This window comes from Sediminibacillus albus, assembly GCF_900101125.1.
GTDB lineage: Bacteria > Bacillota > Bacilli > Bacillales > Amphibacillaceae > Sediminibacillus > Sediminibacillus albus.
The window spans coordinates 173,015-230,685 of the sequence record NZ_FNFL01000003.1; the positions used below are offsets into that span (position 1 = coordinate 173,015).

Below are 57,671 nucleotides of genomic sequence, written 5' to 3' on the forward strand. Positions count from 1 at the left end.
CTGTTACAAACTTCCTACTTCAGCAGACTGCCATAAAATTACTCTTTTACCCCGCCCTGGGTCAAACCATTGACGATTTGACGCTGGAATAATAAAACGATTAATAGCGTCGGTATCGTTACAAGAGTGGTCGCTGCAGCAACCTGTCCCCACAGGATTTCGAATTGCGTTCTTAAAAAAGAAATCGCCACTGGCACCGTATGGTATTCCGAATTGGAATTGATCGTAATAGCGAGCACAAACTCATTCCACGCGGTGATAAATGTAATAATAGCGACAGTGAAAACGCCGGGGGCCGCCAAAGGAAAGACAATTTTGTACAAGGTTTGAAAAGCTGACGCTCCATCAATCCGTGCGGACTCTTCCAAGGCTAAAGGTATTTGATTGAAATGGGTCACTAATATCCAGACAGCCATCGGTAATGTGATCGAAGAATACGGGAGAGTAATCCAATAGCTGTTCGTCCAGCCAAGATCAATAAACAAGTTATAAATCGGTCCGATTACAATCATTTGCGGAAACATGGAAACCGCAAGCACGATACCGAGTAATATATTTTTGCCGCGAAAGTCAAACCGGGAGATGGCGTAAGCAGCAAAGGTAGCGACCAAAACAATATAAATAGTGGTAACTCCCGAAACGACCAGGCTATTCCAAATAGCAGTGAAAATCCCTTTTTCAAAAATAACGTCGGCATAATGCTGCAGCGTCGGGTTTTCCGGAATAATGTTAAACGGATTGTTTCCATAAATGTCACCTGTTTGTTTAAAGGAGGTGATCAGTATCCAGAAGAATGGAAAGATTACTACCAGCAAATATATAGATAACATTCCCCAAAACGGCCAGCTGAACCCTTTTTTATTGGCTTCTGTATTGTTCGCCATCATGCTTCCCCTCCTTTAATTTCTATCCATGATATTGGTCCCAAGGAACTTGACGTAAATGGTAGAAATGATTGCTACACAAATAAACATGATCATTACGACCACTGATCCATAACCAAAATTCGTTTGCCCGAACATTACTTTATAGGAATAAACCGATAGAGTCTCTGTCGAACCGCCCGGGCCGCCTCCAGTCAATACGTATATCAAGTCAAAAACCCGGAACGCATCAAGCGTGCGGAACAAGAGTGCTACCAGGATAGATGGCTTTAACAAAGGCAGCGTTATTTTAAAGAAATCCTGCACCTTGTTTGCTCCATCGATGGAGGAAGCTTCATATAAAGAGTTTGGGATATTTTGCAAACCTGCCAACAGTAAAATCGCCATATAGGGGGTTGTCTTCCAGACATCGGCAAGAATTGCTGCTGTCATGGCTCCTGCCCCTGTTTGCAGTAAATCAGTCGGTCGATCCAATATACCGATGTTGGCAAATATCTCAGCCACTACGCCGGCACTGCCGTCATAAAGATAACTCCACATTAAGGCAGCAACCGCTGTCGGAATCGCCCATGGGATAAGTGAAGCTGTCCTGATAAAGCCTTTGCCGCGGATCCCCTGGTTCATAATCACCGCCATTCCCAAACCTAAGACCAATTCAAGGGATACACTGGCAAATGTAAATACCAAGGTATGCCATAAGGCGTCAAGTACAAAATGGTCCTGCAATGCACGCTTATACCCTTGCAAACCAATAAAGTTGGATTCGATCATGCTATTCTTAATGTCATCAACCAGCAGCGGCAAATTCTCTTCCTGCTGGAGCTCGTACTCGTCCGCCAAGTTTTGGACAGTCTCATCAGCATTTTTATAAACGGACTCGACTTGTTCCTTTTGCTCGCCGCTAATCGTAATGACGCCCTCTTCATTACTGAATTCTTCGTTCAAATTAGCTAATTGGTCGATGACTTCCTGGGCACTTTCTTTATCCTCCTCGTCCGATATAGTTTCCATATCCTGAGAGATAAACCTATCAATATAAAGAGAGGTTTCATTATAGAGATCAACATTGAATCTCTCGTTTAGATATAAACCGGATTTTGTCCGGTCATTTAGTTGAAAATCGAAGAAACTATAAGTGAAGGACTGGAGAACGGGCCATAAAGAGAAGATACCGATCAATAATAATATAGGAACAATGAATAAAAACTCGCGAATACCCATTTTTCTCATAAGGCTGTGTCCCCTTCCAATACCTAAATTAAATACTTTTAACCATTCCTGTCATTTACATGTACAAATTTGGTACTGAGCTAGGTTTACCTTGCCAGATTGAATGATTTAAAAGTACACACTTTGATTATTACCAGGCACATGTATAGTCCGATTGCCGTATAAAGTGGAAAAAAGGGCCCTTTTAGAAAGAGCCCTTAATCAGGATGGGAATTACTCATTACTCTTCGCTTGTCACATCCTCAATCGTCTGGACAGCATTATCCAATCCTTCCCCTGAGCTTAAATATTTATGGACTGCCACTTGGATTTCATTGGATATTTCGGAATAATCGGCAGAAACCGGACGGGCAATCGTACTTTGGAGAGCGTTTTGGAATCCTTCCATCGTCAATAGATCGTTAGAGTCTAATACCTCCTGATTCTCTAAAAGCGGGTTGTAGCCAGGCAAATAGCTGCCTTCTGTTGAAAGAATTTTTTGTCCCTCTGGTCCAGATAAGAACTCGATAAACGCCCAAGCCCCTTCTTTCGCTTCAGAATTGGCATTGATGCCTAACAACCAGCCGCCGACAGATCCGCCATTTGGCAGAGGAGCAGCCTGGACATTTTCCACATCAACAGTTGCTCCGCTTTCTTCCGGGTTTTTCAAGCGCCCGTAAATATAAGGCCAATTACGTTCGAATACAGCGTTGCCATTTTCAAAGGCTGTGGATGCTTCACCTTCTGTATAGTTCAAAATGTCTTCTGGTGTCCAGTCAGCTGTAGTAAAGTTATACATTGTTTTCAAGCCCGCTTCAGTATCTTCAAACTGATTGGTAAATTCATTGGCATTGACCGTCAATCCTTCGTACTGTTTGGACTGATATACAAACCCGTTGCTTATATCATTCTCAGATGAATAAGTTTCTGCCATCTTTCCAAGCTGTTCGTAAGTATAATCACCGGAAATCAATTTTTCAGCGTCTTCATCAGACACAATATCACTGCGGAAAAACAGCAATCCTACATCAGGAAAGTATGGAAGGGTATATTGTTTCCCCTTGTAGTTGCCTGAAGTCATTGAGCCAGCATTAAATTCTTCTGCATTTAGGCCGGCCTCATCCATCATCATATCAATCGGCTCTAGATAGCCTGCACCTGCAAACTCCCCGGCCCATACAACATCGAGGGAAAGCACGTCATATTCGCCTGCCTCGCTAGATAAAGAGGTGAGCAGCTGATCGTGCATTTGAGCAGAGTCGTTAGTCATCTGCGTCCACTCTACCTTATATTTGTCCTGGCTATTATTAAATGCTTCAATTGCTGCTTTAGTCGCAGGGGTATCATCACTTTGTGCAGCAAAAGTTACGGTGGTGGCTTCTCCGTTGCTATCGTCACCGGATGAACCATCATCTGAACCTGAACCACTTGTCTCTTCAGTATTTTCTCCTGTGTTATCCTGACTAGTTTCGTTATCACCGCCGCAGGCAGCCAGTACACCAAGTAAAGCTATTACAAATATTAATGAAAGCAATTTTTTCATGAGATTGACCTCCTTGTTAATTTTATATATTTAACTATAATTGATTGTATAACGATAACGCTTACAAATTATATTAAATTTTTTACATTCTTAATAAAATTTTAGATAGAATGGAGAATCCCTATGGACAATCAGACCAAGAATCCTGTCGTAGCCAACTACCTTACAATGAAGCTGGAAAACAGCCACAATGAGTATTACCACCCGTCCTTTCTTTTAGAGAGTCAACTGCTTGCAGCTATCGCCAAAGGGGATGCAGATAAAGCAATAAGAATTATAGAAAGCATTAATCGGGATCAACGACCTAAGCTTGCCGCTTCTCCAGTTAGATCAATAAAGAATTCATTAATATGTTCCTGTACTTTATTTACCAGGGCGATGATCAAAGGCGGCGTCCATCCTGAATTAGCTTTTACCCTCAGCGATGCCTACATCATGGAGATCGAACGGCTGGACAACCAGCAGGCGCTTGATAACCTGGAATATGTAATGTTGTCTCATTTCATTCAAACAATCAAAGCGGAAGAAAAAATGCCATATGGAAAGATTGTCAACCGGGCGATCACTTATATCCAATACCACATCCTTCAAGATTTAAACCTGCATACGATCAGTGCCCATTGCTTTGTCCATCCAAGCTACTTATCTCACCTATTTAAGAAAGAAGTCGGCCTTTCCATCGTTAAATATATAAACAGAAAAAGAATCGAAGAAGCCAAGTATTACTTATTACATACCACAAGCTCCATATCAGAAATTGCTTTACTGTTTAAATTTTGCAATCAAAGCTACTTTTCCGCTCAATTCAAATTATACGAAGGGATGACGCCGCGGGAGTTCCGCGATAGACATTTATAACCTAACCAGGTTAATAAAATGCCGATTTGGGATATAAGATAATAGAGGAGCAGCTTTTCATTATGACTGGTAAGTATGAAATATAACAAAGGGAGGATAATGTGGAACAAGTAATTAAAGACAGATTAGAGGCCATCGGGGACACTTCAGCCATTGACAGGCTCAGACAGACAGCTGGAGGAGACATCAACCAAGCCTTTTATGTGGAATCGAAAAACAGGCAGTATTTTATCAAAGGCAACCAGGACATCCCCAGCCATTTTTTCAAAGCGGAAGCACGAGGCTTGGATATTATCAGGGATACTCAAGCAATCGCTGTACCAGAAGTGCTTTACTACGATGAACCATCAGGCGCGGAAAAAGGGCTCATTATTATGGAATGGATAAACGGCAAAGTAACGGAAACTACCATAGAAAGGTTAGGCAGAAACCTCGCTTTTATGCACAGCAATCACAACAACAGACACGGATTTGAAGAAGACACCTTTATTGGAACACTTCCACAGCCTAATGGATTTTTTGACAACTGGATTACCTACTACCGGGATCAACGGCTGCTTCCTCAGTTTGAAACAGCCGCAGCGAAAGGGCGAATGCCTGTGATCAGGAGGAAGCAGATGGAAAGTTTGCTTAACTCCATTGACAGCTGGTTTAACGGTGAAGTCCCGGCTTCTCTGCTCCATGGCGATTTATGGGGCGGTAATTGGCTGGCAGGTCCTGACGGAGAACCATACCTGATTGATCCTTCCGTGTTTTACGGGGACAGAGCCTTCGAATTAGCATTTACAGAACTGTTTGGCGGCTTTCCGAATGATTTTTACCATGCATATCAGGAGATTTCACCGCTGCCGTACTATTATCAAGATATAAAACCGTTATACCAGCTTTATTATTTGCTAGTACACTTGAATATTTTTGGGGAAGCTTATGGCAGTTCAGTAGACCGCATATTGAATAGATATGCCAAGTTAAATTAGGATAACTGCAGAAAAAATGTAACAAAAGGGTTGGCTAATTAAAGATTATGCATTAAAATTATGAATGTTGTATTTTTATACTATTCTTATACTATCTTTATACTTATCAAAGGAAAGGTGCTTTATCCTTTCGTTGGGCAGGAGGACCCTATGGAGAAGAAAAAATTTGCATTGACAGATCATCTTAAATTTATCATTCCATCGTTAATTGGGATATTTCTTTTTATGATCCCCGTATCAATTGGGGATCAGGTAACTATTCCTATCGCCATATTATCCGGCTGGCTTCAGGAACTGCTGGCTGGCCAGCTGTCAGCGATAATGGCAATTATTATTTCCATAACAGCAATTGCCAGCTTGATTGTTAAATTGGCAGGAAGGGAAGCCCTTGAACGTTATCCCTTTTTTCAGCAGCTGTTGTATGTCAGCTGGTTTTGGCTGATTACGCGGCTGGCTGCTATGGCTTTTGCCATCATGGTACTTTTTGAATTAGGCCATGAAGCGATTTATTCTGCTGATACAGGGGGCTTCATCTTAGGTGACTTGCTTCATGTCTTGTTCAGTGTGTTTTTGTTCGCAGGTTTATTTCTGCCATTATTATTGAATTATGGACTTTTAGAATTATTCGGAACCATTCTTTCGAAAGTAATGCGCCCGCTGTTCAAACTGCCGGGCCGGGCCTCTATCGATTCCCTGGCATCCTGGCTCGGGGATGGGACTATCGGGGTCTTGCTGACAAGCAAGCAATATGAGGAAGGTTATTATACAAAGCGGGAAGCAGCTGTAATCGGAACGACTTTTTCTATTGTTTCAATCACATTCACTTTGGTCGTCATCTCAGAAGTCGGTTTAATGGATATGTTTGTGCCGTTCTATGGTACCGTGCTATTAGCCGGATTCATTGCTGCTTTAATCATGCCGCGAATTCCGCCGTTGTCGCGAAAAGCAGATACGTATGTCGATAATAACGATGAAGTCAAGGATGAAAGCATTCCGGAAGAACATAATGTTTTTTCCTGGGGCTACCGCCAGGCAGTCGCCCGCGGCCGGCAAGAAACTAGTGTCATTAAATTTTTCAAACAAGGGGCTCAAAACACGCTCGATATGTGGATGGGTGTAGCTCCGGTAGTGATGGCTTTTGGGTTAATTGCTTTAATTTTGGCGGAAAATACGCCAGTCTTCCAGTGGCTCGGTGTACCATTCATCCCTTTATTGGAGTTAATGCAGCTACCGAACGCCACAGAAGCATCACAGACGATTCTTGTCGGGTTTGCAGATATGTTCCTACCTGCCATTATCGGGAGCTCCATTGAAAGCGAAATGACCCGTTTTGTCATTGCTGCACTATCCGTCACTCAGTTAATATATATGTCGGAAGTCGGGGGCTTGCTATTAGGCTCCAAAGTTCCTGTCAAATTTTATGAGCTGGTGATTATATTCCTTGAACGTACCCTGATCACCTTGCCAATCATTGTTCTTATTGCACATTTGATATTTTAAGACGATTGACAGCAATCTAACTGAAGCGACATAAACAAATTTTCGATTTTTAGCTATTACAAGTCCCAGCCGGACTATACGGCTGGGACTTTGTTTTTGTTCAGGGTGATTCTTGCGGACCATACAGATTTATTTGGCCACGCACTTGATATGGAAGTAATATCTCAAGACCACCTAAAAACAAACGATAATAAAATATGAAGTTGTAAAAAAGCAATCATCAAGATTCGATTGATAAGGCAAGTGATATAAATGGCGGGTAACAGTAGATAATTTCTTCATAGGATCGGATAAGCGCTGATACTGCGTTGCGGAAATACACTACGCTTTCCGCGGGCGGCTGGTGAGCCTCCTCGAGCTAGCGCTCTGTGGGGTCTCACCTCTTAATTTACTGGACTCATCCAATTTAAGACTTCATTTTTTATGATTTCAAGGAGGTGATTTCTCCCTTCAATTGCATAAATGCCTTCTTCTTCTGCGCTTCCCGAAATATCCAACTTGTTATTCCCTAATAATATGGAAGTCTTCTTATAGTCTTCTCTTTTCAAGATTAAGGAGTATTGAATCTCTTCAGGGTAATTATCTGTCTTCTTCACCTTCATTTTAGAGCTTTCTTTCATTATTTTATCAATTAATTTAACATTGGTTATCTTAACGATTTTATCAGTTGATTCGTTATTAATAAGTATTTCCGTAATTTGCCCATTTTCCATTACATCGCCAAATAAAACGGTCTCATTTCTATCGAGGAAAGCATATGTAAGAAGGATAACTAAAAGGATTAGAAGGAATGGCACAATTTTTTTCATACCTGCTCCTCCCTATTGGCTGAATATTAAATATATTATATCAGTGATAAAATCAGGTTAAAATAGAGGACTTTAGTTATAAAACCGAGTATAAAGCACTTGGTTTTATACTCGGTAACATTCATTAATCACTTATTCTCTTTAGCATTCATATTGCCACCCGCCGCCTGTTTACAGCCGCGGTATTATACCAATTGAGCCTCCGTGTTATCCTCCTAATCACAAGCTGCGGAAGGTTGTGTTTATCAAGCCGGAAAGCTGTGTTGAATCTAATGACGTATCCATAGGAATATCTGAGGGTAATGCTTTCTCCGGCTGGGCTTTAACCATACCTGGATCATATCCCAGCTCCATCGCCCTTTTCCGGTAAAATGACTGGTAGCTGACATGCTGCTGCGGCCCTGCGTGGAAGATTCCAGTAAGGTTAGCCTTCGTTAATTCAGCAATCGCAGTCGTAATGTCGTCTATATGGGTGAAAGTTCTTATTAAATCATCTGACTTCTCTATCGGTTCTCCCTTTGCCAGGCTTTCTTCCAGCAGCAAGCTTCGCTTATCAAGCTCGCCTGCCCGGTTTTTGCCATATAGCGGTCCGGTCCTTAGAATGATATAATCATTTAACTGTTTTTGAATGATCCGTTCCGCTTTAATCTTGGCATTTGTATAAGCCGCTTTCGGATTATCTTCTGGAAGCTTTTTGGGATGATCGTCTTCATTATAAGGACCCTCGCCCTCAGAAAAAATGTCATGGCTGGATAGATAAATGAATTTTGTCTGGGTCGTTAAATGCGTGATTACATGCGTCAATCCTTGAGCTACTAGTAATTCCTCATTTTCCATGTCCATCAATGCCCAAATCACTATGTCAGGCTGATGCTTTTTATAAAAAAGTGAAAATGCTTCTGGCTGATTAATATCCACATGTTCCATTCCTTCTGTTTCCCGTGGTTCACGGAAACAAGTACCGCTGACCTTGTTACTCTCTTCCTGTTTCAGTAAGTGATAAATGGAAGTACCTAGATAACCGTCGGCTCCAAATACAGATATTCTCATTGATATCATCTCCAGCTTTTAGTTTTAAACCACCTTTTACCCATGCAGACAAAAAGATACCTCTATGACTTATTTCTATTAGAAAAGAACTTTTCCTTCATTATAGAAGCATTTCCTTCGATAAATGGCTGCCATAACCCTAACATCGTTTTATTTGAAAGCAGAAGTACAATCCCTAAGGCAATTGCTGCGAATCCGATAATATCAATCGGATGGTTGTAAAAAAGCAATTCCTGCTGGCGTAAATATTGAATGAAAAATCCATGCAAAAGATAAACATACAATGTCCGTTTACCGAATTCTGTCCAAATCCCTGAAACCCTTGGAATCCAGGCAAGAACACTGACGGACATTAACAGTGCTGATAGATAAACAAGCAAGCGGAATACCCCGCCAAATACTGGGGCCCCCATTGCGGTATAAGACTTGGACCCTAACAGCCAATCCGTCGAGAAATCAGGATAAAAGCTGATAATGACGGCTGCCGAAACCATTATTAGCAATCCCACACCCTTTACTAAGTGAGTCCGCAGCTGCATTACTTTTTCTTTGGTTATCCAGTAACCAAGTAAAAAGAACGGAAAGAATACGAATGTTCTGGACAAGCTGAACGAATGACCGATCGTATCAAAGTATCCAACAAGTAATCCTGTCATTACAGCTGCTGATATTCCCTTTACCGGTGACAGCTTGCTGAACAGATGGAGCAGTAAGTGCCAACAAAACAAGCTAAATAAAAACCACAATGACCAATGCGGGTAAAAGGGAGCGGTCATCCAGTCTCCTTTCCCGATAAAAAAGTAATAAACCGTATAAAACACCTGAAAGATCATATAAGGGAGCAGCAGTTTTTTGGAAAGCTTGACAATATAGCCTTTACTTCCTGACCCTTTGGCAAAAAATCCTGAAAGAAATATAAAGGCTGGCATATGAAAAATATATATCCAATGATAAATAACATTTACAGCTGCTGAGTCTGTTTTTAATGGTTGAATTAAATGGCCAAATACAACTAAAAAAATCAGCAGGAATTTGGCATTATCAAAAAATGATTCTCTTTGCATCGCTCTCATTCCCCTTAGTTAAACATAATGATTAGTCCTTTACTATTACCCGTTTTTATAAGACTTTCGCAAAAGACACTTTCTTTTAAAGAGGTTGTTATGGAACTGTCATCTTCCTTAAACCAATTGTCATAATCAAAAATCCCCCGCCACTTCACTACGTTTTGGGTAGTAAAGCAGCGAGGGAAGATCCCTTACGCATTCTTTTTCATTTTCTTTTTCGTTGTTGTCTTCTTTTTTGGTGCTGGTTTGTCTTTTTTGGCCCTGTCTAATGATGCTTCCAAAGCTTCCATCAAATTGGTGACATTGTCAGGGACTTGCTTGTCTGTGGCAGTTGCTGTTTCATCATTGTTTTTCTTTTCATCAATTAAGTCAAGCAGTGCTGTTCGGTAGTTATCTTTATATTTTTCTGGATCAAATTCCGCGGTCAGCTGGTCAATCAGCATTTTGGCAGTATCTAATTCTTTTTGGTCGGTTTTAACATCCTCCGGAACATTGGGAACTTCTTTTACATCTCTTACCTCATCCGGATAATGAATGGTCTCAACTACAAGCGTGTTCTCGTACACTCTAATGGCTGCAAGCTGTTCTTTAGACCGAATAATCATTTTGGCGACACCGATTTTTTCACTATCCTTCAGAGCCTGTCTCAACAAGGTATATGCTTTGCTTCCTCCCTCATTGGGTGACAAGTAGTAACTTTTCTCAAAATAAATCGGATCGATTTCCTGCAAACTGACAAAATCGACAATTTCGACAGCTTTGTCGGTCTGTTCTTCCTGAAGCTCGGCCATTTCTTCGTCCGTTAAGACAACAAATTTATTCTTGGCATACTCAAATGCTTTAACAATTTCTTCTGACTCTACCTCCCGTTCGCAAACCGGGCAAACTTTTTGATACTTAATCGGGGACTGGCATTCTTTATGAAGCTGGCGCAGTTTCACATCTTTATTCTCTGTTGCTGCGTGAAGTTTAACTGGAATATTGACAAGCCCAAAACTAATCGTTCCTTTCCACATCGTATGCATAGCACGACCTCCTTTTCCCCACTTAGTGTTCCGTATTCTATTGCTTTTTATGACTAAGAAAAAAGGAAAACGATAACACTAAAAACGGTTTCTGAAAATCATAATCAAAGGAAGCATGAAGGAAGATGACCATGAAATTAATGCAGCCACTTGCCCATGAAGAAATCCCGACTGGAAATGGCTGGGTTTTCGAAACGAAGTATGATGGCTTTCGCGCCGTCTTGCATTGGCGCGAGGATAAAATTGAATTGATTAGCCGCAATGGGAAAACCTTGTCAGAGAACTTTCCGGAAATCATTGCTTATTGCAAACAACAACAAGGAGTAGTTAACTCGTTGCTTCCGTTGGCAATCGATGGGGAAATTGCCATTTTAAACACTATGTATCAGGCAAATTTCCCGCTCGTCCAACAACGCGGAAGATTTAAATCCGCAGGGAATATAAATAAAGCTGCCGAGTCAAGACCCGCTCACTTTCTTTGCTTTGATTTGTTGCTGTCAGGCGGTACCGATCTGCAAAAATACAAGTATGATGACCGTAAGCAGCAGCTTCATCACCTGTTCGACCTATTGCATCTAAACAGCCCGATTGATTGGCAAAAACGATTAGCATACGTTGAACGCTTTACTGACTGGAAGAGACTTTGGAAAAAAATCAGCGAACAAAACGGCGAAGGCATTATCGCCAAGCGTTCGGACAGCCCATACTCGGAGGGAAAGTCTCACAGAGACTGGCTGAAAATAAAAAACTGGCGTACGATTAGTGCTTTTATTACCGCCTATGACCTGCAAAACGGTTACTTTGAGATTGCTGTCTATCAAGATGGACAGCAAATACCAGTGGGAAAATTCAAGCACGGATTGGAAGGGGAACAGCTGGCAATAGTTAAGCGCCTGATTACAGCGAAAGGAAACAAGGAGGGGAACGTTTATTTCCTGCCTCCCGCTATTTGTGTAGACATCCATTGTCTGGACGTTAAAGATGGTGAATTGCGCGAGCCTGTATTTCATCGTTTTCGCGTCGATCTGAAGCCTGAACAATGTACGTGGCAGCAGGCAAAACAAAGCTTGGCCATGCTTCCGCAGAGCATCCATCTAACGAACCAGCAAAAAGTATTCTGGCCGGAAAAGCAGCTTACCAAGGGAGACATGGTCATTTACTTTCGAGAAATCGCCCCGTATATGCTGCCTTTTTTACGCGGAAAAGCATTAACTGTCATTCGCTGTCCCGATGGAGTTGCTGGTGAATCTTTTTTTCAAAAACATTTGCCTGCCTATGCCCCTGACTATTTGGCAGGAACTAAGACGAAGGAAGAAACTCTGCTGCACTGTGGAACAACAGAAGCACTTATTTGGCTGGCCAACCATGGAGCTCTCGAATACCATGTCCCTTTTCAGTACATGGGAAGCGCTGTTCCCAATGAGATTGTTTTTGATTTGGATCCTCCTGGCATTAAGGAGTTTAAGCTAGCTGCTTTTGCCGCTCAATTGCTAAAAGAACTGCTTGACAAGCTGGAACTGGTTTCCTTTGTCAAGACTTCTGGGAATAAAGGGATTCAAGTATATATTCCTATACCTGAACACAGCCTTACCTATGCAGAAACAGCTTCCTTCACACAAGCGATTGCCTTGCTGCTAGAGAACCAGCATGGCGATTTATTTACCACCCAGCGGCTGAAAAAAAATCGAGGAGGTAAGCTTTATATCGACTACGTACAACACGGAAGGGATAAAACGTTGATTGCCCCCTATTCACCTAGAAAAACGGAACAGGCAACTGTATCCACCCCTTTGTTTTGGGGAGAAGTAGCAGCACAATTATCGCCGGAACAATTTACAATTGGCACTGTAGTGGAAAGAGTAAAAGAAAAAGGCTGCCCCTTTGCCGGTTACCACCAGGCAAGGGACAGCCAAAAGCTTGATTTGGTTAAACAATTTATTGCACAAAGCCGGTCATAGAAGCTTATTCAAAAGAAATTGCCCAGCTTCCATCGCGGAAAATCGCTTCCTTGCTGCCATCCTTTGTGATTCCATCAATATTAAGCTCGGCCGAGCCCATCATGAAGTCTTCGTGGTTGAGGCTGTCATTGACACCATGCTTATCCATATCTTGTTTACTCATGTCTGGACCGTTTTCAATATTGGTAGGGTATGCTTTTCCTAACGCTAGATGACAGGAAGCATTTTCATCAAACAACGTATTGAAAAAGATGATTCTTGATTGGGAAATTGGTGACTCATGCGGTACAAGGGCTACTTCTCCCAACCTGCGTGACCCTTCGTCTGTATCAAGCAGATGCTTTAATGTTTCTTCTCCCTGCTCTGCTGAAAAATCAACCACTTTTCCGTCTTTAAATGTAAGCTTGAAATTCTCAATCAAATTGCCGCCATAGCTTAATGGCTTGGTACTTTTAACGGTTCCGTTGACTCCATACTTGTGGGGCATTGTGAAAACTTCTTCTGTCGGCATGTTCGGGTTAAACTCTACTCCATTAGGAGAAACGGCCGAACCCCCGTGCCATATGTGGTTTTCAGGAAGATCAATAGTCAGGTCTGTACCATCAGCATGATAAACCAGTTGTTTGTATTGTTTTCTGTTTAAATATTCCCGCGCTTGGCGTAATGTTTCATTATGGTCCGCCCAGGCCTTGACAGGATCAGGCTGATCGATTCGTGTAATGCTGAAGATTTTTTCCCAGAGGTTTGCTTGTGCTTCTTCTGCTGTTTGTTCCGGAAAAACTTTTTTCGCCCATGATATCGTCGGATAACCAACAATGGACCAACAAACTTTATCGTTCATAATATAATCTCGATATTCACTGAGTGCCTCTCCGCCTGCCTTATTGGCAGCAGCTATTCTTTCTCCATCAATATCTTTCAACAAGTCAGGATTTTCACCGTAAATAGACAATAGGGCATACCCGTCTTTTACCATTTCTTCCAGCCCTTGCGCTTTCCATCTTGGAAAGTTTTTTAGTATGTCCATTGGTGCATGTTTCATCTTTAAATAAGTTAAATCCTCATCGTTCCACTCGATATGGACGTTTTTTGCGCCGGCTAGATAAGCTTCCCTGGCAACCATCCGCGTAAACCCAGCGGCTTCTACAGGAGAGTTGAGAATCAACCCTTGTCCCTCTTGGAGGTTGACGCCAGTTTGAATAGCCAGCTTTGCATATTTCTTTAATTGTTCTTCCTGTTTATCCATCAGCAATCTTCCCTTCCCTTTTTCTTTCTATTATTTCATAAAAGACCATATAAAGGTAGTGGCCAATTTTCAGATAAAAAAAGTGCCGCTGTCACCAGCTGCACTTTCTGTCTATCTCCCTTCTTACTGCAAAGCTATTTTCAAAGTTTCCAAGTTTTGCTCCATTAAACTGAAATAATCTTCCTCATTCTGAATATCTTCTTCGGTGAGAACAGCTAAATTGTGAATCCGTAAAGTTTCTGCTCCAACTTCTTTTTGGACGACTTCTGCGACGCGAGGGGTTACATTTTGTTCAAATAAAATATAATGCAAGTCATGCTCCCTTGCTTCATCTATTATATATTCCAACTGTTTTTGCGACGGTTCAGACGCAGTAGATACTCCAGAAACCGCTATCTGCTCAATGCCATACGCATTTTCCCAATAACCAAAGGCAGCATGTGAAACAAGTATTTGTTTATCTTGATACTCCTGTTCAATCTGGTGAAATTCCTCATCAAGCGACTCTAATTGAGCCTTCAGCTTCTCAAAATTCTCGTTGAATACCTTCTCCTGCTCCGGCATCAGACTGACCAGCTCATCTTTAATATTTTCTGCTAAACCAATAGAGCGATTCGGGTCCAGCCATATGTGCGGATCAAAATCACCGTGGTCATGTTCTTCTTCTCCTGCTTCATCCTCCTCATGGGCATGAGCATCATCCCCGTGATCGTGGTCACTATGGTCGGCTTCCTCTTCATGGTGATGGTCGTGAGCTGAAGTAATAAAGGCGCTTCCGTTTCCTGCCTCCAGCATGCTTACATCCTCTGTTTTGACAGCACCAGCAATTTTATCTGCATACGATTCCAATCCTGCTTCTAAGTATATAAATGCGTCTGCCTGTGCAATGTCTACCATGGTATTAGACGTCGGCTCAAAAGTATGAGCATCCGTTCCCGGCGCTAATAACGATTCAACCTGTACCAGGTCACCGCCAATTTTTTCTGTAAAATCTTGTAGCGGGTATAATGTTGTATAGATAGCCAGCTTTTCTTCACTATCCGCATTTCCTTCATTCTCTACAGTTTCTGCTCCGCATCCTGCCAGAAATGCTACTATAGCTGCTGCTAACCAAAGCAATCCCTTCTTCATATAGTTCCTCCTCATTAAATATAAATAAACAATTACGCAACCTAAAGGGATTATATCGTAATGGTTACGTTTTGTAAATAGTAACTATTACGTTTTAAAATTTGAAGAAAAAAACTGTCCTAGCTATATTTGCTGAACAGTTTTATCTACACTCCGGGCATTTTCCATATACTTCAAACTTATGATTGGCTATTTCGTATTCTGGTAAATCGCTTGCCACTTCATCAATCGGGCAGATCCTCAATGGTCTTGTTGTTCCGCAATCCATACAAATAAAGTGGTGGTGATGGCCATCAATATTACAATGGAAACGGAAATATTTTTCGCCTTCAAGAGTGGTTGTTTCCAGTATTTCCAGCTCGACCATTGTGTATAAGTTGCGGTAAACCGTATCATAACTGGCGCCGGGAAAATCCTTGCCGAATTCCTTCCATATCGAATTCACGGATAAATATTGGTCGTGGGTTGAAAAAATATCCAGTAACTTTTCTCTTTGCCTTGTATGTTTAAAGCCATTCCTTTTTAGTAAGTTCAATGCTTGTGATTCATTCATTCCATTTCACCCTTCAGTTGAATAAATGCGCTTCGTTTCATTATAATCAATCGGAATCGTTTTTATCAAACGGGCGAAGCACATCTCTCTGCTGCCAAAGATCAGAAACAACCCCAGCGTCTTGGGATACAGACCTACAGTCTGGGAATTCCCAAACTTAACCAAGTTTGCTAAGAGACAATGGAAACTTCTGCTTCCAATTGCAATTCCACATTTCCCATTACTGCTCTGGATATCATACAGGATTGCTCAGCCTTCTCGACAAGCTGCTTTGTTTTTATGATGTCTGCATCTGTGCTCCCACTCTTCAGGAGAACGGTTGGGCGGTGGATAATTTTTTTATAAGTGAATACACCATTCGTTACATCAACGATACCTTCAGATTTTAAATCCATATTGGCCAGTGGAAGTTCTGCCCGCTCTATCATTGCTCCCAAAGTAATGATGTAGCAGGTAGAAGCAGCACCTAGCAGCATTTCATCAGGGTTGGTACCTACTCCAGGACCATCCATTTCCGGCGGAATCGATATTTCCGTCTGCAGGTTGCCTGCATGAATACTACCTACGGCATTCCTCCCGCCAGGCCAATCTGCTTGTAAATGAAAATGATGAGTAGCCATTCATAGCTTCCTTTCTATTGTCTATTCTTCTTCTATTTTAATGGTAGGAGCAGCACTAGATAAAATATAATGCTTGCAAACGAGCAAAAGCGGCTGCCCCATGATGAGAGCAGCCGTTAGTTCCAGGCTCTATGCCGCTTTATTTTGCTTGTTTCCTGATAGAAACCAGCCTGCCACTGCAATAGCAACCAGTACACCATAGAAAATTAATTTCCAAATAGTGGAGTGAGCAAAGTCATGAGGCAGTAAATGAATGGCATCATGGCCAAGTACTGTCACTAATAATTTCACCCCTACCCAGCCAACAATTGCAAATGCTGCAATTTCAAGACCAGGACGGTCGTGCAACAGTTTTACGAACATGTTAGCAGCAAAACGCATGATAATCAATCCGATCATTCCGCCGGCAAAGACAACCGCAAACTGGGCGCCATCCAGACTCCCTACGTTCGGCAGCCCTGTAGCTGGCAACGCAACCGCTAAAGCTACTGCTGCCAAAATTGAATCGACCGCAAAAGCCAGATCCGCAATTTCTACTTTCAGTACAGTCGTCCAGAAGCCGCTTCCTTTTGTTTCTTTCTCGATTTCTTCTTCGTCATCTTTTCCTCTTTTCGAGAGCTTGTCATACAAGTGTTTTCCGGAAATAAACAAAAGATAGGCAGCGCCGATAGCTTGTACCTGCCACACATCCACAAGAAAAGAGATAATGAAAAGTGAACCAAACCGGAGGACAAACGCACCAGCGAGTCCATAGAAAAGAGCCCTTTTCCTTTGCTCGTCCGGCAGATGCTTAACCATGATAGCTAATACTAGTGCATTATCTGCTGCTAAAATGCCTTCCAGTCCTACTAAAACAATGAGTACCCAGCCGTATTCAATCAGCAGTTGTACATCCAAAAATAAACACTCCTTCTATAGTTCCTCTATTAGACCAAATAAAAATGGTCTCCACCAATACTGGTAAAGACCATGAAAAGAGACCTTTACCCTGGTGGTAAAGGTCTCGCTAACAACGTTGGTTGCCAATTAAGCCGGAGAATACTCTCGAAATGACGACTTTAATTGTACAGCTACTCCCCTTTAGATGGTTATATCATAATCATAACCGCAGGCAAAGTCAACTGTTTTAAATGCGAAATAGTGACTTTGCCTTTCGCCGCCTCCAGGACACACACTTATCGTTACCCGATAAAGCGGCGCCTATACATGGGGACAGCTTTTACACAGGATTTCCAATTATCCATGAATGACCGACTGCATACGATCATTCATTTGTTGTTTTAACTCTTTTAGTGTTTCCTCGCTTTCTTGTCGGCTCGTACTGGAAACACCGAAATAGCATTTGATTTTCGGCTCTGTGCCAGATGGCCGCAGACACACCCAACTATCCTTCTCCAACAAATACTTGACCACATTTTCCGCAGGTAAATCTATTTTTTCTGTACTACCTGCTTCTATCAACTGGCGCTCAGAGGTTTGATAATCCTCTGCGGCCTTGACTTGCAATCCGCCAATTTCCGTTAATGGGTTTTTCCTTATATCGTCCATGATCGCTGCTATTTGCTCAGCGCCATCTTTCCCTTTCAAGGTCAACGACGACATCTCTTCAAAATAAAACCCATGTTTTCCATAAAGCTCTTCTAATGCTTCAAGTAGTGTTTTTCCCTTCGCTTTCCAGTAGCTGGCCATCTCGCAGGCAACCATCGTCGATTGAACTGCATCTTTATCTCTGACGAAATCCCCGATTAGATAGCCATAACTTTCTTCATAGCCAAACAAGAACTTATCTGCTGTCGTTTCAAACTCTTTTATTTTTTCACCAATATACTTAAAACCGGTCAACGTATCAATGGTTTCCACTCCATAATGCTTAGCGACGGCCTTACCTAGCTCCGTAGTCACAATCGTTTTAATCAACTTACCATTTTGTTTATCAGCGTCGCTCGTATGAGCGAGGATATAATCCAGCATCAGCGTGCCGAGCTGGTTCCCTGTCAACACCTGATATGATCCCTCTCCGTCCTTGACCGCAACTCCTAACCTGTCTGCATCGGGATCTGTTCCGACCAGGACGTCAGCATTACGCTGTTTTCCTTGTTCAATAGCTAGAGTAAACGCTTGATGCTCCTCTGGATTCGGCGACTCTACTGTGGAAAATTCCGGGTCTAGTTTCGCTTGTTCCGCTACCACATGAACATCTTTGAAACCAAGCTGTTCCAATCCGTTCAGCACCATATCGTGAGCTGTTCCATGCAATGGCGTAAACACAACATTCAACGAATCAAAGGTGCTTTCAGAAGCTTGATTCATTTTGGAAATTCGTTTCAGTTCCTCGAGATAAGCAGTATCCACTTCTGAACTAATCCAATTCAATAGACCGTTTTGTTCAATTTCCTGCCGCTCAGCAACAGCAATTTTCAATTCGTTGTCGATCCCCTGTACTTTAGCAATCACCTGAGCTGCTTCCGCCGGAGGCATTTGACCGCCATGCTCATTATATACTTTAAAGCCATTGTATTCTGGCGGATTGTGGCTGGCAGTTATCATAATCCCGCCTGCTGCCTGCAGGTGGCGGACGGCAAAGGACAGGACTGGTGTCGGGCGGAGCGACTCATAAACATGCGCTTTAATCCCATGGGCACCAAGGACTTTGGCTGATTCGACCGCAAATTCCTTTGACATATAGCGGGAATCATACGCGATTGCAACGCCGCGTTCCGCAAAATTGTCTACATTCTCCTTCAAGTACTGCGCAAAGCCCTCTACCGCTTTACGGATTGTATAGATGTTCATTCTGTTGGTTCCAGGCCCAAGCACACCGCGCATACCCCCGGTCCCGAAGGTGAGTTCCTTATAAAAAGCATCTTCCAGTTCTTTTTCCGAACCCTCCATCTCCTGTAACTGCTGTTGTAACGCCGGATCAAGCTCAGGAAATGAAGACCATTTATTGTATGTAGTTTGCCAAGACATGATAATCCTCCTCAACGTATTTTCATCATTAAAAAAATATTACCATAAAAAAAACAACTTCTCTATTACGGTAACGATAAGTAGATACCCGTTTTTATATAAATTTATTCATACATCTATAAGGCCATCCTTTGGAAGCAGTCCTATTTTCTAAGATTTTATTCTATTAATTTATAAGTATGATATATTAAATTATATGGTTATACTAATTTCATAGATAGCTGATGTGTTAAAAATAGTAAAATATTAGAAAAATTAATAGTAAGGTTGTGAGCGTATGCGATTATTAGAGAAAAAGTCTGTTCAAGGCTTAGTTATCGCCATTTTAATTTTCATGTTGATTTACCTTATATCGATAACAAAGTTCATTTTCGTACCCATCGGTGCCTACTTAATATCGATTGCCGTACCGATTATCGGAGCAGGCCTGTTATATTACATAACGATGCCGCTTGTCCGCAGGCTCGAAAAATGGAAAGTACATAGAATCTTGGCCATTATTATTGTATTTTTTATCATTATTGGCGTTATTTACTTTATGGCCAATTTCATTGCACCGATTGTTCAGCAGCAATTCACCAAATTGACCGACAATATTCCCAAAATGGTAGATAACAGCGAGAAATTCATTTACAACTGGCGTGACAATCAAGATATGATTCCAAGCCAGCTGGATTCAACTATTGAAAATATTACAAATAACCTTAATGATTATGCGCAAAATATTGTCGGCTTCTTGATTGATTTTCTTGCCCAGGTATTTGGTTTTCTATTTGCCTTTGTGCTAATACCATTCTTTTTATTTTTTATGCTGAAGGACGGGCATAAGTTTGTACCATTCATCTCCAAGTTTCTCAGCAAAAGCAAGGCAGACAGCTTCAGAAGGCTGGCAGATAACATCAATCATACCCTTGCTTCCTTTATCCAGGGCCAATTTATTGTCAGTGTCTGTGTCGGTTTTATGCTGTATATTGGTTATCTAATCATCGGCCTTCAATACTCCTTAACACTGGCATTGTTCGGGCTTATCATGAATTTCATTCCGTTTGTAGGGCCGTTTTTATCAGCGATTCCCGCGATAATCGTCGGATTTTTCGAGGACCCGATGCTTGCCGTCTGGGCAATACTCGTAATGGTGATCGCCCAACAAATTGAAAGTAATTTGATTTCGCCTAATATCATGGGAAAAGTGCTCGAGCTCCATCCTTTAACGATCATTACTTTGATTCTGGCCGCGGGCAGCATCGCCGGCTTTCTAGGATTGCTATTTATCATCCCGGCCTATGCCGTTGTTAAAACAATTATTTCCCACTTTTACCACGAATGGCGAAAAAAGCAGCCGCCAGAGGACCAAAATATCTTTTAGAGTGCTGGATGGATACAACGATTTAACGGTGTTGCAACCAAGTATCTAAACAGTTACCTCGCTTGGTTTCATGTGTTAGAGAGCATTCATCATCAGCGAAATAAAGTCACAATGACCCAATATGATAGTAAAAGGGAATCTAATTCCAATTGTCGAAACATTTGATCCACTTAGACTTTCTAAGGAGTTTACGGTATAAACATTATTTCTTTTTTCAACGAACGGTACAAGGTATAGTCTAAGAACAGTTATTGAAGAGTGAAACGTTGGTCTATTTATTCGTAATACTCGTATGATATTAATGAATATAACAAATTAGAGGTGGACAAATGAAAGCAATTGTGTACACAAAGTACGGTTCCCCCGAAGTTCTTCAGCTAAAAGAGGTAGAAAAACCTATTCCTAAGGAAAATGAAATACTGGTAAAAGTAATAGCAACAACTGTAACAGTAGCAGATATTCGTGCACGGAGTTTTACAGTTCCCCTCCCTGTTTGGCTGCCTGCCCGAATAGCATTGGGTTTTAGACAGCCAAAAAAAGATATATTAGGGATGGAGTTAGCTGGAGAAATAGAGTCAGTAGGAAAAGATGTCAAGCGATTTAAGGAAGGTGACCAAATCTTTGCAGCTTCCCTAGTGGGTTTTGGTGCTTATGCCGAATATAAGTGCCTGCCTGAAGACGGACCAGTATCTATTAAACCCAACAATTTATCTTTTGAGGAAGCCGCAGCCATTCCAATAGGGGCACGTACAGCATTGTTTCATCTTAGAAAGGCTAACATTAAGAATGGTCAAAAGGTGCTTGTCTATGGCGCTTCAGGAAGTGTAGGGAGCTATGCAGTGCAAATTGCCAAGTATCTCGGAGCAATAGTTACAGGGGTATGCAGTACCTCGAATTTAGAATTGGTAAAATCTCTGGGAGCCGATAAGGTAATTGATTACACTACCGAAGATTTTTCTAGTAAAGGTGAGACTTATGATGTTATCTTTGAAGCGGTAGACAAAAGTTCGTTTTCAGCTTGTATGAAATCGCTAAAGAAGGATGGAACCTATATTAATGTCCCGGTACCGTTACCAGGAGTTAGAATGCTATGGACTAAATTGACAACCAGCAGGAAATTAATATTGGGTCGAGATTCACCTGAAAATCCCGAAGCCCTAGACTTCCTCAAAGAACTTGTTGAGGCGGGGAAGTTAAAAGTGGTCATTGATAGGACCTATGAGTTTGAAGAGATAGTTGAAGCACATAGACATGTCGAGAAAGGGCACAAGAAGGGAAACGTCGTCATAAATGTGGAACATAACAACAAATCCTAATACGCCATCTAAAAAACACGATTAAATCTAAGTAGTTCCGTGTCCGTGGGAAATATCCAAGACAGCACAATAATTAACAGACCAAATCGGATATGGTTTGGTCTGTTGTTTTTTCCTTATATAACAATGTTTATTGGATAATAAAATTGAAAATAACATAGTAATTAGCACCTTGGCAGTAGCTGTTGTCAAGATTACTATGTTATTTGGTATGCCAATTGCTATGTTGGTTTTCATTAACTAAGTAGGCAATTGTAATTTTATGTTAATATAAATGTATTGTTTGTGAAGGAAAATTCTTCAACAAACGGGTGCCATCGCTTAACAAATTATTCGCCTTTCCTTCTTTAAGTAAAGGGCAGGTTAGCATTAGTATTATTACATGACATAAATAAAAATATATGGAGGTATAGTTATGTGGATAATATTTGGGGTTATTGCAATAGTAACAACTTTTATTAATCTTTACATGTATAAAGCAGGAAAGGATTATAAGCTTGCTATGGCGATAGGATTATCATTTACAGCCTTAACACTTTGTTCAGAATACAGTCTTGTATCTGGGTGGGTAAAAGCAGAAGATTGGTCAGCTTTAGGAGATGTAGTACCTGGTATGGAAAGGGCATTATGGTTTTTGACAATTGTTTCTATCTTACTAAATATAGCACCCATACTTTTAGAACTAAAAGGTAAGGAATAGGAATTATGCAATGCAATCAGGAAAAATTAAATAAAGAGAATGCTTGGATAATGATATCCAAGCATTTTCTCTTTAGAAAACAAGGTAGACACGAGTAAAAATGCACGACTTTGTGAAACAATGCACCTAAACAAACGGGGGCGTTAGTTTAAGAAACCTAATATACAAGATTAGAACTTCCACAACAATGGAAGCCCTCTTCTTCTGCGTAATGTCAACACTAAACTTTAACATATCTTTTAGAATAATGCCCGAAGCTTTAAACTCACTAGCATAAGAGGAAATAAGTATAAAAATACTAAATACTAAAAGGACTGGCCCCAGGAAGGACCAGTCCTTTTTCATATGCGTTCCACATTAGCTTTTATTCTGTGGCAGCATCAATTTCTTCTTGAAGCTTGTTGAGGATATCGCCATTTACTGTAGAAACTTCCTCGATATAGAAGTCGCGTACAGGTTTTGCTTTTTCTCTGAATGCTTCTCTTTGTTCATCCGTCAATTCAATTATTTCTGTCGGGTTGCTATCATTGTTTTTGATTGTTTCCAAAAACTCTTCATTTTGTGCTTTTTGTTCATCAAAAACCCAGTCCTGCATTTCGTTTACGGTTTCATTGACCATATCCTGGACTTCCGGTGACAGGTCATTAAACCAGTCAGTGTTAACAGTTGTCATTGCTACATAGTTATTATGACTGGAAAGTGTCATATAATCCTGGACTTCATGGAAAGAAGCATCTCCTATAAAGAAGATTGGGTTTTCCTGTCCTTGTACAGTGCCGCGGTCAAGAGCTGTATATAATTCACTCCAACTCATTGGTGTCGGTTCTGCGCCATATGCTTCATAAGATTCCGAAATCAATGGAGATGTCTGTGTTCGCATCAGAAATCCTTCAAAATCAGAAGGTTCATCAATAGCTACATCACTGCTGGTCCACTGCATGGCACCTTCTGTCCAATAGCTAAGCGGTGTAATTCCATATTCCTCATATCTTGCTGACAAGTCTGTATTAAGTGCTTCACTGTTAGTCAAAATATCCTGTGTTGTTTGAAGATCATCAGGGAAAAGGAAATGCAAAGCAAATACTTGACCTTCAGCTACCATGTTACCAGTAAAACCTGGAGACATGACAGCCATTTCCACACCGCCGTTTTGCAATAGCTCTACCTGGTCACTTTCACTGCCAAGGCCGCCGTATTCGTAAGGCTCGATAGTGATTTTTCCGCCTGATTTTTCATCCATTCGTTTGGCGAATTCTGCCGCATATTCATATTGCACCTGGCCTTTTACTTCTTCCGTGACAAATCTCCATGTTTGCGCTTCAATGTCTGCGGTATCTTCTGAAGATCCGTCTCCACCATCTGCTTCTTCACCAGAGTCGCCGTTACCTCCACAAGCAACTAATAGAAAACTAATAGACAATATGGCGATTAAACCAAATAAGTATTTTTTAAAAATAATAATTACCCCCTTAAAAAATTTTATATGTGAATCCACTCACTTTACTGGAAATAGCGGTAAGCGAGTGAGATCTCCTCAAACCCAATCAACAAGGCGCCTACTGCCAGCAAAATAATGATAAAAGGCGGCGTACCTTTAATGACATCCAAATAAGACTTATGAAAGACCGCGCTTGCCGTAAATATGTCCACCCCGAATGGAGGTGTGGCAGACCCCAATGCAGCCTGGAAAGTTACAATGATCCCCAGGTGTACTGGATCGATGCCTGCACTTTCTGCTACAGGCATAAAAATTGGTGTTAAAACTAAAATAACGACGATCGGATCGACAAACATACATCCGACAAAGAAGAAGATGGATACCATAATTAATACGTAAATTGCGCTTGGGTCTGTACCTAATACTGCTTCCGAGATAATTTGCGGAATTCTTGCAAAGGATATCATCCAGGTAAACGCCTGTCCTCCGGCGACCAGGACGAAAACAGCAGATGTAACCAGACCGGTTGACAGTGCCACTTTGGGCAAATCAGTCAATTTGATAGACCGATAAATGATGACTTCTAAAATAAATGCATAAAGGACGGAAACACCAGCGGCTTCCGTAGCACTGAAAATCCCTGAGTAAAGCCCTCCAATAATGATAATCGGAAATCCAAGAGGAAGGAGTGCTTTTCTAGTATACTTCCACCTTTCTTTCCATGTTGCTTTTTCAGCTAAAGGGATGTTTTTAACTTTGGCATAAAAATAACTATATAATGCAAAGCAAACGAACACGAGGATCCCCGGAATGATTCCAGCGAGGAATAAATCACCTACAGAAGTACCTGAAACAAGCGCATACATAATCATCCCAATGCTCGGCGGCACCAATAACGCTATATCACTGGAATTAATAATTAAAGCAATCGCACTTGAATCCTTATAGCCTGCTTTTAAAAGTCTTTGACGCATTGGTGTACCAATAGCAACCACAGTTGCCTGGGTCGAACCTGAGATAGCCCCAAACAAAGTACAGGCTGCCGAGGTTGTAATTGCATAACCGCCGCGCATATGTGCGACGAAAGAACCGATAAAATCCAGCAGCCGGTTAGACGTTTTACCCGTTGTCATGATATCAGCTGCTAAAATAAACAATGGTACCGCCAATAATACGTAGGCTTCAATTCCTGTTTCCAGCTGCCGCATCATCAGCATAGGATCCATCATTGGAAAAAATATAAACAGTATTGCCAATGGGGCCGCGATCAGCGGAATCATCATTGGAAAATTTAATAACAACAAGACGATCATGATCGTCATTAACGTGGCTACCATTTTCAGTTCCTTTCTACTTCGTATTTTGGAGATGGCTAAACATGGGTTTGATCCTCGACGCTAGCATCATCGTTGTAATCGACTAAATCTGTACCTAAATAAACTTCTTTCTCTCTTATGTTAATCCACACATTCCTGAGATATTGAATCCCCCCCATGAACAACCCGATAGGGATAAACATGGAAATGTAATAAGAAGGCAGTTGAAGAGCAGTGGTCACTCTTCCACTTTCATAGATAGATAACACATGCAAGGAAGAATAATAGGTAAGAATAAACAGGAAGACGGCGGTTACGGCCGGAATGAATATAGCTAATGCTTTTCTTACTTTGAAAGGTGCTAAATCATAAAATGCCGACATGCTAATATGCCGTCCTTTCCTGGCTGCATAAGAAATCCCCATAAAAGTCGCTAACACAATGGCAAATTTGCTAATTTCATTGGCAAAAGACCAACTTGAACCTGTTAGCGCCCGACTGAGGACATTGCCAATAACCATGACTGCAATAAGCAGGACAGCATAGCTTAAAATAATTTCTTCCAATTTGAGTATAAACTTGTCAATTGCTCTTAATAATTTCAATGCCTGTTTTCCTCCTCGTTGTATTTGGGAGAATTGTATTCATACTTGTAAAAATTTAAGAGAAAAGCCTCAACGCTTCTATTTATGTACAGCAACTTCTCAATTATTAGTGAATCCATCCATATTAATCAGCTTTCCTTGCATAAAACCCATTCTTAATAAAATGGGGGCTACCTGGCTACTGTTTTCCAGATACCTTTAATGTTACAGAAGTGTTTCAACGCTCTCAAACTGTATATATACCGATTTTTCTTAATTATTGGATAAATAATATTGTGAGGTCATATTGACAGGAGCTTCTTTAAATATAAGCTCATATGCTCCCAATGGTTTCCAAATACTCTTTATCCGCTTAAATAGGAAATAGCATGGTTAGTAAATAATACCCAGTTTCTTTTCTTCTCAAACCTCTCTTGCTCAAAATCAGCAAAAAAACAGTTGAAAACAGAAAAAAGTTTTGCTTAGAGATCTTTTCTTCTTCACCCCAATACAGCATTCACATCTATCTAAAAAAGAGATTGGGACAAAAGGATAGTGGCCAAGACAAAAAACGACCGATAGTTCGAAATCCTTAGCATTCGAACCCGTTCGTTTTTTCTTTTATATATATTTAATATCGTGGATTTCCTCCTCTGAAAGTCTGCGTACTATTTTCAGCAGTACACAAATACTTAAAGATGGCCTTTTAAAACTTCCTATGCTGTCATCGTTCAGTTTTTTGCAAGTGGATGTATATTATAGCCCAACCTCTTCCTGTTCCGTTTGCCGTTTATTTAAATCGGTACATGATTGATTCGCCCACCTCTTGATAGCCTATTTTTTTATAGATGCTGTTAGCCGTTATATTGGCTTGGTCTGTGTACAGACTGCAGAAATCATTGCCTTCTTGTAATAGGAGCTTGGAAAATGCGGAAACAAGGGCAGTGGCATATCCCTTCCGCTTATATTCATCCGGTGTATAAACTGCATTCACGGTCACTCCATGTTTTGTTTTTCTCGATTGATTTGCCATCGAAACTGGGGTGCCATCGACCAGCCATACATAAACCGATCGTTTGTTAATAAAATCGGCAGCCATCTTTTCGGCTGCTTCTAGATTAATATCTATGTCAGCCTCTTCCCCAAATTTTCTCAACCAGTCAGTGATTAACGGAAGATAGGAAGAATCAGCTTTTCCAATTTCTCCGTTGACGGTATTAATGCTGTACACCTTATCAAGTCGATAGATAAGCTGGTTCATTTGAACAATAGCTGTTCCCCCCGTCAGGGCTTCCCATTTTTGTGCAAATACCTGTGCAGCTTGTTTCGGCCCTAGCACTCCCGGGAGTTTAATCCCTTGTTTAAAAAGATACTCGGCAACCGCTTCTATTGTTTTATGGCTAGTATTTTCTACATTCGGCAAGATCAAGTTGTTGGGAGGTGTCTGCAAAAACAAATATTCTACAACACCCCGATGTTTAACCAAACCAAGGTATGGCGCTGCCTCAAAGCTGCCTGCAGGATCTTCCTTCAAACGGGTAAGAATGCCTAAAGCCAAATTGTTGCATGCTTCCCTTTTTAACAACAAAGGCTCTGCTTCTTGAAAATAGCTGTTGATACTGCTGCTTAAAATTATCTCCACTTACTCCATCTCCCCTTCGTGCACTTTCTATATCCATATTTTATCTCAAGTAAGGATGTAAGGATATATCGGAATAAATAAAAGCGAAAAGCTATTGACTAGCCACTTATGCTGTCATACAGTTTAGACAAGGAGTGGTTTTATGACCAAACAAGAGGTAGAAAATAGAATAGCGGAACTAAAGTCCGACTATATCCGGATCCAAGCTGATTTGGAGAAACTTGACTCTGTCGGCGGAAACACAGCTAACGCAGAAAAACAGTTAGGTCAAATGGAAAAGGAACTTGCTGATCTAAACAAACAGTTAGCTTCCATGGAAGAATAATAAAGTTACATCTGTCTGTAAAAACCCCCCCGCTTAAACTGTGGTTAAGGAAAATGGTATCGAAGAAGAGGGAAGTCACCAAGAATTAATCCAAAAAGGCGGCGTTCTTGCTAATCTTTAAACTAAGGACACAGTGACATCTATTTTTTCTTCCAACAAGGTTGGGTGCTTAAACTAACACAGGCAGAATACTTCGCTTTCTGTGGGGAAGGCTTCAGCCTCCTTAGAAGCAAAATGGCTTCTTCCGGGGGCCTCAGACTCGTGCTGATCTCACTGGAGTCTCGTATTCTGCCTGCGCTGATAGGGCTGTTCTTACTACCTTAAACGATGACTGATGCGGAAATACACTTCGCCTTCCGCGGGCAGCTGGTGAGCCTCCTCGAGCTTGCGCTCTGCGGGTTCTCACCGAGGCCTTCCCTCCCGCAGGAGTCTCCGTGGATTTCCTTCTCTGAAAGTCTGCGTACCGTTTTCAGCAATACACAACTGCTTATGATTTACTTGAGATCGTCTCGGATGAATTTACGAACAGAAATTTCCGAAACGACATCCATTTCACAATGAATCCCGCCTTCATTGCCATCCCCGCCCTGCTATTACACGGGGTCATGTTCGGAATCCACCATCTTTCGATTGCGGTAACGAGAGACGAATACACGGCCCTGCCGCCGCGTTTCAACTACTATTCCTCGCTTATTAAATGATAATTGGAAATTTTGTGGTACTCTATTATGTAGATAAGAAATATTGGAATAGAGAGAGAGGAGTGGTAAAATGGCAATTGTTATAGGGTATGGAATTGCATTTATAGGTGCGCTTGTAGCTTTTCTGCTAAGCGTAGGTAAACCAAAATACAAGAAATTTAAGGTATGGGGCATCGCTCTTATGGTACCAATTTCACCAGCTTTTGCTTTTGCGATAGGGTTAACCTATGCAGTCATAGTAAAAAGTGGTTGGGCAGGATTGATAATGTGGTATATTTTCCCCATTATCTTCATAATCGGACTCGTTATGTTATTGGTTGGTATTTTCAAGAAAGAAGAAACAGAAATAGCTTGAGTTGTTTAACAAAGGGTCTTTCATTGAAGAAGACTAATATAGCATTTAAGAGCTTGGATTTTCTCCAAGCTCTTTTTTCATTTCATTACTTAAAATAAATAATGTCGTTCCAATTGAATTGTTTGTCCGTAACCCCCCCCTGCCTTCGAGGTCCGAAGATGAGGCGACCTCACATCCGTGACTATGCAAAATCACTCTTTTTAGATTGGCCTCTGTTGATTCCACTAGGAGCAATCGGTGGTGACGCCTGCGGGAACAGCGCGAGCTGGAGATCCACTTCTTGGTCAAGTGACATTCTTGACCAAGTCAGCTGAGGCTAAGACTCACGCCAAGCAACCACCGACAAGAGAGTCGTGGAGTCAACATCAAACTTTGACAGCACCTTTAGATTAAAAAGGACTTTTTCAGTGGCCTCCTTGAACAACTATACTTTATAGCCGTTCAAGCGGGGGAGAAATGCAGATAGACAAATTATTCTTTCTGCTGTTGTTCTTCGCTCGTATTTCTTTCTCGTTCGGCATTCTCATACTGCTGCTCATCCAGTTTCGCCTTAATTTTATTTACCTCTTTGCTCGGCGGCGTCAAGCTGATGACAACATCCCCTGCCTCAGCTTTTAACTTAACTTCCTCTGTATAATACTCCACGTTGCCAGATGCTCTTAAAACGAACAACAATATTGTACCCTGCTCTCTTTCTTCCAAATAACGCGGATAGCTGTATTGATTAGTAATATTCGTTTTTCTTAACACATAGCCAGCATCTACCTTTTCGCACAAACCTTCTAGTGATATCTCGCCAGAAAACAATACCCGGCCGGCAATCGTCGGATCCAAATCTTCCATATGGTCGCCTCGTTGGCTTTGGATACTCAATTTATATACATTGTTCCTTCCAAATGCCGGAACAAAGGCAGTTGAAACTAAAGCATTATAAGAATCAAATTCTGTAGCTGAGATCAAGTAGTCGTATGGAGTCATATCCAGACGGTAATCCGTCTGTTCCGACAATATTTCCCCATGGTGAAAATTCACCCCGGCACTCCGGGCTTTACTAAGTCTTTGCCAGGAGGAATCAGAAACAATTACGGGTACATCTACTTCTTTCAGTATTTTAGCCAAGGCAACGGTAAAGCTGTTGCTGCCGATAATCAACGTACCCGGCCGCCCCTCTGCAGATAAATTCAGCTTCTTAGCCAGCCAGCCGATAGAAAAGCCATGGGCCATTACAGTGAAGAAAACCAGAGCAAAGGTAATTGACATGACCAAAGCAGCGTCTTCATAACCCTCATCATACAAAATCGATGCAAAGTAACCTGATACTGTCAAAGCTACAATCCCGCGCGGGGCAATCCAACCGACCAGAAGCTTTTCTGATTTTGTTAAATCCGTTTTAATCGTAGACAGCAAAATCGCCAAAGGTCGTACAATGAATAGCATTAACAGTACAAAGCCAATAATCTCCGGTTGAAAGATTTGCATTAAGGTCTCTCTTGTTAACGATGCCGTCAGCATGACAAAGATAGTAGATATTAATAATATTGATATATTTTCTTTGAAGTGGCGCATGTCTTGAATGGAAGAAATCCGGATGTTCGCCAAAGTCATCCCCATAGCTGTAACAGCCAGTAAGCCCGTCTCATGAGTCACTTCATCTGCAATGGTAAAGCAGGCGATCACAGCAGCAAACACAAGGGGGGACTTTAAAAATTCCGGGACACGTCCTGTTTCAAACATCCAACCTATCCCTCTTCCAATCGCCCATCCAAGGATGACTGCGAATAAGGAAGCTAATAAAAACAGCAGTAACGAAACGATATTCGGATCTTCGCCTGTAAGAACAATAATTATTTCCAGGGCGAATACGGCGAGCAGTGCACCGATCGGATCAACAATAATCCCTTCCCATTTTAAAATTTTAGCCGGTCTCGGTTTCAGTTTAGACTGCCTTAGCAATGGCAGAATCACTGTGGGGCCAGTGACAATAAATAAAGCTCCGATGACAAACGAAACAGCCCAGGACATCCCGGCTACATAATAGGCCGCAAGCGAACCAAGGATCCAGCTAATGAAGGCTCCTAATGTCACAATTCGAAACACAGACCGGCCTAATCCTCTAATATCCTTTAAGTGAAGATTCAAGCTTCCCTCAAATAGGATGATTGCTACAGCCATCGTTATAATTGGCTGATATACATCGCCAAAATCTTTTTCAGGATTAATCACTCCGAACAAAGGACCGGCAAGCAGGCCGGCAACCGACATAACTACTATTGCCGGAAGCCTGTAACGCCAAGAAAGCCATTGTGATCCAACCCCTAGAACACCAATAATCATAAATTCTAATAAAAGGGAATGAGCCAATGTTCTTCCCCCTTCCAACAATGTTTGTATGTTTTTCTATAAAATATATAAAGATAGTTTATATGGCTGGTTATTTAATGTAAAATTGTTTGATTGCAAATTCCTGCATTATGCTTGCACATATCCTATGGCATTTGTTTACAAACTCCCCAACTGTACTGGCATAGTCACGGTACTGCAGGGAAAACTGTCATTGACAAATCATTTTCCCGTTGGTAGTATTGTTCTGCTTTCGAATATTTCAAAAAAATTCAACGGCTTCATATAGAACCAGCTTGTAAAAGCTTGCACGGAGGTATTCATCTTGGGACGACAGACGTTTCTAATTGGTTTTATGCTTTTCGCCTTATTTTTTGGGGCTGGAAATTTAATTTATCCGCCGACATTAGGGCTAGAGGCTGGTACGTCTTATTGGCCTGCTATCGCTGGCTTTATCCTAACCGGGGTCGGCCTTCCGATACTTGCCATTTCGGCGATTGCTCTGGTAAATGAAGATGCCACAGAACTAGGAAACAAAATCCACCCAATGTTCGGATTGATTTTTACATCAGTAATCTACTTGGCTATCGGACCATTTTTCGGGATTCCCCGTGCAGCTAATGTTGCCTTTGAAATGGGTATCCTTCCAGCGTTTCAACCGGATAGCGGACAACTTTCCATGTTATTGCTATTGTTTACTTCTATATTTTTCATTTTGGTATATTGGTTCAGTTTAAACCCATCGAAGCTAGTCGATAGAATTGGCCAATGGCTGACTCCCTGTTTATTAATTGCTGTTGCAGCACTGTGTATCGGCGGTTTTTTACAGCTCTCTTCGCCTGTAAAACCTCCTGAAAGCAAGTACATTACTACCCCCTTCTTCACTGGATTTGTAGAAGGGTATCTGACAATGGATGCCATTGCTGCCTTAGCTTTCGGAATCATTGTAGTGACAGCTTTTAAAGAAAGAGGCATCCAAACAAAAAAGGAAATGGTCATATCAACCTTGAAGGCCGGCTTGATTTCAGGTGCTGCCTTAACAATTGTTTATGGGTCGTTGGGATGGATAGGCGCAAAAATGGCTTTACAGGGAAGCTTTGAAAATGGCGGCCAAATCCTTTCCAGCGCTACCCAACTAGTATATGGAAATTTCGGGTTACTATTATTGGGGACTATTGTCGCACTTGCCTGCTTCACGACATCAATCGGATTAACTGTTGCCTGCGGGCAGTTTTTTGCAAGGATCACCCGATTTTCATATGCAAAAATTGTAGCAATAATAAGCATTGTTAGTTTTCTTGTTGCCAATCTAGGGTTAAATCAAATTATTGCTGTTTCCGTACCTGTATTGGTTACCATCTATCCGATCGCCATTGTCCTTGTCCTGTTAGCCTTCCTCGATAAATGGTTTAATGGGTCGCCGCTCGTTTACCGGGGGGCTATCCTGCTCACTTCGATTGTCAGTATTTATGAAGGGCTGGATGCCCTGGGACTAGACTTGGGCGGAATTCAGTCACTCGTTGAACATCTTCCGCTTTTTTCTGTTGGTCTCGGCTGGCTGCTGCCGGCTGTTATCGGTGCATCAATCGGCGGCTTTATCGACCAACGAGGATAATGGATTTTACGCTAACCAACCTCAGGCATACACAACCATAAAGGGCTGCCCGCCAAATGCGGCAGCCCTTTAATCTATTTATTTATGATTCGTTAAGCTCCGTGCAGCCAAATAAACATCGAAATTTCCTAAACTCAAAAATAGTCATTGGTTTACACTTGCTGAATACACCTTTTCCACCAACTTTTTTTATTCATTCCCCCAAAAGATCTTACCTTAAACTTTTTATACCCGTAAGAATCAACTTGAATGATTCTCGCTGGTCAATAATCATGATAGGATAGTAATATTGAATCTTAACGATTACCTACCGAGTATAGCAGAAAAGGATGAACATCAAATGATGCTGGAAAAAGCCCAACAAATACTTGAAGAATATTTTGGTTTTCAGAGCTTCCGTCCCGGACAGAAAGCTGTAATAGATTTTGTCATGAATAAACATAATTCTTTAGCCATCATGCCGACAGGAGGCGGGAAATCGCTTTGCTATCAAATTCCCGGCTTGGCTTTAGAAGGGACGGCAGTGGTTGTATCACCCTTAATATCCCTAATGAAGGATCAGGTCGACGCCCTAAGCTCTCTAGGGATACCTGCCACCTATATAAACAGCTCTTTAGATACCGAACAATTTCACGAGCGAATGCATCAGCTGCGGGCAGGGAGCTATAAATTCGTTTATGTCGCACCTGAACGGTTCGAATCACCGACATTTCTCGAGTCCATCAAATCGATTTCACTTTCACTAATAGCATTTGATGAAGCCCATTGCATTTCGCAATGGGGGCATGATTTCCGGCCCAGCTACCGTTCAATCATTCCTGCTCTTGATAAAATACCGAATCTTCCGGTGGTGGTAGCATTGACTGCGACGGCTACTGATGAAGTGAATCATGATATCCGCAGGTTGTTATCAGTCCAAGATGAGCATGTCATTAATACAGGGTTTGCCAGAGATAATCTTTCTTTTCACATAGTAAAAGGAAAGGATAAACGGGATTTCATTCTTGATTATGTAAAGGATCGAGCTGCAGAAGCAGGCATTATTTACACCTCAACGAGAAAACAAACCGATATGGTTCATCAGTTATTAGAGAGTAAAGGATTCCAAGCAGCGAAGTACCACGCCGGGCTGTCAGAACAAGCACGGAAACAGGCCCAAACCGCCTTTACTCAAGACGAAAAAACAATTATTGTTGCAACCAATGCCTTCGGGATGGGCATCGATAAATCTAACGTCCGTTATGTTATCCACTACGCCTTGCCAATGAATATTGAATCCTATTACCAGGAAGCAGGACGGGCAGGGAGAGACGGCGAACCAAGTGACTGTATTCTGCTGTTTTCCGGACAGGACATCCAGTTGCAGAAATTCCTGATCGAACAGTCACTGATGGCAGAGGATAAAAAGACAAATGAGTATAAAAAGCTGCAGGCAATGGTCAACTACTGCCATACTCACAGCTGCTTACAAACTTATGTGCTTCATTATTTTAACGATTATTCCCTGCCAGAAGACTGCGGGAAATGCAGCAACTGCCTGAACAACGAGAATCGCGAGGATATGACAAAAGAAGCACAAATGGTCTTATCCTGCGTAAAACGGATGGGAGAACGATTCGGCGCCGGGATAACTGCTAAAGTATTAAAAGGTTCCAAGGATAAAAAAGTGAAGGAGTTCCATTTTGATCAATTAACAACTTACGGCTTGATGTCGCAATATACCGAGAAAGAGATAACCAATTTCGTCCACTTTTTAGTAGCTGAAAATATTCTTACAACAGGAGACGATCGTTATCCCATTTTAAAACTGACTAAGCAGGCTGGCGAAGTATTAAAAGGGAAGAAACAAGTATGGGTGCAAACCGGTTTTGCCAGGAATCCAGTGTTAGTGGATTATAATGAATCCTTGTTTGAAGAACTAAGGCGGCTGCGCAAGCAAATTGCCAGCGAAGAAAAAGTGCCGCCTTATGTATTGTTTTCCGATGCTACCCTAAAAGAAATGGCCCGCCGTCTTCCTCAATCAAAGGAAGATATGTTAAGGGTTAAAGGAGTCGGAGCCAAAAAGTTTGACCAGTACGGTGAGCCTTTTTTACAAGCCGTCGAACCGTGGGTGGAGAAGACCGGCCAGCAAGACACCTCACCTTTCGGCATCGAGCCAATCCTGCAAAAAAAGCAGACAGAGGATGATACTCCGAGCCATCTGATCAGCTATCAGCTGTTTAAAGACGGTCAGCAAATTGCCGAAATAGCAGACAACCGCAATGTTACCGAACAGACGGTCACCAATCATCTATTCAAAGCTTATAATGAAGGAAATGTATTGAGCTGGGAACGGCTATTTACCGCCGACCAGGAAGAAGTGGTATTATCTGCAAGACAGGGTTTGGATGAACCTAAATTAAAGCCAATCAAAGAAGCTGTTCCAGAGGACATAAGCTATACAGTCATTAAGGCTGTCCTTGTTAAACATGGCTTCTTGCTATCATCATGAATAATCACAACATAACAAAAGGGCCTCTCATGGAGGCCCTTCGCTGTTATATACTATTATTTATATCTTGATTATGCCTTCTTTCCTGGCAGTCCTTACAAAGCTTTACTTTTTCTTCTTTCCTCGTGGATAGCAGTTTTCCACAGTTTGAACATTTGTGAAACTCATTCGCATTGGCCTGAAAGCCAGCCAATTCGCCTTCATCACGCCTGACCATGGGCTAACACTCCTTTCGGTAGTTTTTTAAAATACCGAATATATAATTGGAATGTACCCCCGTTGCGACAATGCCAAACCGAAATTATTTAAGCGTCAAAATCTAGTGCCCAGCTTCCCTTACGGAATACTGGTTCCGAGCTGCCATCTGCTGTGACACCGTCGATATCAAGTTCTGCCGATCCAATCATAAAATCGACATGGGTGAGACTGTCATTGACACCATGTTTGTCCAATGCATCCTCGTCCATTTGTGAGCCACCTTTCAGGCTGGTTGGGTAGGCTTTTCCTAATGCAATATGGCAAGAGGCGTTTTCATCATACAACGTATTATAGAAAATGAGTCCTGACTGGGATATTGGAGATTCATGCGGCACAAGTGCAATTTCTCCCAAACGACGTGCCCCTTCATCTGTATCCAGTAAGTGCTGCAATGTGTCATACCCTTGATCTGCCTGGTAATCGACCACTTTCCCATCCTTGAAGGTAAGACTGAAGTTATCAATTAAGTTACCTCCGTAGTTCAACGGTTTTGTACTGGAAACTGTGCCATTGACACCATACTTGTGCGGCAGGGTAAAAACTTCTTCTGTAGGCATATTCGGATTGAAATCTGTTCCTCTTTCGGTCTTTGCAGATCCGCCCTTCCAAATATGGCCTTCTGGAAGTTCTAATTCAATATCTGTCCCAGGTGCTTTATAGATCAATTTTTTGTACTGCTTCCTATTTAAAAATGCACGGGCTTTTCTCAAGGTTGCATTATGATCATTCCAAGCAGCCACAGGGTCATCCTTATCTACACGGACAATCTTGAATATTTGCTCCCAAAGGCTTTCCATTGCTTCTTCCTTCGACTTACCAGGAAATATTTTCTGCGCCCAATCGCCAGTCGGAATGGAAATGATAGACCAGGGAATACGATCATTCATGGTGTACTGGCGGAACTCTTTCATTGCTTCGGCATTGGCCTTGGAAGCCTTAGCTACACGGCCGGCATCTATGTCTTTCAGAAGGTCTGGGTTAGTTGACCTGATCGATAACACGGCGGCTCCTTCTTCTGCAAAAGAAACAAACTTATCTACCTGCCACTGCGGAACTGTTGTTAACACTTCTTCTGGTGCATTTTCATATTTAAGCAGGTTAATCTCATCATCGGTCCAGTTGATATGTACATTCCTAGCCCCTAGTTGATACGCTTTACGCACTACAATCCGAGTGAAATCAGCTCCTTCAATAGGTGCATTTATCATAAGTGTCTGGTTCTCTTGCAAGTTGACGCCAGTTTTGAGCGCCAATTCTGCATATTTTTCCAAGTTTTTCAACTCTGCCATTGTTTTCCCTCCAAAGTCGACCTGTTAGTCAGTTTTATTTACATTTCTATTATTTCATAAAAACCAATGACTAACAAAATTTTCACACTATTTTATTGTTCATTAATTTCTTCGACAAGCAGCGATAATTCGGTCCATCTTTCCATTGCCTGCTCCAACTCTGTTTCCACTTGCTCTTGTTTATTATATAATTCCTGGACTCGGCTGAGATCACTGCCGGCTTCTCCAATTTCCCGTTTGACAGCTTCAACTTCTTCTTCCAGGCTGGCAATCCTGTCTTCAATGACCTCCCATTCCTTTTGTTCATTGTAGGAAAGCTTTTTCTTCTTTTTACGCGGCTGCTGCGGCTGTTTGGCAGGAGCAGTTTTTGGCTTTTGCATGTCTTTCGCTTCCTGCAAATATTCACTATAGTTGCCATAAAAGAAGCTTATTTCTCCTTTGGCCTCAAAAGCGATGAGGCGGTTGACGACACGGTCCAAAAAGTAGCGGTCGTGGGAAACGGTAATAACGACACCAGGAAACTGATCCAAATAATCCTCAAGTACTCCCAGGGTTTGCGTATCAAGATCATTTGTCGGCTCATCGAGCAACAGTACATTCGGTTCCCCCATTAGGACGCGAAGCAGGTAAAGCCGCCGCCTCTCCCCGCCGGATAGCTTGCTAACATAGGTCCATTGCTGTGATCTGGGGAATAAAAAACGCTCCAGCATTTGTTCAGCTGTGACCACATCGCCATCGGCAGTATGAACGACTTCTGCCACTTCCTTAATGTACTCAACGACTCTTAGCTTTCCATCCATTTCCGAATGTTCCTGTGTATAGTAACCGATTTTAACCGTCGGGCCTGCCTCAATATTTCCAGCATCCGGCGTTATTCTACCTGCCATCATGTTTAGTAAAGTGGTTTTCCCGCTGCCATTTGGACCAATAATACCGATCCGGTCGCCAGGTACCACCAAATAACTGAATCCGTCAATCAGTGATGTACCGCCATATGATTTGCTAATGGACTCAATCTCTATCACTTTTTTTCCCAGCCGGTAGGAACCGATTTGAAAATCGAGGTCTTGCTTTCCCGTATCAAATTGGACTTCCTTTAACTCTTCTGCCCGCTGTTTCCTGGCTTTCTGTTTGGTAGATCGCGCTTTGGCGCCCCGCCTTAACCATTCCAGTTCCCGTTTCAGCGTGTTTTTGTGCTTTTGTTCATTTTGTATTTCCAAGGCTTCCCGTTCTGCTTTCTTTGCAAGAAAAGCTTCATAATTTCCTTCATACGTATATAACTTCCCTTTATCAAGCTCGTAAATACGGTTAGTAATCCGATTTAAAAAATAGCGGTCATGGGTAACCAGGATGAATGCGCCTGCGTACTGCGGCAGAAAGCTTTCCAGCCATTCAATCGTTTCATTATCCAAGTGGTTGGTTGGTTCATCGAGAATCAATAAATCTGCAGGTTGAATCAATGCCCTGGCAATGGCTAACCGCTTCCTTTGCCCACCGGAGAGCTCCGCTGTCTTCTTGGCAAAATCGGAAACCCCCAGCTTAGTCAAGATAGTTTTAGCTGTTGTATTAGCATCCCACGCTTCCTGTTCATCCATTTTTTGCTGGGCCTTGAGCAGCTTTTCCTGCAGTGATGCTTCTTGCGGATTTTTATCCAACTGCTGAAGCACCTCTTCATAATGCCGCATCGTCTGCATGATGGAGGACTCCCCCTGGTATATCTGTCCTAAAACAGTTAAATCTTCATCAAGGTCAGGCTCCTGGCTTAAGTATTCCACGCGAAAATCGTTGGCGTGTTTCACTGCTCCAGCCTCTTTCGATTCCATTCCGGCGATTACCTTTAACAGTGTTGATTTCCCGGTACCATTGACACCTATTAAACCGATTCTGTCTTTTTGCTCAATCGTAAAGGAAATATGGTCAAACAATACCTTTTCACCAAACGACTTATATAATTGCTCTACAGTTAGGAGACTCATCTATTATTCACCCTTTAATTAGTTAAGCTTTATCCTTCCAAGTATAAAGGATAAAGCGGAAACTTGAAAATAACTGTCACTGCCATACTCAATATGGACGGGGACAGTGTCCCCGTCATAAATAAATCAGGCTGCCAGCGTAATCTCAGCTGGCAGCCTCCACTTCATTAGCTCTCTTCTTTTTCAGATGTCTGGTCTTTCCCCCAGTACTCCATCCCGGTAAAACCCTTGAGATTTTCCCGATAGAATACCGGGTCCTTGCCTTGCCGTTTCTGATCCACATAGTCCTTTAATGCACGGTATGCGACTTTGAAAAGCATGGTAATTGCATACAGGTTAATCAGCGCCATAATTGCCATTGACAAATCAGCCATATTCCATACTAAATCAAATTCCTGCAAGGCACCGAACGTAACCATCAATAAAACAGCAAGACGATATATTGTCAACGCCGGTTTACTGTTCTTTATAAATTCTATATTCGTTTCACCATAATAATAGTTCCCTAAAATCGATGAATAAGCGAATAGGAAGATTGCAACCGCGATAAACACAGCCGCCCAAGGCCCCAACTGTGCTTCAAATGCACTTTGGGTAATCTGGATACCTTGCAAAGTACTCCCGGCATAACCTTCTGTTGTCAAAATAATCAAGGCAGTTGCACTACAAATAACTAATGTATCAAGAAATACACCAAGTGTTTGAATCAACCCCTGCTTGACTGGATGGCTGACTTCGGCAGTAGCCGCCGCGTTCGGCGCACTACCCATACCTGCTTCATTAGAAAATAAGCCGCGCTTGATACCCATCATTATTGCCGCACCAAAACCGCCACCGGCAATTTCCCTGATGCCAAACGCATTTAAAAAAATCAGCTCGAACATTTCAGGTATTGCTGTATAATTCGCTGCCAAGACGTACAGTGCCAATATGACATACAGTATCGCCATGATTGGGATAATAAACTGGGTAACACGGGCAATGCTTTTCAGCCCGCCAAAAATGACGGCTGCTGTCATAGCTACTAAAATGACGGCCATAAGTACCGGACTAATTCCAAACGATTCTTCGAACGCCAGCCGAATCGTATTTGATTGCACCGAGTTAAAAACAAGGCCATATGTAAAAGTAATAATAATAGCAAAAATAATTCCCAGCCATCTTTTGTTTAAGCCTTTTTCCATATAATAAGCAGGTCCGCCCCTGTATTGGTTCTTGTCCGGCACTTTGTAGACTTGGGCGAGGGTGCTTTCGACAAAACTGGTTGCTCCACCTAGCAATGCTATGATCCACATCCAAAAAACAGCGCCTGGCCCTCCGGCAGCGATAGCTGAAGCTACACCAGCCAGATTACCTGTACCAACCCGGGAAGCAGTACTGATTGTAAACGCCTGGAAGGCAGACGTTCCTTTCTTCCCTTTAGCATTAATCGTCCTTTTATCAAATAAGACACGGAACATTTCCTTAAGAAGTGTAAATTGCACAAACTTCGTGCGTATCGTAAAAAATAATCCAAGACCTATCAAGACGGCAATTAACACATAACCCCATAGAAGGTCATTCAAGGTGGATAATATATCTGCAAACATAAGCTTCCTCCTACAGTATTTCTACTATTCATACTATCAATATTATACATGACGATATTGCTCTCTTCCATACCCTCGTTAACTTGCATGCAAACCCTATCACACTCTTACTGGTCTTTTCTTCCAAAAGTATCCTGCAAAGTAAGGGGAAAGTGCGTGCTCAGCTGGTTTCACACAAAAAAACGGCGAACAGGTCTGTCCTGATCGCCGTTTTTGCCTCTATATTATCCTATCAAAGATAGGTTATTTTAATAGGTCAGCAAACTGGTTTGCGGTCGCTATACTGGATTGGGGATTTTGGCCGGTTACCAAATTTCCATCAATTACCGTATAATCCGCAAATGGTTCACCTTGGCTAAAGTCTGCGCCTTCGTTCCTTAAACTGCTTTCCAGCTTGAAAGGCAGCTTATCCATTATATTCATTTTTTGTTCTTCTTCATTTGTGAAAGCCGTCATTCGGCGACCATCGGCGAATTTCCGTCCATTAGATAGCGTCACATTGACAAAACCTGCTGGTCCATGGCACACAGCCCCAATCACTTTATCCTTTTCAGCAAAATCACTTATTATTGATTGCAACGCGCTATTGTTCGGAAAATCCACCATCGTACCATGACCGCCCGGCAAAAAGACGCCATCAAAATCATTCGGGTCCTGTGCTGCTAAATTTTCCGTGTTTTCCAATAGCTTTACCGGCTTTTCCCATTCATCCGGGGCCTCATCTTCATAACTATTAGGATCTAGCGGGACATTTCCTCCGCCAGGGCTTGCAACAGTAATTTCAAATCCATTTTTTTCAAAAACACTATATGGCTCCCCATACTCAGACAACCATAAACCTGTTTGGTGATCTCCCATTGTTTGAGAGGAAGTCACCACCATCAATACTTTTTTTCCCATTGGAATGCCCCCTTCAATAAGGCTTATTTCACTAATGGCTATTCCATTTTTTCAGCTATTCTAAACATTCTGCTTTCAAAAAAAACCGTACCCCTCATTACTATGAGAGGAGCACGGCTTTATTTCATTTATTTTAAAAATTGGTAGTTAATATGGAAAGGGTCCCGGGCTTGCCCAGTCTCAGCATTGATAGCCCCTTGTGCCGTTAAATGCTCTATATCTTCAGCGCTGGTCTGAACATACACTTTTTTCAATCCAATAGTTCTCTCCCCGGCAGGAACAGCTCCTTCTCCCTTCCAGGTGTTTAAACCTATATGATGGTGGTAACCTGCTGCAGACACGAAAAGTAACTGCCTGCCAACCTCAATAGTTGGGGCCAACCCAATTGCATCAACATAAAAACTTCTTGCTTCAGCAAGAGTGGATACATGAAAATGCAAGTGGCCGATGGTTGTGCCATGAGGAAAACCATTCCATTTAGCTGCATGGCTTAACAAGTCTTTCGCATCTAAAGGGTCAGCCGCTATTGGCAGCTCTCCGTTCAATTCGCGCCAGCTTTCTTTTTCACGATCGGCATATACTTCTATCCCTATTCCATCTGGGTCTTCTAAGTAAATCGCTTCACTAAAGTGATGATCAGATGCTCCTATTAAGGGTTCATTTTGGTAGATCATCTGCTGCAGAAAAGAAGCAAGATCTTTTCGGCTAGGTACAAGGATGGCAAAATGATAGAGTCCGGTCATCCCAGCAGCTGGTTGTTCAGCATGAATATCTTCCTGCAAATAGATCAAACCTGTATTCCCAGGGGTTCCCAGCAATGCGGTGCTTTTTTCCTGTTCCTTCACAGTAAAACCTAAAACATTTTGATAGAAGGCAAGGGAGCGATGCAAATTGCTGACAAGTAAATCAATTCTTTTAATATGAAAAGACGTTAAATTCGTTTGGTTCATATTTACTATCCCTCATTTGTATGGTATTCTATTATTAGTTACTTTTAGTAAGTAAGTGTATATTAGTAATATATTTTAGTCAATCATAACTTGGCAGAAATAAAAAACGTCCGTTTTATCTTAGGCTTTTTATACTACCTTTCCTCATAATGCATAATAGGATATAGTAATAAGTAAGGCAGGAGTGATAATCATGAAAGAATTATGTCCTCGATTCGAAAAGGCTATGCAGTTATTCGGCAAGCGCTGGGTAGGATTAATATTGTTTGAACTGCTTGAAGGCGAAAAACGGTTTTCTGAAATGGAAGCAGAACTTCCCATCAGCGGCAGGCTATTATCGGATCGATTGAAGATGCTTGAACAGGAAAAAATAGTTGCCCGGAATATTTATTCTGAATTCCCTGTAAGAATTGAATATGGTCTTACAGAAAAAGGGAAAGCAATGGAACCTGTTATAAAAGAAATCAAAACCTGGTCTGAACACTGGGTGGCTGCAGAGGAAATAGAGGAAACCTTATAATATAAATGCAATTCAGCCGCTTCCACATGCTTGGGGCGGCTTTCTCATTATGATTCAACAGGCGGTCGAGAGTACCCATTTATGATGGAAAAGGTGAGTGAAAAGGATTGGAAAATATAGAGGAAATGACAGAAAAATATTATCACCAGGTTCCTGCTTCTGCCAGAAAGCAACTCGGGCAGTACTTTACACCGCCAGCCATCGCCAGGCCGATGAAAACCTGGGTTACGGGCAAACAGAACTGTACGAAGCTTTTGGACCCAGCCGTAGGTTTGGGTGAACTGGCAGTAGAGATACCAGAAAACATCTCGGTTACCGGCTATGATATAGATAAAAACATCCTTGCTTTCGCTAAGCAGCGACTAGCAATGCAACCAAACCCTTTTCATTTATTAGAACAGGACTTTCTAACAAGTGAATGGGACGACAAATATGAAGGGATTATTTGCAATCCACCATACATAAAGTTCAAGAACTATCAACAAAAAACATTTTACTTACAGCAGTTTAAAAGCAAGCTTGGCATTACATTGTCGGGGTTCACCAATATGTATGCCTTATTCCTTTTAAAGGCTTTGCATCAACTAAGCGAAAACGGCCGGGCCGCTTTTATCATTCCTTCCGACTTTTTAAACGCTGACTATGGAACACCTATCAAAAAGTACCTTATCCAACAGCAAAGCCTGCATGCCATTGCCGTCACTGATTTTAAAGTAAATTGGTTTCAACTAGCGACGACAACTTCTGCGCTGTTCTTTTTTGATAAGAGCCACAGCGCTTCCCAAATAGAATTCATCCATATTGACACTAACCAGGAACTGCTTGACTTAGACAACCACTTGAAAAACTATTACTCAAATCCACCTATCGGCAAAATAAAGAAAAATGAAGAACTATTACCCGCACAAAAATGGAGAGCATACTACCAGCCTGAAAGGGAGCATACCTATCACCACCTAAAGCCAATTGATCAGTTCGCCCAGGTAACCAGGGGAATAGCGACAGGCGATAACAAATTTTTCTGCATTTCAGAAACGAAGAGAAAACATTGGAAGTTGGACAAAAAATACTTTGTCCCTTGTTTGTCGAAAGGCGGCCAAGTCAATGGCAGTTTTTTTACGGAAGACAATTACCATGCTCTATTGGCAAATGACTTACCTGTTCAATTGCTTGATGTGAACGAAGAGGATTTAACCAATGAAAAACTGGCTGCCTATATTAAATATGGAGAAGAGTCCGGGTCAAGTGACAGATACTTAACTAAGCGGAGACGGCCATGGTTTAAAAATGAATCAAGGCTGCCGGCAGATATCCTTATTTCGACTTTCAGCAGAAATAAAGTAAAATTTATCCGTAACGAAGCTGGAGCAAGGAACTTAACTGCTTTTCATTGTCTCTATATGCGCCCTGAATACGAGGAAAGAGTCGACATATTGATGGCTTACCTTATGACAGATATTTCTCAGCAACTATTTGAAAGCCGTCACAGGGAATATGGTAAAGGATTAAAAAAATTGGAACCGAATGACATTAGATTTGCTTCTGTCATCGACTTGGACGTTGTCTCCACCGAAGAATCCGCTCAAATATCGGCCATTTACCAGAAAGCCCGGGAAAAACAGCTGTCTTCTCCAGCTAACGACTATTCAACCGAAATTAGGCAGCTAAACAATATCTTTCAATCCATATTATCTTATCCAACCATTAATAAGAGCTGTGCCACAGATGTGTAATGGAGCGGTATTTGCGATGTCGCATGCGGGAAAATTATAGATTAGTTTTCCCCACGAATCGCTTGTCGGTGGTTGCTTGCCGCGGGCACGGCCTCAGCTAACTTGGTCGAGAAAATCACTTGACCAAGTGGATCTTCGGCTCGCGCTGTTCCCGCAGGCGTCACCACCGAGCGCTAATCAACAGAGGTCCATCAAAATCGGGAAATCAATGCCGAATGGAAGCATAAAAACGGATATGAGGTCGCCTGTTCTTCGGGTCTTGAAGGCATGCTCATTCAAGGTGCAATGGCGATTTTCACGGCAAACGTAAAACGAATGGTTAAACTTCTGGAGAAATAGAGGGCATAGACGAAAGCGGCCTGTATGGAAATCAAATTCCACACAGACCGCTTTTTTTAAATGCTACCTATCCTAATCCTTCAGTTTTGCAGTGGCCTCACTAATTACACGTCATTTTTTCTTCACTGTTTCCACCTCAAATTATGGCGACAGCTCTTGTAGTGTAGGTTATTTTACTTATCATCCATTCTTGTTTTTTCATTCCAAGGGAAGCGGGTTCCGAAGGTACGAGCCATTTCTTTCGAGTTGGTTCTCCGTTCTTTTCGTAATTCCGCCCGTCTTGGCGCTTCTTTATGAAGAAAAATTTCTTCTTCTGTTTCAGGGTAAACAGCCGGGACAACTGCTGGCCTGTTATCTTCCCCGAGAGCCACCATCGTTACAAAAGCAGTTGTACAGACTTTGCGCTCACCAGTATCGAGATCCTCTGTCACAGCTTTTATAAATACTTCCATCGAAGTGTTTCGAGTCCACGTTACAAAGGCTTCCAAACAAATGGTATCTCCTTCTTTAACCGGTGCCAGGAAGTCCACAGAATCCGTTGAAGCAGTGACAACCGGCTTACGTGCATGTCGTCTTGCTGCGATTGCTGCTACATCATCAATATGTGCCATTAATTTCCCGCCGAACAGCGTGCCGTGGCTGTTGGTATCAGGCGGAAGTACGTGTGAATTTTTCACCGTCAGTGAAGCTACACAAGGTTTTTCCTCCATCATACATTCCTCACTTTTCATGTCAATTTTATAATATAGGCGATAGTAACCGGGCAATGGCCTCTTTGAACCGAATCCATGTCGAACGTTGCAAGTAAAGTTTATAGGACAACTGGCTTGAATGCAAAATGTCCTCTTTGAATTTCTCGGCAAGCTCGCCGGCAACCTGCCGGTCATAGAGAAACGCATTCACTTCAAAATTCAACTTAAAGCTGCGCACGTCGATATTTGCCGTGCCAATCGAGGCAATCTTCTCATCGACAACGATGGTTTTGGCATGCAGAAAGCCGTTCTGATAGACATAAACATCTGCTCCAGCTTTTAACAAGTCGCCAATGTTCGAATATGTGGCCCAGTAAACAAATGGGTGATCAGGCATATTTGGAATCATAATCCGGACATCCACTCCAGAAAGCACAGCTATTTTTAAAGCATCAGCCAAGCTGTCATCCGGAATAAAATAAGGAGTCTGGATATAAATATACTGTTTAGCTGACATGATCATTTTGATGTAACCATTCTTAATTTGTTCCCAATCCGAATCCGGACCGCTGGAAACAATCTGGATACCTACTTCTCCGGCAGGCTCAGCGGCATAGTATCTTTCCTCATACATAATATCGTGCCTTGAGGCCTGGTTCCAGTCAAGGATGAACCGTGTCTGCATATTCCGGACTGCATCGCCTACGATTTTCAAATGAGTATCCCGCCAATATCCGAACTTTTTGTTATACCCTAAGTATTCGTCTCCAATATTAAAACCGCCGATATAGCCTATTTTGCCATCGATAATCGCCAGCTTGCGGTGATTTCGGTGATTTATTTTTAAATTGACCTTCGGAATCAACGGCGGGAAAAACGCCTCCACTTCCGCACCTGCTTTTTGTATGCGGCGGATGAATTTTCGACTTAGCTCACGGGAACCCATGTCATCAAATAAAACACGGACCTGGACACCCTCTTTCGCCTTTCTGATCAAAGCATCTGCCAGCAAGTCACCAAGCCTGTCACTCCGGAGAATGTAATACAGCAAATGGATATGGTCTTCTGCTTCTTCAATATCCTGCAGCAGTGAATGGAACTTTTTTTGGCCGTCGGTAAAAATTTCAACACGGTTATCCTGGGTAAGGATGGCATCATCATTGCGTAAGTGCAAGTAGAATAAATCCTTGTAAGGCAGCAGGCTTTCATCCTTAAACCGGAAGCTCCCCTCCTCTAAAGCGCGCAGTTGAGCCTGGACGGCGGTTTTTACTCCGAGCCTGCTTTTGGTATCCCAAGTGAAAATTTTCTTGTTACTGAGCTTTCGTCCAAAAATCAAATATAATATAAAGCCTGCAATCGGAATGAACAAGAGAACCATCAACCATGCCCAAGTCGAAGACGCATCCCTGCGTTCTAAAAAGACGATTGTCATTGCCAGTAATATATTAAAAATAATAATCGACCCTACTATGTATGGAAAAATTACGGCCATCGGTCTCTCCCCTCCATCCTTACTCACGAAAGTATAACATTAAAGCTGTAAAATATCCTGATGTACAAGCAACTTAAGCACTTTAGCCTGTGGTGAAATGAAATTGCCGATTTAGGGCAGCGGCATTGCTATTATACTCTTCCCACCGTTTTTTTCCAAAGTGTATTGTCTTCCTTAAAAGGATATCTGCGTTTGGTGTGCTGCCAGAAATAAAATGATTGATTTTTTTGCCATTCAACTCTAAACTTACTCTAATTGCTTTGTTTAAATTCCTATTTATCTAAGGGTACCCGTGCAAATATTTTAAAAAGAGGTTATCACAATGGAAAATAAAGAATCACAACTGGGAGTCCTATTTACTGCAGGAGCGTATATATTATGGGGTTTCTTGCCAATATACTGGAAACTTGTACAATCAGTCCCTGCAGGAGAAATCTTGGCTCACCGTATTATTTGGTCTTTTATTTTTATGTTGATTTTACTTGCTGTTTTAAAAAAATGGCGGCCCTTTGTCGCTGAATGCAAGCAAATTGTCCGACAAAAACAAAAGCTAATCGGCATTACCGCAGCATCTCTCGTAATCAGCATTAATTGGCTCGTATTTATTTGGGCGGTCAACAGCGACCACGTAATCCAGGCAAGCCTGGGTTATTATATTAACCCCTTGGTCAGCATTGTATTGGGAATGGTCGTATTGAAAGAAAAGTTAAGTAAATGGCAATTAGTTTCCTTTTTGCTAGCTGCAGCAGGTGTGGTCAATTTAACTGTTAGCTTTGGTGTCTTCCCCTGGATTTCGATTATGCTGGCATTATCCTTCGGCCTTTACGGCCTGTTGAAAAAAACAGTCGATATTAGCGCCATGTTTGGTTTGACGATTGAAACGCTAATTGTGACGCCAGTTGCACTTATTTACCTGGCAAACCGCCAAATTGCGACAGAAGCCATGCCGGAACTATTTACTTCATCCGCACTACTGCTGGTTGGGAGCGGAGTGGCCACTGCTGTTCCATTGTTGCTGTTCGCCAGTGGCGCAAAGCGAATCCCGCTTTCCATGGTCGGCTTTTTACAATACTTTGCTCCAACGTTAATGCTGTTTATTGGTGTCTTTCTTTATGGTGAAACCTTCACCCATGCCCATTTAGTATCCTTTATTATTATTTGGACCGCGCTTGCTATATATACTATTTCCCGGACAAAATGGTTTCATCATCTGCAGGCAAAGAAATTAAGAAGCTATTAATTAAGGGCAAAGATTGTACCAGTTGACCCTTCCCAGACAGCTTGCCCAAAAACTGATTATCTGTACCGTATTTAATCAAGTTCGGTTTGATAGTCAGTTTTTTTGTTTCCCTCATTTTTAGTTTTTCAAGCCTATCCTGAATAGTTTCCAGTATATTGCAGAATATATTCTTGCATGATTCTATAGTAAGGAGTGAACATATGGGTATTTTAAGCGGAAATCCTAAAAACCAGCCAATGCATTACGGAGAAGTATTCGCTATTTGGAGTAGTCTTACCGGCAGTAAAGGATTGATTGCTGGGTATCAAACAATGGCCAACCACACAGGCGACAGAGAGTTGAAGAAGCTAATCGAAGATATGGTCCGTGCGATGAAGCAGGAAAACGAAGACATCGAAGAGCTTCTGAAAAACAACGGAATTGCCTTACCGCCGTCACCACCGGAGCGGGCGAAGGCGGCTTTAGAGCAAATTCCATCGGGAGCCAGATTCAATGATCCGGAGATCAGTGCATCGATTGCCCGCGACATCGGCCAGGGCCTTGTCGCATGCAGCCAGATTATTGGCCAATGCATCCGGGAAGATATTGCTATGATGTATGGACAAATCCATATGAGCAAAGCCCAATTTGGAGCACGTTTGCTAAGGCTTAATAAAGAAAAAGGCTGGCTCGTTCCACCACCGCTCCACAATCAAAATTTCGAATAAGCATACTTCAGGACAGTGCCTCTTATTATTCAGGAGGCACTGTTCTTTTATTTTCTGTTATGTCTCATGGAGTTTACCAGGTAACAATATCGTTACAACAAGCGGCGAACCTGTAATAAAGCATACGGTGTAAAAAGTTTGTCAATGGGATTTTTCAGGTATTTTTAACCAATTTGGCAGTTTTTCGTATGAGTTCTGCTATCGTTATCCATGGACTCGGAGAGAAATGGTCCTTTGATGATTTAGCATTCTTATAGGCAGAAACAGACCTTTTTTTATTCTACATAGAAAAGAACCAGCAGCTACAGGTGTACAAATGGAAAATAGCTCCTCAATTATTACAAAAAGGCCATGCTATGATGAAAAAGTAAAATCAAACAAAGAGGAGAGTGTAAGGAAATGTTCAAAAAAGTAAGCATGGCAACAGCATTGTCGGCGGCACTGCTTTTTGGGGGAGTTTTTTCTTCCTCAGTAGATGCCCAGGAAAATAACGGACAATCAACAACACAGCAAGTCTACTATTCTATTAATAGTAGTGGATTTGATTTCTCCGAAGCGGACGTACAAAGTTTTGTAAATAAATATTTTAGCAACCAGCAATTCAACTGGAAGCAAAAAGAACCAGTCCAACAAGAAGAACAACCTGCTCCGGCAGGGGAAGAAAACAAGCTGGAAACAACAGGCAAACAGCCTGCTGACCAACAACAAACAAAAGAACCGAGTGCTGAACAACCTCCAGCACCACAAGAAAACACTAACTATGCAACTGCTGATGAGTCTAAGCAAGAACAATCTCAGAAACAAGCAGAAGAATTAAGCGAATTTGAACAACAAGTAGTAGAATTGACAAATGATGAAAGATCAAAGCAAGGACTAGCTCCACTGCAAATCGATACAGAGCTAAGTAAAGTAGCTCGGGAGAAGTCTGCAGATATGGCACGGAACGGTTACTTCTCTCATAACAGCCCGACCTACGGTTCTCCCTTCGATATGATGAAGCAGTTCGGTATTTCTTACAATACCGCTGGAGAAAACATTGCTAAGGGACAACGCACCCCTGAAGAAGTAGTCAACGCATGGATGAATAGTGAAGGCCACCGCGAAAACATTCTGAACGGTAACTTCACCCACATCGGCGTAGGCTATGTAAAAGACGGTAATGTATGGACTCAACAGTTCATCGGCAAATAATAGTAACCTCCTAAACACCCTGGATTATATCTAGGCCACTGAAAAAGTCCTATTTAATCTAAATGGGCTGTCAAAGTTTATTGTTGATTCCACGAATCGCTTGTCGGTGGATGCTTGCCGCGGGCACGGCCTCAGCTAACTTGGTCAAGAAGATCACTTGACCAAGTGGATCTTCGGCTCGTGCTGTTCCCGCAGGCGTCACCACCGATCGCCCATCACGGAATCAACAGAGGCAAATTTAAAAAGAGTGATTTTCTTTGATTTATAAAAGAAAATCACTCTTTTTTTCTTGCACAATGAAAGTAATACATAAAAGGGAGGGATTCGATGCTAGACCGTCGATCATCCATGAATATAAGTCAGTACGAAGGGCTCTAAACTAATAAAGGAATAGAGGGAGAGGGCACAAACCTCTGGGCATTAGACGAAAAGCGGTCTGTATGGAAATTAAAACCCCACACAGACCGCTTTTTTAAAATTCTACCTAACATAGAGCTTCCGTTTTTCAGTGGCCTCGATTATCCAGGTTTATTTATCGCTTGAATTTCTTATCATGTTGAATCAGCTGGAACAGTTCCACGGAGGCTTCTTTTTAATAATAATAATTAATTTGATAAATTTTGTAGGGTGATGGCTTTCCTGTTTCGTCTAAATAGTGACATGGTCAGGGAGAGGGGGGAGCATCCATTCAAGATGAACTGTTAGTCAAAAAAATAAAAACAGGCAACCAGCAGGCACTGCGACTGTTAATCGAACGGCACAAACATCAGGTTTTCAAAATCGCGATGAGTGTCTTGCATGATGAAAAAGCAGCAGAGGATGCTGCCCAGGAAACCTTTATCAAAATGGTGGATTCCCTTCCCTCTTATCAATTTCAAGGATTCAAAACGTGGATTAGCAGGATTGCGTTACATAAAGCGATTGATGCCCGGCGGAAAAAACAAAAGGAGCGGGAGGATTTCTCTAACGCTGAACAAGAATACAGAAATAACAATGAAATTAGCACAGAAGAAGTTGTACTCCGAAACGAAAAAAAGGCACTTGTTCAGCGATCGATTGAGGAATTACCTGAAAAGCTGCGCTATGCTGTTCGCTATTATTACTTAGAAGAATTATCCTACACAGAAATAGCCAAACGTTTGAATTTAGCGGAGAAAACAGTCGAAATGCGTTTATACCGGGCAAGAAAATGGATGAAAGCCCACTGGAAGGAGGGTGATTTTTAGTGAGTCATGTGCAAAACGAGTTACTGTTCCTGTATATAGAAGACAATATCGATGGTCGCCGAAATCGGCAGCAAATCGAAAACCATTTAGAAACATGTGAACACTGTTTTGCCAGTTACCTTGATTTACTAGAACATTGGGAAACACCAGCCGGTTTGACAGATTCATTTACGGATATAACTATCGAAAAAGTGAAGCTGTACCAATCCTATTCGCACCTGGCAGAGCAACGACCGTCATCCTACCGATCCAGGCAGGCAAGAACCTTAGTCCATTACCTGTTAGCAGCAGCCTTGACGCTAGTTTTAATGGCCGGTGGGATCTTTCAGGGGGTGCTGGATCTAACGGATCAAAGTAATTTGGATAAACGTCCATCATTGACGGATAACATCATGCAAAAAACAGATAGCTGGCTGACTCAACTATTGAAGGGGGAAAGGCAATGAACAATTCACCAACACTTGCATTCTTTTTAGCACTCATTCCCGGTTTTGGCCATATGTACCTTGGCCATAGGCGCAGAGGGGCACTATACTCGATATTGTTTTTTGGGATAATCAGCTTTGGGGCACTCGGATTCATTGTTTCACAGATTGATGAGATTATTTTAGTAACTATGATGGGAGCGTTGTTAATTTGGGGAATAAATGTCATCGACATGATTATCACACTGTTGATGCGAAGCAGAGTACAGACTGCCAATCGATCCTCTTGGGAAAATAGCTCAGGAAAAACCGGCGCCGTTCCTGTCAAACCCGAAGATCATAATGAACGCTTCAACACCATTTTATTATCGTTCATTCCGGGTGTCGGCCACTTTCACCTCGGATTGAACCAACGCGGTCTGACATTTTTGGCGGGATTCTTCGGAGTTGCTGCGATGATTTTCTTTGTCGCATTTGTCAGCCATCAGGGCGGTTTTTTAATCTTTCTGTTGGCGATGCCAATCATATGGATTTACAGCTTCTTCGATGCCATCCAGCTGCTAAACAAAAAACAAAATGGGGAACCATTAGAAGACCGTACCATTATTGAAGACTTGGACCATTATCGCGAAGCAGGAAAAAAGAGTAAAATGCTGGCCACCATTCTGGCCATCTTCCCTGGTGCCGGCCACATGTACTTAGGATTGCAGAAACGGGGGCTGCAGCTGATGGCAGCTTTCCTGCTTTCTATCTATGTGTTAGATGTCCTGCGTCTGTCCATCTTTTTGTTTTTAATTCCGATTATTTGGTTTTTCAGCTTCTTCGATGCCCTGCAGCACACAAACAAGGCTGAACAAGGGGACGTGCAAGACGTGCCAATCGTCAAATACTTGGCCAATCATCAAAAATGGCTGGGAGTCGCGCTTTTACTGCTAGGTTTATTCTATTTTGGAGATGCCATTTTAGTGCCGGTTTTAGCGGAACAATTCCGTGAAGCCTTTCAAATTGACCTATGGTACTACTACCAGCAATATTTCCAAGTATCGATTGTCTGCCTGTTATTTATCGCCGGTGGAATCCGCTTGATTACAGGCGCCAAGCCGAAAAAAGGAGGAGAAAAACAATGAGGAAATGGCGGGTCGGGTCTATATCGATGGGAGCAGCTTTAATTATGCTCGGTGTAATTGTCATGCTCGCGCAATTCAATGAATGGAACGAAACGGATATCTTGCTGACATGGTTTCCCCTCATCCTGGTTATCCTGGGAGTGGAAATCGTCCTTTACATATCCATGTCAAAGCAGGAACAACCAGTAGTCAAATATGATATTCTGTCAATTATTTTTATTACGTGTCTCGGAGGTATCGCGCTGATCCTGTTTATCAGTGCCTCGACAGGCGTGCTTGAAATGGTTAAAACAACCGTGCAAGCAGAAGAAGTAGAAGGAACATTACCAGCAATTGAACACCCGGTTAATCAGGAAGTTAAAAAAGTCGTCCTTGAATCTGCAGAAGCGGTGACAGTGGAAACCAATAATACCAGCAACATTCATATTTTTGGTACCTACCAGTCCAGCAGCATAAACATGGAAAAAGGAATCAAACCCGGTGATGTCGCTGCTTTTCACCAGGTAGGCGATACCTTGTATGTTGAAATGCTTCAAGCACCAACCAGACCGATGTTTGGATATGATGACAGCGAATTTAGCGCGACCGTATCAATCCCAGGTGATATAGAAACGGAAGTCCGTTCCTGGGTCGCTGCCGCCCACCTCAATTTGGCCAACATGAAGAACAACTGGTCACTAACAGATGTTGATCAAGTGTACTTGACCGATACTGACAATGCCGATGTCAAACTAACCACCGAAGATGTATGGGAGGAAGAAGCGGCCAGTAACCAAACCAATACCTTCGGTGAGGGCACCCACCAACTTCAAATTGACACAGCTAACCAGTTGCATATCCAATAATTCGGTTACCGCAATACATGTGGGGATCGACAATGTTTCCTAATGGAAAAAAATTTCTATAGACAGTTGACGGGAAGCTTTTACTGGTTTATAATTCTAACAATGATTGAAATTTCAAAACAAATTGAATAGTTAGACTCTTATCAAGAGCGGCGGAGGGACTAGGCCCGACGATGCCCGGCAACCTTCAAGTTTCATACTTGAAAAGGTGCCAATTCCTACAGGTCAATGATCTGGAAGATAAGAGGAGGACTCTGATACTACGCCCTCTTCTTATGAAGAGGGCTTTTTATATTCTCCTCTCTTATTACAGCGTGACAGACCACAGGTAACTTTCATTACGACCTTTAGGTGCTGCAATTCCCTAGTCTTGAAGTGAATTAATTTAACTTAGGAGGAATTTTCATGGCTGATCAATTTCATTTGCAAGGTACAGAAACACAATTACTTCACGGGGGGCAGGCGCCAGATCCGGCTACTGGTTCCCGGGCAGTTCCGATTTACCAAACGACTTCTTACGTTTTCAAGGATACCGAACACGCACAAAATTTATTCGCACTAGCAGAACCCGGAAATATTTATTCACGAATCATGAACCCGACTGTCGATGCTTTTGAACAAAGGATCGCTTTATTGGAGGATGGTGTCGCAGCTGTAGCTACCTCATCAGGCATGGCAGCTATCACCCTGTCCATTTTGAACATTGCCGGAAGCGGGGATGAAATCGTTGCAGACAGTAACTTATACGGGGGAACATATAACTTGTTTGCCAAAACATTGCCCCGTTACGGAATTAATGTCACTTTTGTCGATGCCACTGACCCGGAAAACGTCCGGGCAGCAATTAACGAGAACACCAAAGCGGTATTTGGAGAGATTATAACCAATCCGAGCTTAAATGTTCTTGATGTGGAAGCTATTTCAGCAATCGCCCACGAACATAGCATTCCGCTGATCATTGACAACACTTTTGCCACACCATATGTAACAAAGCCAATCGCCTGGGGAGCAGACATCGTCGTCCACTCGGCCACAAAATGGATCGGCGGCCATGGCACCACTATCGGCGGTGTTGTTATCGATGGCGGCCGCTTTAACTGGAACAACCCAAAATTCCCGGAGTTCATTAATCCAGATGAGAGTTACCATGGCATCCGATATGCCGTAGATACCGCTCCTGCTGCCTTCGCTACTAAGCTGCGCGTGCAATTATTGCGGGATATTGGAGCGTGCCTGAGTCCGCAAAATGCTTTTCTGCTTTTGCAAGGATTGGAAACATTGCATCTGCGTATCGAGAAACATGCTCAAAACGCACAGCAAGTTGCCAATTACCTCAACCAGCATCCATTAGTAGCATGGGTTTCTTATCCAGGCTTGGAAAAGCACCCTTCTCACCAGCTGGCACAAAAATATTTAAACGGGAAAGCAGGATCAATCATCACCTTTGGCATCCAAGGCGGCCGTAACGCAGGAAGACAGTTGATTGACAATGTTTCGCTTTGGTCCCATGTCGCCAATGTTGGCGATGCTAAATCATTGATTATTCACCCTGCATCTACTACCCATCAGCAGCTTGATGCAGTTGGCTTAAGAGAAAGCGGAGTTACCGAAGAGTTAGTCCGCTTGTCGATAGGGATTGAAACACCGGAAGATCTTATCCAGGATCTTGACCAGGCAATTGCTGAAGCAACAGGAACACAGCCGACAATTACTGCCACTAACGACAAAGCAGTTAAGTGGGCACTGCATTCTCCATTCGACCGGGAGAACGGACTGAGACAGAAAACAATCGCAGTACTAGGCATAGAAAATAGTCCAACTCAACCAGTTAATCAAACAGCAGCCCGTTTGCAAAACCTTGGCTATAAAATTATCCCTGTCCATTCCGGACAAGAAGAAATACTTGGTGAAAAGCCCGTGGCCGAGGTTGGCGCAATTGAGAAAGAAATTGATATCATTTATACAAAAGACATACTGCAAGCAGAAGCATTGCTGGCAAACGCCAGTAAACCGAAGACAAAGATATTGTGGATCGATTCCCAGGAAGCTAGCCTGGATGTAACCGATCAAGCCAGAGTAGCCGGCATCACCGTCGTTGAAAGTCTATGCCCTTACCAGGAGGCAGTAAGACTGCGGAACGGCGAAGTTAAACAACCTGTGTACGCTTAATTGATAAGCTGTTCAGCAGCAAAACGATTTCATGCTAAGTACTTTTAACCGCGATAAACCGCTTGGGTGACCCAAGCGGTTTTATTTTATTTAAAAAAGACCAATTAAGCGAAAAAACATTTTTTGTAACACTGATTCATTTCAACTGGGTTACAAGATTACAAGATGTAGGTATATATTACAAAAATGTTAGAAAATAAGTTTAATTGTCATCTGTAATCGGTAACAGTAATAATATAGAAATTTTTAAGGAGGTTTTAACATTATTAAAAGGTTATCTGCAGTACTTGTCGCTTGTTTCGTATTTTTGGGGCTGCAACATCCTGTCTCAGCTGAGGACCATGGAAAACCGCCAGTTGAAGATTTAGAGAAACAGTTTAATGACTTGATGAACTTAGAAACCACTGAAAATGGCGAAGTAGTTCAATACGATTCGAAGGCACGACTGGAGCAAGAGTTTAAAGGGATTATGGTTTGGCCGTTAGCTGATCATTTTGTAGACACATATTTTAAAGAAGAAAATGACAAGTTATATATGAGAGAAATCGATGGTCCATATAAATTGAACACCAACCAGGACTATACGTTAGAAAAAATAAGTGATACGAAGTATAAGCTTACTCAAGAAGGTGCGAACCAATTAAGAGGGGAATATACCCTGACAATCAATTATAGCTTTGAAGCAGGTAAATGGGTGTTTGCTGACCGCATGGATAATATCGCTAATCAGGGAGGAGAAATGCCAGAAACTGCTACTTCTCTGCCAACGGTGATGGTGTCCGGCGGTGTAATTAGTGCCCTTGGTATATTCTTACTTTTAGCTAGAAGACGATACGTTGTGTAACTGATGGGGTATGACTATGGCTCTATTGAAAACATTTGGAATATTACTTTTAGGTACAGGGATTATTATTATAGTTTGGAGCGGGTATGCTTGGTGGGAACAGGGAAAAGCTGTTACTCACCAGCCTGACCGCATTCAAGGGGCACATCCCGATTGGAAGATAACAAAGCAGCAAAAGACCATGAAAACAATCAAGGATGATAATACACCGAATAATTACCAACCTGGAGAAAGTGTCGGAGAGTTGGAAATCCCGAGAATTGGTAACCACTATGAAATATTTTGGGGAACAGGTGCTGAAGTCCTCAAGAAAGGCGTAGGACTCCATGATAGTCAATGGACAGTAGCTCCCGATCGGTCTGGCCATGTAGTCTTATCAGGGCACAGGGATACCGTTTTCAGAAAACTAGACCAAGTCAAAAGTGGAGACCACCTTTATGTAACATTTGAAGGAACTACCTATGATTATCAAGTAAAGAAAATATGGATTACGGATAAAGACGACCGCTCAGTTATTGTGAGTAAAGAAGATCCTACATTAACCTTGACCACCTGTTATCCCTTCAACTT

Annotated in this window: 48 protein-coding genes, 1 pseudogene and 1 riboswitch (1 of these 50 cut by a window edge); of the genes and pseudogenes, 24 read left to right on the forward strand and 25 right to left on the reverse strand. The window is 42.1% G+C overall.

Annotated elements, in window-relative coordinates:
- Positions 1 to 38: 38 nt before the first annotated feature.
- The 3 genes from BLR93_RS09940 to BLR93_RS09950 form a co-directional block, all read right to left on the reverse strand.
- Entirely contained in the window at positions 39 to 830 is a 792-nt protein-coding gene (locus BLR93_RS09940) for a carbohydrate ABC transporter permease (protein WP_425440940.1), read from the reverse strand.
- A gap of 69 nt (positions 831 to 899) precedes the next feature.
- Positions 900 to 2,114 carry a carbohydrate ABC transporter permease gene (locus BLR93_RS09945; protein ID WP_093213847.1) on the reverse strand — a complete coding sequence of 405 codons (1,215 nt, stop codon included), beginning with the start codon at positions 2,112 to 2,114 and terminating at the stop codon, positions 900 to 902.
- 220 nt (positions 2,115 to 2,334) lie between these two features.
- Complete coding sequence (locus tag BLR93_RS09950) at positions 2,335 to 3,636, reverse strand: extracellular solute-binding protein (protein WP_093213850.1); 1,302 nt, start codon at positions 3,634 to 3,636, stop codon at positions 2,335 to 2,337.
- A gap of 123 nt (positions 3,637 to 3,759) precedes the next feature.
- Between BLR93_RS09950 and BLR93_RS09955 the strand changes: the two genes are divergently transcribed.
- The 3 genes from BLR93_RS09955 to BLR93_RS09965 all read left to right on the forward strand — a co-directional run bounded on the left by BLR93_RS09955 (position 3,760) and on the right by BLR93_RS09965 (position 6,971).
- The gene (locus BLR93_RS09955) at positions 3,760 to 4,494 is read left to right on the forward strand and encodes a helix-turn-helix domain-containing protein (protein ID WP_093213852.1); all 735 of its coding nucleotides are present in this window, start codon (positions 3,760 to 3,762) and stop codon (positions 4,492 to 4,494) included.
- 101 nt (positions 4,495 to 4,595) lie between these two features.
- The gene (locus BLR93_RS09960) at positions 4,596 to 5,471 is read left to right on the forward strand and encodes a fructosamine kinase family protein (RefSeq protein WP_093213855.1); all 876 of its coding nucleotides are present in this window, start codon (positions 4,596 to 4,598) and stop codon (positions 5,469 to 5,471) included.
- A 150-nt stretch (positions 5,472 to 5,621) separates the two neighbouring features.
- Positions 5,622 to 6,971, forward strand: a complete 1,350-nt coding sequence (locus tag BLR93_RS09965) for a YjiH family protein (protein ID WP_093213858.1) — start codon at positions 5,622 to 5,624, stop codon at positions 6,969 to 6,971.
- Positions 6,972 to 7,354: 383 nt separating this feature from the next.
- Here the strand turns inward: BLR93_RS09965 and BLR93_RS09970 are convergent, their stop codons facing one another.
- The 4 genes from BLR93_RS09970 to ku all read right to left on the reverse strand — a co-directional run bounded on the left by BLR93_RS09970 (position 7,355) and on the right by ku (position 10,922).
- Complete coding sequence (locus tag BLR93_RS09970) at positions 7,355 to 7,780, reverse strand: hypothetical protein (RefSeq protein ID WP_093213860.1); 426 nt, start codon at positions 7,778 to 7,780, stop codon at positions 7,355 to 7,357.
- A 219-nt stretch (positions 7,781 to 7,999) separates the two neighbouring features.
- Positions 8,000 to 8,830, reverse strand: coding sequence for a sugar nucleotide-binding protein (locus BLR93_RS09975; protein ID WP_175559313.1), 831 nt, complete (start codon positions 8,828 to 8,830; stop codon positions 8,000 to 8,002).
- A 62-nt stretch (positions 8,831 to 8,892) separates the two neighbouring features.
- Positions 8,893 to 9,894 (reverse strand): acyltransferase family protein, encoded by a 1,002-nt coding sequence (locus BLR93_RS09980; protein ID WP_093213865.1) that lies wholly within the window; start codon positions 9,892 to 9,894, stop codon positions 8,893 to 8,895.
- A gap of 194 nt (positions 9,895 to 10,088) precedes the next feature.
- Entirely contained in the window at positions 10,089 to 10,922 is an 834-nt protein-coding gene (gene ku / locus BLR93_RS09985) for a non-homologous end joining protein Ku (protein ID WP_093213867.1), read from the reverse strand.
- A gap of 131 nt (positions 10,923 to 11,053) precedes the next feature.
- Between ku and BLR93_RS09990 the strand changes: the two genes are divergently transcribed.
- Positions 11,054 to 12,880, forward strand: coding sequence for a DNA ligase D (locus BLR93_RS09990; protein ID WP_093213870.1), 1,827 nt, complete (start codon positions 11,054 to 11,056; stop codon positions 12,878 to 12,880).
- A gap of 4 nt (positions 12,881 to 12,884) precedes the next feature.
- Here BLR93_RS09990 and BLR93_RS09995 read toward each other — a convergent pair whose 3' ends face one another.
- The 6 genes from BLR93_RS09995 to BLR93_RS10020 form a co-directional block, all read right to left on the reverse strand.
- A complete protein-coding gene (locus BLR93_RS09995; protein WP_093213872.1) occupies positions 12,885 to 14,126 on the reverse strand; it encodes an aminopeptidase in 1,242 nt (413 codons plus the stop codon).
- A 123-nt stretch (positions 14,127 to 14,249) separates the two neighbouring features.
- Positions 14,250 to 15,257, reverse strand: coding sequence for a metal ABC transporter solute-binding protein, Zn/Mn family (locus BLR93_RS10000; RefSeq protein WP_093213875.1), 1,008 nt, complete (start codon positions 15,255 to 15,257; stop codon positions 14,250 to 14,252).
- Between the two features lie 142 nt (positions 15,258 to 15,399).
- A complete protein-coding gene (locus BLR93_RS10005; RefSeq protein ID WP_093213876.1) occupies positions 15,400 to 15,810 on the reverse strand; it encodes a Fur family transcriptional regulator in 411 nt (136 codons plus the stop codon).
- Between the two features lie 170 nt (positions 15,811 to 15,980).
- Positions 15,981 to 16,430, reverse strand: coding sequence for an OsmC family protein (locus BLR93_RS10010; protein ID WP_093213879.1), 450 nt, complete (start codon positions 16,428 to 16,430; stop codon positions 15,981 to 15,983).
- A 129-nt stretch (positions 16,431 to 16,559) separates the two neighbouring features.
- Positions 16,560 to 17,327 (reverse strand): TerC family protein, encoded by a 768-nt coding sequence (locus BLR93_RS10015; protein WP_093213881.1) that lies wholly within the window; start codon positions 17,325 to 17,327, stop codon positions 16,560 to 16,562.
- 339 nt (positions 17,328 to 17,666) lie between these two features.
- Entirely contained in the window at positions 17,667 to 19,400 is a 1,734-nt protein-coding gene (locus BLR93_RS10020; protein WP_093213884.1) for a phospho-sugar mutase, read from the reverse strand.
- 277 nt (positions 19,401 to 19,677) lie between these two features.
- On the opposite strand from BLR93_RS10020, the gene BLR93_RS10025 reads away from it, so the two are divergent.
- The 4 genes and pseudogenes from BLR93_RS10025 (at position 19,678) to BLR93_RS10035 (ending at position 22,782) form a co-directional block, all read left to right on the forward strand.
- Positions 19,678 to 20,766 (forward strand): AI-2E family transporter, encoded by a 1,089-nt coding sequence (locus BLR93_RS10025; RefSeq protein WP_093213886.1) that lies wholly within the window; start codon positions 19,678 to 19,680, stop codon positions 20,764 to 20,766.
- Positions 20,767 to 20,772: 6 nt separating this feature from the next.
- Positions 20,773 to 20,965, forward strand: a pseudogene (locus tag BLR93_RS17775) (IS1595 family transposase); the annotation flags it as partial.
- A 130-nt stretch (positions 20,966 to 21,095) separates the two neighbouring features.
- Positions 21,096 to 22,082 (forward strand): NAD(P)-dependent alcohol dehydrogenase, encoded by a 987-nt coding sequence (locus tag BLR93_RS10030; RefSeq protein ID WP_093213889.1) that lies wholly within the window; start codon positions 21,096 to 21,098, stop codon positions 22,080 to 22,082.
- Positions 22,083 to 22,497: 415 nt separating this feature from the next.
- The gene (locus tag BLR93_RS10035; protein WP_093213891.1) at positions 22,498 to 22,782 is read left to right on the forward strand and encodes a hypothetical protein; all 285 of its coding nucleotides are present in this window, start codon (positions 22,498 to 22,500) and stop codon (positions 22,780 to 22,782) included.
- A gap of 364 nt (positions 22,783 to 23,146) precedes the next feature.
- Here BLR93_RS10035 and BLR93_RS10045 read toward each other — a convergent pair whose 3' ends face one another.
- The 4 genes from BLR93_RS10045 to BLR93_RS10060 all read right to left on the reverse strand — a co-directional run bounded on the left by BLR93_RS10045 (position 23,147) and on the right by BLR93_RS10060 (position 27,762).
- Entirely contained in the window at positions 23,147 to 24,277 is a 1,131-nt protein-coding gene (locus BLR93_RS10045) for a DctP family TRAP transporter solute-binding subunit (RefSeq protein ID WP_425440933.1), read from the reverse strand.
- Between the two features lie 5 nt (positions 24,278 to 24,282).
- Complete coding sequence (locus BLR93_RS10050) at positions 24,283 to 25,557, reverse strand: TRAP transporter large permease (protein ID WP_093213896.1); 1,275 nt, start codon at positions 25,555 to 25,557, stop codon at positions 24,283 to 24,285.
- Positions 25,558 to 25,592: 35 nt separating this feature from the next.
- Positions 25,593 to 26,141 (reverse strand): TRAP transporter small permease, encoded by a 549-nt coding sequence (locus tag BLR93_RS10055; RefSeq protein ID WP_093213898.1) that lies wholly within the window; start codon positions 26,139 to 26,141, stop codon positions 25,593 to 25,595.
- A 769-nt stretch (positions 26,142 to 26,910) separates the two neighbouring features.
- Entirely contained in the window at positions 26,911 to 27,762 is an 852-nt protein-coding gene (locus BLR93_RS10060) for a GNAT family N-acetyltransferase (RefSeq protein ID WP_093213901.1), read from the reverse strand.
- Positions 27,763 to 27,904: 142 nt separating this feature from the next.
- Here BLR93_RS10060 and BLR93_RS10065 point away from each other — a divergent pair, with 142 nt between their 5' ends.
- Positions 27,905 to 28,087: an SE1832 family protein gene (locus BLR93_RS10065; protein ID WP_093213903.1), complete on the forward strand. Its 183-nt coding sequence runs from the start codon at positions 27,905 to 27,907 to the stop codon at positions 28,085 to 28,087.
- 771 nt (positions 28,088 to 28,858) lie between these two features.
- Positions 28,859 to 29,143 (forward strand): hypothetical protein, encoded by a 285-nt coding sequence (locus tag BLR93_RS10070; RefSeq protein ID WP_093213906.1) that lies wholly within the window; start codon positions 28,859 to 28,861, stop codon positions 29,141 to 29,143.
- 471 nt (positions 29,144 to 29,614) lie between these two features.
- Here BLR93_RS10070 and BLR93_RS10075 read toward each other — a convergent pair whose 3' ends face one another.
- Entirely contained in the window at positions 29,615 to 31,504 is a 1,890-nt protein-coding gene (locus BLR93_RS10075) for a cation:proton antiporter (RefSeq protein WP_093213908.1), read from the reverse strand.
- Between the two features lie 301 nt (positions 31,505 to 31,805).
- Between BLR93_RS10075 and brnQ the strand changes: the two genes are divergently transcribed.
- On the forward strand, positions 31,806 to 33,098 hold the full coding sequence (gene brnQ, locus BLR93_RS10080; RefSeq protein WP_425440941.1) for a branched-chain amino acid transport system II carrier protein: 1,293 nt from the start codon (positions 31,806 to 31,808) through the stop codon (positions 33,096 to 33,098).
- 340 nt (positions 33,099 to 33,438) lie between these two features.
- On the forward strand, positions 33,439 to 35,589 hold the full coding sequence (recQ, locus tag BLR93_RS10085; RefSeq protein ID WP_342720478.1) for a DNA helicase RecQ: 2,151 nt from the start codon (positions 33,439 to 33,441) through the stop codon (positions 35,587 to 35,589).
- 305 nt (positions 35,590 to 35,894) lie between these two features.
- On the opposite strand, the gene BLR93_RS10090 is transcribed toward recQ, so the two are convergent.
- The 5 genes from BLR93_RS10090 to BLR93_RS10110 all read right to left on the reverse strand — a co-directional run bounded on the left by BLR93_RS10090 (position 35,895) and on the right by BLR93_RS10110 (position 42,551).
- Positions 35,895 to 37,136: an aminopeptidase gene (locus BLR93_RS10090; RefSeq protein ID WP_093213913.1), complete on the reverse strand. Its 1,242-nt coding sequence runs from the start codon at positions 37,134 to 37,136 to the stop codon at positions 35,895 to 35,897.
- 92 nt (positions 37,137 to 37,228) lie between these two features.
- Positions 37,229 to 39,112, reverse strand: coding sequence for an ABC-F family ATP-binding cassette domain-containing protein (locus BLR93_RS10095; RefSeq protein ID WP_093213916.1), 1,884 nt, complete (start codon positions 39,110 to 39,112; stop codon positions 37,229 to 37,231).
- A 167-nt stretch (positions 39,113 to 39,279) separates the two neighbouring features.
- Entirely contained in the window at positions 39,280 to 40,701 is a 1,422-nt protein-coding gene (locus BLR93_RS10100; protein ID WP_093213918.1) for an alanine/glycine:cation symporter family protein, read from the reverse strand.
- Between the two features lie 243 nt (positions 40,702 to 40,944).
- Positions 40,945 to 41,601, reverse strand: a complete 657-nt coding sequence (locus BLR93_RS10105; protein ID WP_093213921.1) for a type 1 glutamine amidotransferase domain-containing protein — start codon at positions 41,599 to 41,601, stop codon at positions 40,945 to 40,947.
- Between the two features lie 128 nt (positions 41,602 to 41,729).
- Positions 41,730 to 42,551, reverse strand: a complete 822-nt coding sequence (locus tag BLR93_RS10110) for a VOC family protein (protein WP_093213923.1) — start codon at positions 42,549 to 42,551, stop codon at positions 41,730 to 41,732.
- Between the two features lie 193 nt (positions 42,552 to 42,744).
- Between BLR93_RS10110 and BLR93_RS10115 the strand changes: the two genes are divergently transcribed.
- The gene (locus BLR93_RS10115) at positions 42,745 to 43,071 is read left to right on the forward strand and encodes a winged helix-turn-helix transcriptional regulator (RefSeq protein ID WP_093213926.1); all 327 of its coding nucleotides are present in this window, start codon (positions 42,745 to 42,747) and stop codon (positions 43,069 to 43,071) included.
- Positions 43,072 to 43,178: 107 nt separating this feature from the next.
- Positions 43,179 to 44,804 carry an HsdM family class I SAM-dependent methyltransferase gene (locus BLR93_RS10120; RefSeq protein ID WP_093213929.1) on the forward strand — a complete coding sequence of 542 codons (1,626 nt, stop codon included), beginning with the start codon at positions 43,179 to 43,181 and terminating at the stop codon, positions 44,802 to 44,804.
- Positions 44,805 to 45,316: 512 nt separating this feature from the next.
- Here the strand turns inward: BLR93_RS10120 and BLR93_RS10125 are convergent.
- Together BLR93_RS10125 and cls are read right to left on the reverse strand one after the other, a co-directional pair.
- Positions 45,317 to 45,853 carry an acyl-CoA thioesterase gene (locus BLR93_RS10125; RefSeq protein ID WP_093214671.1) on the reverse strand — a complete coding sequence of 179 codons (537 nt, stop codon included), beginning with the start codon at positions 45,851 to 45,853 and terminating at the stop codon, positions 45,317 to 45,319.
- Positions 45,854 to 45,881: 28 nt separating this feature from the next.
- Entirely contained in the window at positions 45,882 to 47,327 is a 1,446-nt protein-coding gene (cls, locus tag BLR93_RS10130; protein WP_093213931.1) for a cardiolipin synthase, read from the reverse strand.
- 322 nt (positions 47,328 to 47,649) lie between these two features.
- On the opposite strand from cls, the gene rarD reads away from it, so the two are divergent.
- From rarD to BLR93_RS10180, 10 genes are all read left to right on the forward strand, one after another.
- Positions 47,650 to 48,567, forward strand: a complete 918-nt coding sequence (gene rarD, locus BLR93_RS10135) for an EamA family transporter RarD (protein ID WP_093213934.1) — start codon at positions 47,650 to 47,652, stop codon at positions 48,565 to 48,567.
- A 200-nt stretch (positions 48,568 to 48,767) separates the two neighbouring features.
- Positions 48,768 to 49,274, forward strand: a complete 507-nt coding sequence (locus BLR93_RS10140) for a DUF3231 family protein (RefSeq protein ID WP_093213935.1) — start codon at positions 48,768 to 48,770, stop codon at positions 49,272 to 49,274.
- Positions 49,275 to 49,673: 399 nt separating this feature from the next.
- Positions 49,674 to 50,465, forward strand: a complete 792-nt coding sequence (locus BLR93_RS10145) for a CAP domain-containing protein (protein WP_093213937.1) — start codon at positions 49,674 to 49,676, stop codon at positions 50,463 to 50,465.
- A 713-nt stretch (positions 50,466 to 51,178) separates the two neighbouring features.
- Entirely contained in the window at positions 51,179 to 51,691 is a 513-nt protein-coding gene (locus tag BLR93_RS10150) for an RNA polymerase sigma factor (RefSeq protein ID WP_281241702.1), read from the forward strand.
- Positions 51,691 to 52,137 carry a zf-HC2 domain-containing protein gene (locus tag BLR93_RS10155; RefSeq protein ID WP_093213941.1) on the forward strand — a complete coding sequence of 149 codons (447 nt, stop codon included), beginning with the start codon at positions 51,691 to 51,693 and terminating at the stop codon, positions 52,135 to 52,137. The genes BLR93_RS10150 and BLR93_RS10155 overlap by 1 nt, the downstream gene beginning before the upstream one ends.
- Positions 52,134 to 53,243, forward strand: a complete 1,110-nt coding sequence (locus BLR93_RS10160; protein WP_093213943.1) for a hypothetical protein — start codon at positions 52,134 to 52,136, stop codon at positions 53,241 to 53,243. The genes BLR93_RS10155 and BLR93_RS10160 overlap by 4 nt, the downstream gene beginning before the upstream one ends.
- On the forward strand, positions 53,240 to 54,088 hold the full coding sequence (locus BLR93_RS10165) for a hypothetical protein (protein WP_093213946.1): 849 nt from the start codon (positions 53,240 to 53,242) through the stop codon (positions 54,086 to 54,088). Before BLR93_RS10160 ends, BLR93_RS10165 begins: the two co-directional genes overlap by 4 nt.
- Positions 54,089 to 54,225: 137 nt before the next feature.
- Positions 54,226 to 54,335: riboswitch (SAM riboswitch) on the forward strand.
- A 158-nt stretch (positions 54,336 to 54,493) separates the two neighbouring features.
- Entirely contained in the window at positions 54,494 to 56,257 is a 1,764-nt protein-coding gene (locus tag BLR93_RS10170) for a PLP-dependent aspartate aminotransferase family protein (protein ID WP_093213949.1), read from the forward strand.
- Between the two features lie 307 nt (positions 56,258 to 56,564).
- Positions 56,565 to 57,101: a hypothetical protein gene (locus BLR93_RS10175; protein ID WP_093213951.1), complete on the forward strand. Its 537-nt coding sequence runs from the start codon at positions 56,565 to 56,567 to the stop codon at positions 57,099 to 57,101.
- Between the two features lie 16 nt (positions 57,102 to 57,117).
- Positions 57,118 to 57,671, forward strand: partial view of a class D sortase gene (locus BLR93_RS10180; RefSeq protein WP_175559314.1) — the 5' portion only. The gene runs 73 nt beyond the window's last position; only the first 554 of its 627 coding nucleotides appear in the window; the start codon lies at positions 57,118 to 57,120; the stop codon falls past the right edge of the window.

Bases quoted from the DNA above. Each gene is read 5' to 3' on its own strand.
- BLR93_RS09940 (WP_425440940.1), bottom strand. From the start codon at position 830: ATGTTATCTATATATTTGCTGGTAGTAATCTTTCCATTCTTCTGGATA.
- BLR93_RS09945 (WP_093213847.1), bottom strand. From the start codon at position 2,114: ATGAGAAAAATGGGTATTCGCGAGTTTTTATTCATTGTTCCTATATTA.
- BLR93_RS09950 (WP_093213850.1), bottom strand. From the start codon at position 3,636: ATGAAAAAATTGCTTTCATTAATATTTGTAATAGCTTTACTTGGTGTA.
- BLR93_RS09955 (WP_093213852.1), top strand. From the start codon at position 3,760: ATGGACAATCAGACCAAGAATCCTGTCGTAGCCAACTACCTTACAATG.
- BLR93_RS09965 (WP_093213858.1), top strand. From the start codon at position 5,622: ATGGAGAAGAAAAAATTTGCATTGACAGATCATCTTAAATTTATCATT.
- BLR93_RS09970 (WP_093213860.1), bottom strand. From the start codon at position 7,780: ATGAAAAAAATTGTGCCATTCCTTCTAATCCTTTTAGTTATCCTTCTT.
- BLR93_RS09975 (WP_175559313.1), bottom strand. From the start codon at position 8,830: ATGAGAATATCTGTATTTGGAGCCGACGGTTATCTAGGTACTTCCATT.
- BLR93_RS09980 (WP_093213865.1), bottom strand. From the start codon at position 9,894: ATGCAAAGAGAATCATTTTTTGATAATGCCAAATTCCTGCTGATTTTT.
- ku (WP_093213867.1), bottom strand. From the start codon at position 10,922: ATGCATACGATGTGGAAAGGAACGATTAGTTTTGGGCTTGTCAATATT.
- BLR93_RS09990 (WP_093213870.1), top strand. From the start codon at position 11,054: ATGAAATTAATGCAGCCACTTGCCCATGAAGAAATCCCGACTGGAAAT.
- BLR93_RS09995 (WP_093213872.1), bottom strand. From the start codon at position 14,126: ATGGATAAACAGGAAGAACAATTAAAGAAATATGCAAAGCTGGCTATT.
- BLR93_RS10000 (WP_093213875.1), bottom strand. From the start codon at position 15,257: ATGAAGAAGGGATTGCTTTGGTTAGCAGCAGCTATAGTAGCATTTCTG.
- BLR93_RS10005 (WP_093213876.1), bottom strand. From the start codon at position 15,810: ATGAATGAATCACAAGCATTGAACTTACTAAAAAGGAATGGCTTTAAA.
- BLR93_RS10010 (WP_093213879.1), bottom strand. From the start codon at position 16,430: ATGGCTACTCATCATTTTCATTTACAAGCAGATTGGCCTGGCGGGAGG.
- BLR93_RS10020 (WP_093213884.1), bottom strand. From the start codon at position 19,400: ATGTCTTGGCAAACTACATACAATAAATGGTCTTCATTTCCTGAGCTT.
- BLR93_RS10025 (WP_093213886.1), top strand. From the start codon at position 19,678: ATGCGATTATTAGAGAAAAAGTCTGTTCAAGGCTTAGTTATCGCCATT.
- BLR93_RS10030 (WP_093213889.1), top strand. From the start codon at position 21,096: ATGAAAGCAATTGTGTACACAAAGTACGGTTCCCCCGAAGTTCTTCAG.
- BLR93_RS10035 (WP_093213891.1), top strand. From the start codon at position 22,498: ATGTGGATAATATTTGGGGTTATTGCAATAGTAACAACTTTTATTAAT.
- BLR93_RS10050 (WP_093213896.1), bottom strand. From the start codon at position 25,557: ATGGTAGCCACGTTAATGACGATCATGATCGTCTTGTTGTTATTAAAT.
- BLR93_RS10065 (WP_093213903.1), top strand. From the start codon at position 27,905: ATGACCAAACAAGAGGTAGAAAATAGAATAGCGGAACTAAAGTCCGAC.
- BLR93_RS10070 (WP_093213906.1), top strand. From the start codon at position 28,859: ATGGCAATTGTTATAGGGTATGGAATTGCATTTATAGGTGCGCTTGTA.
- recQ (WP_342720478.1), top strand. From the start codon at position 33,439: ATGATGCTGGAAAAAGCCCAACAAATACTTGAAGAATATTTTGGTTTT.
- BLR93_RS10090 (WP_093213913.1), bottom strand. From the start codon at position 37,136: ATGGCAGAGTTGAAAAACTTGGAAAAATATGCAGAATTGGCGCTCAAA.
- BLR93_RS10095 (WP_093213916.1), bottom strand. From the start codon at position 39,112: ATGAGTCTCCTAACTGTAGAGCAATTATATAAGTCGTTTGGTGAAAAG.
- BLR93_RS10100 (WP_093213918.1), bottom strand. From the start codon at position 40,701: ATGTTTGCAGATATATTATCCACCTTGAATGACCTTCTATGGGGTTAT.
- BLR93_RS10105 (WP_093213921.1), bottom strand. From the start codon at position 41,601: ATGGGAAAAAAAGTATTGATGGTGGTGACTTCCTCTCAAACAATGGGA.
- BLR93_RS10110 (WP_093213923.1), bottom strand. From the start codon at position 42,551: ATGAACCAAACGAATTTAACGTCTTTTCATATTAAAAGAATTGATTTA.
- BLR93_RS10115 (WP_093213926.1), top strand. From the start codon at position 42,745: ATGAAAGAATTATGTCCTCGATTCGAAAAGGCTATGCAGTTATTCGGC.
- BLR93_RS10125 (WP_093214671.1), bottom strand. From the start codon at position 45,853: ATGGAGGAAAAACCTTGTGTAGCTTCACTGACGGTGAAAAATTCACAC.
- cls (WP_093213931.1), bottom strand. From the start codon at position 47,327: ATGGCCGTAATTTTTCCATACATAGTAGGGTCGATTATTATTTTTAAT.
- rarD (WP_093213934.1), top strand. From the start codon at position 47,650: ATGGAAAATAAAGAATCACAACTGGGAGTCCTATTTACTGCAGGAGCG.
- BLR93_RS10140 (WP_093213935.1), top strand. From the start codon at position 48,768: ATGGGTATTTTAAGCGGAAATCCTAAAAACCAGCCAATGCATTACGGA.
- BLR93_RS10145 (WP_093213937.1), top strand. From the start codon at position 49,674: ATGTTCAAAAAAGTAAGCATGGCAACAGCATTGTCGGCGGCACTGCTT.
- BLR93_RS10160 (WP_093213943.1), top strand. From the start codon at position 52,134: ATGAACAATTCACCAACACTTGCATTCTTTTTAGCACTCATTCCCGGT.
- BLR93_RS10165 (WP_093213946.1), top strand. From the start codon at position 53,240: ATGAGGAAATGGCGGGTCGGGTCTATATCGATGGGAGCAGCTTTAATT.
- BLR93_RS10170 (WP_093213949.1), top strand. From the start codon at position 54,494: ATGGCTGATCAATTTCATTTGCAAGGTACAGAAACACAATTACTTCAC.